53 protein-coding genes and 1 riboswitch (1 of these 54 running past the window's edge) are annotated in these 56,900 nt (G+C 72.2%); of the genes, 22 read left to right on the top strand and 31 right to left on the bottom strand.

Features of this window, described 5'->3' with window-relative positions; genetic code table 11:
* Positions 1–101: 101 nt before the first annotated feature.
* Genes ACWEF6_RS13560 through ACWEF6_RS13570 form a run of 3 tightly spaced genes read right to left on the bottom strand, consistent with a single transcriptional unit; the run spans position 102 to position 1,140 of the window.
* Positions 102–470 (bottom strand): barstar family protein, encoded by a 369-nt coding sequence (locus ACWEF6_RS13560; RefSeq protein WP_449678696.1) that lies wholly within the window; start codon positions 468–470, stop codon positions 102–104.
* Positions 467–928 carry a ribonuclease domain-containing protein gene (locus tag ACWEF6_RS13565; protein WP_449683190.1) on the bottom strand — a complete coding sequence of 154 codons (462 nt, stop codon included), beginning with the start codon at positions 926–928 and terminating at the stop codon, positions 467–469. The genes ACWEF6_RS13560 and ACWEF6_RS13565 overlap by 4 nt, the downstream gene beginning before the upstream one ends.
* Positions 929–939: 11 nt before the next feature.
* Positions 940–1,140 (bottom strand): hypothetical protein, encoded by a 201-nt coding sequence (locus tag ACWEF6_RS13570; RefSeq protein WP_449683191.1) that lies wholly within the window; start codon positions 1,138–1,140, stop codon positions 940–942.
* 59 nt (positions 1,141–1,199) lie between these two features.
* Here ACWEF6_RS13570 and ACWEF6_RS13575 point away from each other — a divergent pair, with 59 nt between their 5' ends.
* The 3 genes from ACWEF6_RS13575 to ACWEF6_RS13585 all read left to right on the top strand — a co-directional run bounded on the left by ACWEF6_RS13575 (position 1,200) and on the right by ACWEF6_RS13585 (position 4,888).
* Positions 1,200–2,165, top strand: a complete 966-nt coding sequence (locus tag ACWEF6_RS13575) for a quinone oxidoreductase family protein (protein WP_449683192.1) — start codon at positions 1,200–1,202, stop codon at positions 2,163–2,165.
* 149 nt (positions 2,166–2,314) lie between these two features.
* The gene (locus tag ACWEF6_RS13580; RefSeq protein ID WP_449683193.1) at positions 2,315–3,355 is read left to right on the top strand and encodes an alpha/beta hydrolase; all 1,041 of its coding nucleotides are present in this window, start codon (positions 2,315–2,317) and stop codon (positions 3,353–3,355) included.
* A 90-nt stretch (positions 3,356–3,445) separates the two neighbouring features.
* Positions 3,446–4,888 carry an amino acid permease gene (locus ACWEF6_RS13585; RefSeq protein WP_449683194.1) on the top strand — a complete coding sequence of 481 codons (1,443 nt, stop codon included), beginning with the start codon at positions 3,446–3,448 and terminating at the stop codon, positions 4,886–4,888.
* Here ACWEF6_RS13585 and ACWEF6_RS13590 read toward each other — a convergent pair.
* From ACWEF6_RS13590 to ACWEF6_RS13600, 3 genes are read right to left on the bottom strand one after another with little or no spacing between them, the layout of a single operon-like run.
* The gene (locus ACWEF6_RS13590) at positions 4,885–5,934 is read right to left on the bottom strand and encodes an NAD(P)H-dependent flavin oxidoreductase (RefSeq protein WP_449683195.1); all 1,050 of its coding nucleotides are present in this window, start codon (positions 5,932–5,934) and stop codon (positions 4,885–4,887) included. The genes ACWEF6_RS13585 and ACWEF6_RS13590 overlap by 4 nt on opposite strands.
* A gap of 17 nt (positions 5,935–5,951) precedes the next feature.
* Positions 5,952–6,308 (bottom strand): nuclear transport factor 2 family protein, encoded by a 357-nt coding sequence (locus tag ACWEF6_RS13595; RefSeq protein WP_449683196.1) that lies wholly within the window; start codon positions 6,306–6,308, stop codon positions 5,952–5,954.
* A gap of 50 nt (positions 6,309–6,358) precedes the next feature.
* Positions 6,359–6,868: a MarR family winged helix-turn-helix transcriptional regulator gene (locus ACWEF6_RS13600; RefSeq protein WP_449683197.1), complete on the bottom strand. Its 510-nt coding sequence runs from the start codon at positions 6,866–6,868 to the stop codon at positions 6,359–6,361.
* 108 nt (positions 6,869–6,976) lie between these two features.
* On the opposite strand from ACWEF6_RS13600, the gene ACWEF6_RS13605 reads away from it, so the two are divergent.
* The 4 genes from ACWEF6_RS13605 to ACWEF6_RS13620 are packed head-to-tail and all read left to right on the top strand — an operon-like array spanning position 6,977 to position 11,056.
* Complete coding sequence (locus ACWEF6_RS13605; protein WP_449683198.1) at positions 6,977–8,749, top strand: family 20 glycosylhydrolase; 1,773 nt, start codon at positions 6,977–6,979, stop codon at positions 8,747–8,749.
* Positions 8,750–8,781: 32 nt separating this feature from the next.
* Positions 8,782–10,005 carry a pentapeptide repeat-containing protein gene (locus tag ACWEF6_RS13610; RefSeq protein ID WP_449683199.1) on the top strand — a complete coding sequence of 408 codons (1,224 nt, stop codon included), beginning with the start codon at positions 8,782–8,784 and terminating at the stop codon, positions 10,003–10,005.
* The gene (locus ACWEF6_RS13615) at positions 10,002–10,448 is read left to right on the top strand and encodes a pyridoxamine 5'-phosphate oxidase family protein (protein ID WP_354914787.1); all 447 of its coding nucleotides are present in this window, start codon (positions 10,002–10,004) and stop codon (positions 10,446–10,448) included. The genes ACWEF6_RS13610 and ACWEF6_RS13615 overlap by 4 nt, the downstream gene beginning before the upstream one ends.
* A gap of 17 nt (positions 10,449–10,465) precedes the next feature.
* The gene (locus ACWEF6_RS13620) at positions 10,466–11,056 is read left to right on the top strand and encodes a hypothetical protein (RefSeq protein WP_449683200.1); all 591 of its coding nucleotides are present in this window, start codon (positions 10,466–10,468) and stop codon (positions 11,054–11,056) included.
* A 378-nt stretch (positions 11,057–11,434) separates the two neighbouring features.
* On the opposite strand, the gene ACWEF6_RS13625 is transcribed toward ACWEF6_RS13620, so the two are convergent.
* Together ACWEF6_RS13625 and lepA are read right to left on the bottom strand one after the other, a co-directional pair.
* A complete protein-coding gene (locus tag ACWEF6_RS13625) occupies positions 11,435–12,004 on the bottom strand; it encodes a Uma2 family endonuclease (RefSeq protein WP_449683201.1) in 570 nt (189 codons plus the stop codon).
* A gap of 132 nt (positions 12,005–12,136) precedes the next feature.
* A complete protein-coding gene (gene lepA, locus ACWEF6_RS13630) occupies positions 12,137–13,975 on the bottom strand; it encodes a translation elongation factor 4 (RefSeq protein WP_449683202.1) in 1,839 nt (612 codons plus the stop codon).
* 115 nt (positions 13,976–14,090) lie between these two features.
* Between lepA and ACWEF6_RS13635 the strand changes: the two genes are divergently transcribed.
* On the top strand, positions 14,091–14,711 hold the full coding sequence (locus tag ACWEF6_RS13635) for a class I SAM-dependent methyltransferase (RefSeq protein ID WP_449683203.1): 621 nt from the start codon (positions 14,091–14,093) through the stop codon (positions 14,709–14,711).
* On the opposite strand, the gene ACWEF6_RS13640 is transcribed toward ACWEF6_RS13635, so the two are convergent.
* A complete protein-coding gene (locus ACWEF6_RS13640; protein WP_449683204.1) occupies positions 14,708–15,082 on the bottom strand; it encodes a VOC family protein in 375 nt (124 codons plus the stop codon). The genes ACWEF6_RS13635 and ACWEF6_RS13640 overlap by 4 nt on opposite strands.
* A 23-nt stretch (positions 15,083–15,105) precedes the next feature.
* Positions 15,106–15,969: a DMT family transporter gene (locus tag ACWEF6_RS13645; RefSeq protein ID WP_449683205.1), complete on the bottom strand. Its 864-nt coding sequence runs from the start codon at positions 15,967–15,969 to the stop codon at positions 15,106–15,108.
* A 326-nt stretch (positions 15,970–16,295) separates the two neighbouring features.
* Between ACWEF6_RS13645 and rpsT the strand changes: the two genes are divergently transcribed.
* Positions 16,296–16,556, top strand: a complete 261-nt coding sequence (gene rpsT, locus ACWEF6_RS13650) for a 30S ribosomal protein S20 (RefSeq protein ID WP_013228460.1) — start codon at positions 16,296–16,298, stop codon at positions 16,554–16,556.
* Between the two features lie 115 nt (positions 16,557–16,671).
* Here the strand turns inward: rpsT and holA are convergent, their stop codons facing one another.
* Complete coding sequence (gene holA, locus ACWEF6_RS13655) at positions 16,672–17,652, bottom strand: DNA polymerase III subunit delta (RefSeq protein WP_449683206.1); 981 nt, start codon at positions 17,650–17,652, stop codon at positions 16,672–16,674.
* Positions 17,653–17,800: 148 nt separating this feature from the next.
* A riboswitch (SAM riboswitch) is annotated at positions 17,801–17,934 on the top strand.
* 13 nt (positions 17,935–17,947) lie between these two features.
* On the opposite strand from holA, the gene thrC reads away from it, so the two are divergent.
* Positions 17,948–19,213: a threonine synthase gene (thrC, locus tag ACWEF6_RS13660; protein WP_310972354.1), complete on the top strand. Its 1,266-nt coding sequence runs from the start codon at positions 17,948–17,950 to the stop codon at positions 19,211–19,213.
* A gap of 37 nt (positions 19,214–19,250) precedes the next feature.
* Here the strand turns inward: thrC and ACWEF6_RS13665 are convergent, their stop codons facing one another.
* From ACWEF6_RS13665 to nadD, 7 genes are all read right to left on the bottom strand, one after another.
* Positions 19,251–21,617 (bottom strand): ComEC/Rec2 family competence protein, encoded by a 2,367-nt coding sequence (locus ACWEF6_RS13665; RefSeq protein WP_449683207.1) that lies wholly within the window; start codon positions 21,615–21,617, stop codon positions 19,251–19,253.
* Positions 21,618–23,089: 1,472 nt separating this feature from the next.
* Positions 23,090–23,815, bottom strand: a complete 726-nt coding sequence (locus tag ACWEF6_RS13670; protein WP_449683208.1) for a helix-hairpin-helix domain-containing protein — start codon at positions 23,813–23,815, stop codon at positions 23,090–23,092.
* Between the two features lie 112 nt (positions 23,816–23,927).
* Positions 23,928–24,797, bottom strand: coding sequence for a DegV family protein (locus ACWEF6_RS13675; protein WP_449683209.1), 870 nt, complete (start codon positions 24,795–24,797; stop codon positions 23,928–23,930).
* Between the two features lie 4 nt (positions 24,798–24,801).
* Positions 24,802–25,530, bottom strand: coding sequence for a diglucosylglycerate octanoyltransferase (gene octT / locus ACWEF6_RS13680; RefSeq protein WP_310972348.1), 729 nt, complete (start codon positions 25,528–25,530; stop codon positions 24,802–24,804).
* A 3-nt stretch (positions 25,531–25,533) separates the two neighbouring features.
* Positions 25,534–26,148, bottom strand: a complete 615-nt coding sequence (locus ACWEF6_RS13685) for a histidine phosphatase family protein (RefSeq protein ID WP_449683210.1) — start codon at positions 26,146–26,148, stop codon at positions 25,534–25,536.
* Positions 26,145–26,540 carry a ribosome silencing factor gene (gene rsfS, locus ACWEF6_RS13690; RefSeq protein WP_003067112.1) on the bottom strand — a complete coding sequence of 132 codons (396 nt, stop codon included), beginning with the start codon at positions 26,538–26,540 and terminating at the stop codon, positions 26,145–26,147. The genes ACWEF6_RS13685 and rsfS overlap by 4 nt, the downstream gene beginning before the upstream one ends.
* Positions 26,541–26,600: 60 nt before the next feature.
* Positions 26,601–27,170 (bottom strand): nicotinate-nucleotide adenylyltransferase, encoded by a 570-nt coding sequence (gene nadD / locus ACWEF6_RS13695; protein WP_242547171.1) that lies wholly within the window; start codon positions 27,168–27,170, stop codon positions 26,601–26,603.
* Positions 27,171–27,367: 197 nt separating this feature from the next.
* On the opposite strand from nadD, the gene ACWEF6_RS13700 reads away from it, so the two are divergent.
* From ACWEF6_RS13700 to ACWEF6_RS13720, 5 genes are all read left to right on the top strand, one after another.
* Entirely contained in the window at positions 27,368–29,479 is a 2,112-nt protein-coding gene (locus tag ACWEF6_RS13700; protein WP_449683211.1) for a RecQ family ATP-dependent DNA helicase, read from the top strand.
* An 85-nt stretch (positions 29,480–29,564) separates the two neighbouring features.
* Positions 29,565–30,851 carry an MFS transporter gene (locus tag ACWEF6_RS13705; protein ID WP_449683212.1) on the top strand — a complete coding sequence of 429 codons (1,287 nt, stop codon included), beginning with the start codon at positions 29,565–29,567 and terminating at the stop codon, positions 30,849–30,851.
* 70 nt (positions 30,852–30,921) lie between these two features.
* On the top strand, positions 30,922–32,646 hold the full coding sequence (gene argS, locus ACWEF6_RS13710) for an arginine--tRNA ligase (protein ID WP_449683213.1): 1,725 nt from the start codon (positions 30,922–30,924) through the stop codon (positions 32,644–32,646).
* Positions 32,647–32,658: 12 nt separating this feature from the next.
* A complete protein-coding gene (locus tag ACWEF6_RS13715) occupies positions 32,659–33,045 on the top strand; it encodes a PPOX class F420-dependent oxidoreductase (protein ID WP_449683214.1) in 387 nt (128 codons plus the stop codon).
* Positions 33,042–33,326 (top strand): putative quinol monooxygenase, encoded by a 285-nt coding sequence (locus ACWEF6_RS13720; RefSeq protein WP_449683215.1) that lies wholly within the window; start codon positions 33,042–33,044, stop codon positions 33,324–33,326. Before ACWEF6_RS13715 ends, ACWEF6_RS13720 begins: the two co-directional genes overlap by 4 nt.
* Positions 33,327–33,330: 4 nt before the next feature.
* On the opposite strand, the gene proB is transcribed toward ACWEF6_RS13720, so the two are convergent.
* The 5 genes from proB to ACWEF6_RS13745 form a co-directional block, all read right to left on the bottom strand.
* On the bottom strand, positions 33,331–34,440 hold the full coding sequence (gene proB, locus ACWEF6_RS13725) for a glutamate 5-kinase (protein WP_449683216.1): 1,110 nt from the start codon (positions 34,438–34,440) through the stop codon (positions 33,331–33,333).
* Entirely contained in the window at positions 34,437–35,894 is a 1,458-nt protein-coding gene (gene obgE / locus ACWEF6_RS13730; RefSeq protein WP_449683217.1) for a GTPase ObgE, read from the bottom strand. The genes proB and obgE overlap by 4 nt, the downstream gene beginning before the upstream one ends.
* Positions 35,895–36,001: 107 nt before the next feature.
* Positions 36,002–36,259 carry a 50S ribosomal protein L27 gene (gene rpmA, locus ACWEF6_RS13735; protein WP_086846674.1) on the bottom strand — a complete coding sequence of 86 codons (258 nt, stop codon included), beginning with the start codon at positions 36,257–36,259 and terminating at the stop codon, positions 36,002–36,004.
* A 38-nt stretch (positions 36,260–36,297) separates the two neighbouring features.
* A complete protein-coding gene (gene rplU, locus ACWEF6_RS13740) occupies positions 36,298–36,612 on the bottom strand; it encodes a 50S ribosomal protein L21 (RefSeq protein WP_086678418.1) in 315 nt (104 codons plus the stop codon).
* 165 nt (positions 36,613–36,777) lie between these two features.
* Complete coding sequence (locus tag ACWEF6_RS13745) at positions 36,778–39,699, bottom strand: translation initiation factor IF-2 N-terminal domain-containing protein (RefSeq protein WP_449683218.1); 2,922 nt, start codon at positions 39,697–39,699, stop codon at positions 36,778–36,780.
* A gap of 540 nt (positions 39,700–40,239) precedes the next feature.
* On the opposite strand from ACWEF6_RS13745, the gene ACWEF6_RS13750 reads away from it, so the two are divergent.
* A complete protein-coding gene (locus ACWEF6_RS13750) occupies positions 40,240–41,655 on the top strand; it encodes a S8 family peptidase (RefSeq protein WP_449683219.1) in 1,416 nt (471 codons plus the stop codon).
* A 116-nt stretch (positions 41,656–41,771) separates the two neighbouring features.
* Here ACWEF6_RS13750 and ACWEF6_RS13755 read toward each other — a convergent pair whose 3' ends face one another.
* The 5 genes from ACWEF6_RS13755 to ACWEF6_RS13775 form a co-directional block, all read right to left on the bottom strand.
* Positions 41,772–42,593: an ABC transporter permease gene (locus tag ACWEF6_RS13755; RefSeq protein ID WP_449683220.1), complete on the bottom strand. Its 822-nt coding sequence runs from the start codon at positions 42,591–42,593 to the stop codon at positions 41,772–41,774.
* Positions 42,594–43,397 (bottom strand): ABC transporter permease, encoded by an 804-nt coding sequence (locus ACWEF6_RS13760; RefSeq protein ID WP_449683221.1) that lies wholly within the window; start codon positions 43,395–43,397, stop codon positions 42,594–42,596.
* Positions 43,397–44,353, bottom strand: coding sequence for an ABC transporter ATP-binding protein (locus ACWEF6_RS13765; RefSeq protein ID WP_310972323.1), 957 nt, complete (start codon positions 44,351–44,353; stop codon positions 43,397–43,399). Before ACWEF6_RS13765 ends, ACWEF6_RS13760 begins: the two co-directional genes overlap by 1 nt.
* Positions 44,354–44,383: 30 nt before the next feature.
* A complete protein-coding gene (locus tag ACWEF6_RS13770) occupies positions 44,384–47,302 on the bottom strand; it encodes a phosphodiester glycosidase family protein (RefSeq protein ID WP_449683222.1) in 2,919 nt (972 codons plus the stop codon).
* A gap of 75 nt (positions 47,303–47,377) precedes the next feature.
* Positions 47,378–48,925, bottom strand: a complete 1,548-nt coding sequence (locus ACWEF6_RS13775; protein WP_449683223.1) for an alkaline phosphatase D family protein — start codon at positions 48,923–48,925, stop codon at positions 47,378–47,380.
* Between the two features lie 125 nt (positions 48,926–49,050).
* Here ACWEF6_RS13775 and ACWEF6_RS13780 point away from each other — a divergent pair, with 125 nt between their 5' ends.
* Complete coding sequence (locus ACWEF6_RS13780; protein WP_449683224.1) at positions 49,051–51,408, top strand: penicillin acylase family protein; 2,358 nt, start codon at positions 49,051–49,053, stop codon at positions 51,406–51,408.
* A gap of 21 nt (positions 51,409–51,429) precedes the next feature.
* Here ACWEF6_RS13780 and ACWEF6_RS13785 read toward each other — a convergent pair whose 3' ends face one another.
* Positions 51,430–51,999: a TetR family transcriptional regulator gene (locus ACWEF6_RS13785; protein ID WP_449683225.1), complete on the bottom strand. Its 570-nt coding sequence runs from the start codon at positions 51,997–51,999 to the stop codon at positions 51,430–51,432.
* Positions 52,000–52,150: 151 nt separating this feature from the next.
* On the opposite strand from ACWEF6_RS13785, the gene ACWEF6_RS13790 reads away from it, so the two are divergent.
* Genes ACWEF6_RS13790 through ACWEF6_RS13800 form a run of 3 tightly spaced genes read left to right on the top strand, consistent with a single transcriptional unit; the run spans position 52,151 to position 53,543 of the window.
* The gene (locus ACWEF6_RS13790) at positions 52,151–52,402 is read left to right on the top strand and encodes a hypothetical protein (protein WP_449683226.1); all 252 of its coding nucleotides are present in this window, start codon (positions 52,151–52,153) and stop codon (positions 52,400–52,402) included.
* Positions 52,403–52,410: 8 nt separating this feature from the next.
* Complete coding sequence (locus ACWEF6_RS13795; RefSeq protein WP_449683227.1) at positions 52,411–53,235, top strand: hypothetical protein; 825 nt, start codon at positions 52,411–52,413, stop codon at positions 53,233–53,235.
* Positions 53,232–53,543: an ArsR/SmtB family transcription factor gene (locus tag ACWEF6_RS13800; protein WP_449683228.1), complete on the top strand. Its 312-nt coding sequence runs from the start codon at positions 53,232–53,234 to the stop codon at positions 53,541–53,543. Before ACWEF6_RS13795 ends, ACWEF6_RS13800 begins: the two co-directional genes overlap by 4 nt.
* Before the next feature lie 4 nt (positions 53,544–53,547).
* Here the strand turns inward: ACWEF6_RS13800 and ACWEF6_RS13805 are convergent, their stop codons facing one another.
* Positions 53,548–53,904 carry a DUF4233 domain-containing protein gene (locus ACWEF6_RS13805; RefSeq protein ID WP_449683287.1) on the bottom strand — a complete coding sequence of 119 codons (357 nt, stop codon included), beginning with the start codon at positions 53,902–53,904 and terminating at the stop codon, positions 53,548–53,550.
* Between the two features lie 50 nt (positions 53,905–53,954).
* On the bottom strand, positions 53,955–55,610 hold the full coding sequence (gene folC, locus ACWEF6_RS13810; RefSeq protein ID WP_449683229.1) for a bifunctional tetrahydrofolate synthase/dihydrofolate synthase: 1,656 nt from the start codon (positions 55,608–55,610) through the stop codon (positions 53,955–53,957).
* Between the two features lie 73 nt (positions 55,611–55,683).
* Here folC and ACWEF6_RS13815 point away from each other — a divergent pair, with 73 nt between their 5' ends.
* The gene (locus tag ACWEF6_RS13815) at positions 55,684–56,319 is read left to right on the top strand and encodes a class I SAM-dependent methyltransferase (protein WP_449683230.1); all 636 of its coding nucleotides are present in this window, start codon (positions 55,684–55,686) and stop codon (positions 56,317–56,319) included.
* A 73-nt stretch (positions 56,320–56,392) separates the two neighbouring features.
* A protein-coding gene (locus tag ACWEF6_RS13820; RefSeq protein ID WP_449683231.1) for an SGNH/GDSL hydrolase family protein crosses the window boundary here: on the top strand, positions 56,393–56,900 show its 5' portion. Its footprint extends 353 nt past the window's final position; the window shows 508 of its 861 coding nt (coding positions 1–508); its start codon is at positions 56,393–56,395; the stop codon falls past the right edge of the window.

Raw genomic sequence — 56,900 nt, forward strand, 5'->3', positions numbered from 1 at the left:
TTTGTGAGTGGAGTTATGAGGTGTGATATTCAGATGTGTGCGTCCAACGCACCGAACGCCACATTGGGGCGCATGAGTCCCGAGCCGCTGCCAGGCGCCGCTCAGGCGTCCGGCAGCACTACGGTGAGCCGCCACGAACCGGCGCTGCGGCCGCTCGGGCCCAGCGCGCGCTGGGCGTCCGAAAGCACGCTGCGGATGGCCAGGTAGGTCTTGGGTTCGGCCTTGCGCAGCGCGTCCGAGCCCGGCCAGATCAGCACGTGCTCCCCCGGCGGCAGCCACGACAGGTCGGTCAGGCAGTCGTAGAGCGCGTCGAGGTTGTGGCCGAAGTAGTCCGGAAAGGACAGTGCTTCGGCGAACGCGGTGAGGGTGCTGGCCTTGTCGACGGTCGGCCGCGAGTTCACCAGGTGCGGGTACGCGCCCCGCGCGAACGCCTCTTCGGCGGCGGCCTTCGCCTGCTCGCCGGCGCTCATCGGGCCGGGTCCACGACGACGAACGACGCGTAGTGGTCGCCGGTGTAGTACAGCTCGTGCGCCTGCCCGGTGATCAGCCGCCGGGCCCCGCGGTCGGGACTGCCCGGCGTCTTCACGGTGTACTCGTGGTAGTAGCCGGACTTCTTGCCGGGCAAGCGCTTCTCCCGGTTCTCGAAGACGACGTCGTCGTTGCGCGGGTAGGGGTACGGGCCGCCCGCCTCGATCAGCTTCCAGGTGTCCGTGGCCTGCGACGGCAACGCGGAAAGCGCCTTCACCGGCAGCCCGGAGTCCGCGCCCGGTACGGCCGCACCGCCCTTGGCGGGCGCGGTGCCGCTCGCGCTCGAGGGGGTGGCCGGCGACGACGATCCGCTGCCGAGGTTGTCCTTGACCAGCCAGCCCCCCAGCACCAGCACGAGGAGCCCGATCAGCGCGGCGGTGATCCGCCTTCGGTTGAACATGGTGCGCGAGCTTATGCCGAGGAGTCCGAGTCGTCGTCACGGCCCGGAGCGAGCCGGCGGGCGAACAGGCCGACCAGCTTGTCGAGCACCCACGCGGCGGCCAGGCACAGCGGCACGACGACCACCATGACCAGCACGAACTGCACCGGGAACCAGGCCTGGGCGAGCCACAGCTCGACCCCGTCCCACCAGTCGGCCAGCCCGTTGAACACGGTGTGAGCCTACGCGCGCCCTGCTGCCCCCGCGTGCCAGGGGCGGTACGTTGCAGGACATGTTCGCCGTGTACGCGCAGGAACCCGACGCCGACAGCCCGCTGGACTCGCTCGTCGTGGGCGAGCGCCCCGAACCCGAAGTGCCGGACGGCTGGGTCCGCGTGCACGTCAAGGCGGCCAGCCTCAACATGCACGACCTCTGGACGCTGCGCGGCGTGGGCATCAAGCCGGAGCAGTTCCCGATGATCCTCGGCTGCGACGGCGCCGGCACCCTCGACGACGGCTCCGAGGTCGTCATCCACTCGGTGATCAACGCGCCGGGCTGGCAGGGCGACGACACGCTGGACCCGAAGCGCACCCTGCTCACCGAGAAGCATCAGGGCACGTTCGCCGACCAGGTCGTCGTGCCGGCTCGCAACGTCGTCCCGAAGCCCGAAGGGCTCAGCTTCGCCGAGGCGTCCGTCATGGGCACGGCCTGGCTGACCGCCTACCGGATGCTCTTCGTGAAGTCCGGGCTGCGGCCGGGGCAGACCATGCTCGTGCAAGGTGCCTCCGGCGGCGTGTCGACGGCGCTGGTCCAGCTCGGCCGCGCGGCCGGGTTCCGGGTCTGGGTCACCGGCCGCACCGAGGAGAAGCGCGCCCTCGCCACCGGCCTCGGCGCCCACCAGGCGTTCGAATCCGGCGCGCGGCTGCCCGAGCGCGTCGACGCCGTCTTCGAGACCGTCGGCAAGGCGACCTGGTCGCATTCGGTCAAATCACTCAAACCGGGCGGCATCATCGTGGTCTCCGGCTCGACCAGCGGCCCGGACGCGCACGCCGAGCTGCAGCGCGTCTTCTTCCTCCAGCTGCGCGTCGCCGGCTCGACCATGGGCACCCGTGACGAGCTCGCGGACCTGCTCGCCTACCTCGACCTGACCGGCGTCCGGCCTCAGATCGGCGCGGAACTTTCCTTTTCCGAAGCGCCCAAGGGCTTCCGCGCAATGCTCGAAGGGGACACCGCGGGCAAGATCGTCTTCACCCGCTAGACCGGCCGTGAGCTGGGCGGATCACCGGATCCGCCCAGCGCGGAACACTTTTCGGCATCCGGTGATTTTTCGACGTATTCAGTTCGAGACCTGGTCGTTAGCACCGAAATTCCCCCAAAACCCAAGCACGGCCGGGTAATCTGGAACACATGACCGCGACGAAGCGGCCCGCGCCGGCTGAACCGGGCGGCCGGCCCAGTGACGACGACCCGATCCGGGTCTCCTTCCGGCGCTACGCCGGCGTCCGCACCCGGGTGCTGGAGGTCGGCGAAACCGCCCCCGAGCCGGAGGCGCCGCGCCGCTCGCTGCGCCGCCGGGCCGCGGCGCCGCACGTCCGCCCCACCACCCCGCGCCTGGTGCTCCTGCACGGCTACTGCGACAGCGCCGACACCTGGCGCCCCGCCCTGGAGCAGCTCGCGGCCGCCGGGATCCCGGCGGTCGCGGTCGATCTGCCCGGGTTCGGCGACGCCCAGCCGCTGCGGCCCGGCCCGATGCTGCCGCAGCTCGACGCGTTCACCACCGCCGTCGTCCGCGAGCAGGCCGTCCTCGGTCCGGTCGTGCTGGCCGGGAACTCCCTCGGCGGCACCATGAGCCTGCGCGCGGCGCAGAACAGCAGGCTGCCGATCTCCGGCGTCGTGTCCATCGCCGCGCCGGGCTTCGTCGATTCGTGGCTGATCCGGGCGGTGGCGCGCTATCCGCTGCCGCTGCGGCTGTACTCGTCCCTGCCCGTCCCGGTGCCGGGGTTCCTGGTGCGCAAGGTCGCCGAGCAGGTCGTCCCGCGGCTGCTGTACGCCGATTCGGGCGCGGCGGACGCGACCCAGGTGCAGCGCTTCACCGCGCTCTTCCCGGACTACCGCGCGACCAAGAGCCGGCTGGAGGAGGCCCGGCAGCTCGTCGCGGAGCTCGCCGACGCCTACCGCCTCGATTCGGTCGAGGTGCCTCTGCTGGTCGTGGCGTGCGGCAAGGACAAGCTCGTCACCGCGGCGTCCGGGCGCCAGCTGCACACGCTCGTGCCGCACAGCAGGCTGCTGGTCCGCGAGGACTGGGGGCACTGCCCGCAGCTGGACGACCCGGTCGAGATCGCCGAACTGCTCACCTACTTCGCGGCGAGTGCGGTCCGGACCACCCAGGCCAAGCGGGCGGCCGCGACGGCGCCGAAGGCGGTCAGCGAGGACACCGCGGCGGGCTGACGCGCTCAGGCTGTACGCCCGCGGAGTTGGCGGTAGGTTCCGGCGAGGGTCCGTGATCCGGACCTTCCACCGACCGTTCGGGAGACGACGATGTCCGCTCCAGAGGGCCTGGGCTCGAGCTCCGGCATCTTCCGGCGCAAGCCGATCGACCAGATCCAGGACACGACCGAAAGCGGCGGGCTGCAACGCACCCTGGGGCTGTGGCAGCTGACCGCCATCGGCATCGGCGGCATCATCGGCGCCGGGATCTTCGCCCTCGCCGGCAGCGTCGCGCACGGCGACGACGCGGCGGGCATCCCGGGGGTCGGCCCGGCGGTGCTGATCTCCTTCCTCATCGCCGGGGTCGCCAGCGCCGCGGCGGCGTTCTCCTACGCCGAGTTCGCCGGCCTGATCCCGAAGGCCGGCTCGGCCTACACCTACGGCTACGCGGTGCTCGGCGAGGTCGTGGGCTGGTTCATCGGCTGGGACCTCCTGCTGGAGTACACCGCGATCGTGTCGGTGGTGGCGATCGGCATCTCGGGCTACTTCAACTTCCTGCTCGGCCAGATCGGCCTCGATCTGCCCGCGTGGATGCTCGGCGCGCCCGGCACCGGGCCGGGGCACAAGGTCGACCTGTTCGCCGCGCTGCTGTGCCTGCTGATCGCGTTCCTGCTCAACCGCGGCATCCGCAGCGCCGCCCGGTTCGAGACGGCGATGGTCGGGATCAAGGTCCTGATCGTGCTGGTGGTCATCCTGGTCGGCTTCTTCTACGTCAAGACCGGCAATTACACGCCGTTCGCGCCCGCGGGCTTCGGCGGCGCGGTGACCGGCGCCGCAACGGTGTTCTTCGCCGTCTTCGGCTACGACGCGATGTCGACCGCGGCCGAGGAGTCCAAGGACGCGCAGCGGCACATGCCGAAGGCGATCCTGTACTCGCTCGCCATCTCGATGGTGCTGTACGTGCTGGCCTGCCTGGTGCTGACCGGCATGCAGAAGTACACCGAGATCGACCCGAAGAGCGGGTTCTCGACGGCGTTCAAGTCGGTCGGCCTCGACGGCCTGGCCACGGTGATCGCGATCGGCGCGATCGTCGGCATCCTGACCGTGCTCTTCACGTTCCTGATGGGCGCGACCCGCGTCGGCTACTCGATGAGCCGCGACGGCCTGCTGCCGCCGTGGTTCGGCAAGACGAACCCGAAGCGCCAGGTGCCGAGCCGGATGACCTGGATCCTCGGCGGCGCGTCCGCGATCATAGCCGGCGTGCTGCCGATCGGCGAGGCGGCCGAGCTGACGAATATCGGCATCCTGCTCGCGTTCGTCGTCGTCTGCGTCGCGGTGATCGTGCTGCGCTACAAGCAGCCGGACCTGCCGCGGACGTTCAAGACGCCGGGCATGCCGGTGGTGCCCGCGATCGGTGTCGTGTTCTCGATCTGGCTGATCACGTTCCTGCAGCCGGCGACCTGGCTGCGGTTCGCCGTCTGGTTCGTGATCGGCCTGATCATCTACTTCCTGTACAGCAAGCGGCACTCGGTGCTGAACCGCTCCGGCGGCTAGCGGATCCGGTCGAGGCGCGCGGCGGCTTCGCGTGCCTCGACCTTCAGCCGCTCGATGATCACGGCGGCCGAGGCGTCGTAGGCGAGCGGGTAGGTCTGGCCCGCCCACAGCGAGATCGCTTCGGGGTCGCCGGCCTTCGCGGACGCCTTGCGCACCGGGCCCGCGAGGTGGTTGAGCTGCGGGTATGCGGCCGGCGCGCCCTCGGACAGGGCGTCCATGAACTTGTTGACCAGCCCGCGCGCCGGGCGGCCGCTGAACGCGCGGGTGAAGGCCGTCTCGCGCTCGGCGAGGGCGAGGGCCTTGCGGTGCGCCTCCGACGTCCCGGCCTCGTCCGCGCGCAGGAAGACCGTGCCCAGCTGGGCCGCGACGGCCCCGGCGGCGAGCACGGCCGCGACGTCGGCGCCGTGCACCAGCCCGCCCGCGGCGATCAGCGGCAGGTCGACCCGCGCGGCGACGAGCCTCAGCAGCGCGAGCACGCCGTATTCCGCGCCGCCGCCGGGCAGGCTCGGGTCGTCGGTGAACAGGCTGCGGTGCCCGCCGGCTTCGAAGCCCTGGACGACGAGCGCGTCGGCGCCGAGGTCCGCCGCCCGCTGCGCGGACTCGGGCGTGGTCACCGTGATGACGATCTTGATACCGGCGTCCTTCAGGCGCACGACGTCCGACGGCGTGGGCGGGCCGAAGGTGAACGAGACCACGGGAACGCGTTTCTCGAGCACGACGTCCAGCTTCGCGGGATAGGCGTCGTCGTCCCACTTCGGCTCGCCGAGCTCGACGTCGTACTCGCGGGCGAACCCCCGCAGCCGGACTTCGTGGCCCGAGATGTCGGCGCCGGTGTCGGGCTGCGGGACGAAGAGGTTGACGCCGAATGGCCGCCCGGTCAGCTCGGCGGTGCGCTCGATCTGCGCCTTCAGCGCCGCGGGGGTGAGCATGCCGGCGGACAGGAAGCCGAAGCCACCGGCCTCGGAGACCGCTGCGACCAGCTCCGGGGTGGTGGGACCGCCGGCCATCGGCGCGGCGACGACCGGGAACGTCAGCTCGTCGAACATGCTCCCGAGCGTAGTACTCAGTCCGGCAGCAACATCGTGTAGAGCTTCGTGATCAGCCCCTCCTCGACGAGCGCGACGTCGATCCCCCGGACGACGGGCGGCGCGCCGTCCGGGCCGAGCTGCCACGCGAGGTGCCCCAGGTTGTGATTGACCAGCACCGGGCCCGCGGGCGAAAAGACGAAGCCCGGCGACTGCTCGAGCAGGCCTTTCGCCTTCGCGTTCAGCTCCTCGCGGCCGGTCGCGACCCCTTCCGGGTCGGCGAATTCGACGTCGGGAGCGTAGGTCTCGGCGATCGCCTTCGCGCGCCGCTCGTCGTCGCGCTCGTTGAACACCTTGAGCAAGTTGGCTTCCATGAGTTCGGCCACCGTCGCCATTCACGTCCTCCTCGAGTCCCGGCCATATTACGTGACATGTCACGTAAGTGTCAGGGGTGGTCGTCCGGTCGGGGCAGGCTGCCCTTCTCGACGAGCGTGTCGTAGACGCGGTCCAACAGGGTGGTGAGCTGCGCCTTCTCGTCGTCCCCCAGGGCGTCCAGGAACGCTTCGCGCACGAAGCCGACGTGATCCGGCGCGGCCCGCCGCAGCACCTCCCAGCCGGTTTCCGCCAGCACGACCTCGGTCACACGGCGGTCGTCGGCGGCGGTCCCGGTCTCGACCAGCTCGCGCGCCCGCATCCGCTTCAGGTGGTGCGATAGCCGGCTGCGCTCCCAGCCGATGCGGATCGCGAGGTCGGTGACCCGCATCCGGCCGCCGGGCTCGCTCGTCAGGGCGACCAGCACGTGGTAGTCGGCGAGCGAGATCCCGCTGTCGGCGCGCAGCTGCCGGTTCAGCTCGTACTCCAGCCGGAGGTGCACCTTCATGTAGGCGTACCAGGTGGCCGTCTCGGCGCTCGAGAGCAGCGCGAACGGCGAGCCCGGCGCGAAGTCCCGCGTCACGAAGCGAGCCTAACCACCCAGTTTGGTCTAGACCACATCGGCGGGAAATGCGACGATCCGGGCAGGTGCGACGGCGAGGTCGCATCCCTTCTGCCTGGAGGTCCCCCGGTGAAGCATCCGTTGACGCGGCGGCTCGGCCGCGCACTCGCCGTGCTGGCCCTGGTCGGCGCCGGTACGACAGCCGCACACAGCACGCCGGCCGTGGCGGCCACGCCGGCGTTGCAGTCGATCGTGCCGGTGCCGGTCTCGGTGACCCCGGCGGCCGGCGTCGCGTTCCCGCTGGTCTCGACCACCGCGATCGTCACCGAGGCGGGTTCGGCCCCCGCGCGGCAGGTCGGCGACTACCTGGCCGGCGTGCTGCGGCCGTCGACCGGCTTCGCGCTGCCGGTGTCCGACGCGCCGGCGTCCGTGCCGGCCGGCAGCATCGCGCTGCTGCTCAGCGGCGCACCCGCGTCCGTCGGCGCGCAGGGCTACCAGCTCGTGTCGACGGCGTCGTCGGTCACCGTGCGGGCCGCCACCGCCGACGGGCTTTTCGCCGGCGTCCAGACGTTGCGGCAGCTGCTGCCGGGCCAGGTCGAAAGCGCGTCGGCGCAGCCCGGGCCGTGGAGCATCCCGGGCGCGACGATCCTGGACTACCCGAGGTTCGCCTACCGCGGCGCGATGCTCGACGTCGCCCGCCACTTCCACCCGGTGTCGACGGTCAAGCGGTACCTCGACCAGCTGGCCCAGTACAAGATCAACAACCTGCACCTGCACCTGGCCGACGACCAGGGCTGGCGGATCCAGATCGACAGCTGGCCCCGCCTGACAACCTACGGCGGCAGCACCCAGGTGGGCGGCGGCGCGGGCGGCTACTACACGAAGGCGCAGTACACGGACATCGTGAACTACGCGGCTTCCCGCCACATCACGGTCATCCCGGAGATCGACATGCCGGGGCACGTGAACGCGGCCCTGGCGTCGTACGCGGAGCTGAACTGCAACGGGGTGGCGCCGGCGTTGCGCACGGACACCGCGGTCGGCTACAGCTCGCTGTGCATCTCGAAGGACATCACGTACACGTTCGTCGCGGACGTCCTGCGCGAGCTGGCGGCCCTGACCCCGGGCCCGTACCTCCACATCGGCGGCGACGAAGCATCGGCGACGTCGCAGGCAGACTACCTGACGTTCATGAACAAGGTGCTCCCCCTGGTGGCGGCGACGGGCAAGTCGGTGATCGGCTGGCACGACATCGCCAAGGCCACCCTGCCGGCTTCGGCATCGCCGCAGTTCTGGGGGACGACGACGTCCGACGCGGGCGTCTCGGCGGCGGTTTCCCGCGGCAGCAAGGTGATCCTGTCGCCGGCGAACAAGGCGTACCTGGACATGAAGTACAACAGCTCGTCACCGATCGGCCTGTCGTGGGCGGGCTACGTCGAGGTCCAGGACGCGTACAACTGGAACCCGGGAGCGTACCTGTCGGGCGTGGGCGAGTCGGCGGTCCGCGGCGTGGAGTCACCACTGTGGACGGAGACGGTGGTCAAGCCGGCGGACATCGACTACCTGGCGTTCCCACGACTGGCGGCGCACGCGGAGCTCGGCTGGTCCCCGTGGTCGACGCACGACTGGACGGCCTTCCGGACCCGGTTGGGCGCACAGGCGCCGCGGTGGGTGGCGCAGGGCATCGGCTTCTACCGGTCATCGCAGGTCGCGTGGGACACGGGCGGGACGACGAACCCGGGCACGTGCACGGACCCGGCGTGGAGCGCCACGCAGGTGTACCCGGGCGGGAACGTGGTGTCCCACAACGGCCACAAGTGGGCGGCGAAGTGGTGGACGCAGGGCGAGGAACCGGGAACGACGGGCCAGTGGGGAGTGTGGACCGACAACGGCACCTGCTGACGTGAGCGGCCGGGGCGTGGCACAGTCGACGGGTGAGCGAAACGCCCGCACGGCCGGACGGCCACGCCCCGGAGCAACCCGCGCTGTCCGGCTTTCGCGCCGAGCGCCTGGGCAAGGTGCTCACCACCCGGGCCATCGTGCTCGCCGGGCTGATCGTCGTCGTGGTCGCGGTCGGGACGCTCTGGCTGCTGCTGGCGCTGTTCGGCGCCGGCACCCCGGCGGACCAGGCGCAGCTGGACGTCTTCCGCGCGACCGGGAACGTGGTGCTCGGCGCGGGCGGCGCCGTCGCACTGGTGCTGGCCGCGCGACGCCAGCGCCTGGGCGAGCTCGAACTGCGCCGGAAGGAGCAGGAGCTCGCCCAGCGCGAACACGCTCAGAAGCACGTCGAGCAGATGGCCGCGGACAACGCCGCGCACCAGCGGCGGCTGGCCGAGGACGCGCGGGTCGACGCGGCGGAACGGCGCATCACCGAGCTCTACACCAAGGCCGCGGACCAGCTGGGCTCCGAGAAGACCCCGATCCGGCTGGCCGGTCTCTACGCGCTGGAGCGGCTGGCCCAGAACACGCCGGACCAGCGGCAGACGATCGTCAACCTCCTGTGCGCCTACCTCCGGCTGCCGTACACGCTGCCCACCGGCCCCCAGCTGCCGCCCTGGTCGTCGTTGCGCACGTCCGAGCCGGACCAAGACGTGCCGGACCCGCAGCAGACCGATCAGGAGCTCGAAGTGCGCGGAACGGCCCAGCGCATCCTGGCCGATCACCTCTACCCGGGCGACGCGGCGGGCGGGCCGCGTCCGGAGTTCTGGCCGGGGATCACCCTCAACCTGACGGGTGCCGTGCTGTGCCACTTCGACTTCCGGGGCTGCCGGGTCGGCAACGTCCGGTTCGGAGGAGCGCGCTTCGCGGGCTGGACCCGCTTCGAGGACGTCGAATTCACCGGCTACGCGATCTTCGGCGGCAGCGAGTTCGGCAGGTCCGCGAACTTCAAGCGCGCCCATTTCCACGGCTCGGCGCTGTTCCGGGGAGCGATCTTCCGCAACGGCGCGATGTTCGACGAAGCCGTGTTCCGCGACGAGGCGTTGTTCGGCGGCGTCCGCATGATCGACGGCGTGCCCCACCAGGACGGCGCCGTGTTCGGCGGCGCTGTCTCCTTCGCTGCGGCGACCTTCGAGCGGGACGTCGTGCTCGACGAGGTCCACGTGGTGGACGGCGATGCGGGCCATGTCTGGCCTCCGGGCGCTAGGTTGGGGCCATGAGCGCTGATCTGGAGCAGGTTCGCACGCTGTCGCTGCAGGAGCACGGCCTCGCCACCGTCGCCACGACGCGGGCGGACGGCACCGTGCACGCCTCCGTCGTCAATGCCGGTGTCTTCGACGATCCGGTGACCGGTGCCCCGGGTGTCGCGTACGTCGCCGTCGGGAAGGCGCACAAGCTCGCCTTGCTGAGGCGGGCCGGGCACGCCACCCTCACCTTCCGGCGCGGCTGGAACTGGCTGTCGGTCACCGGTGCCACCCACCTCATCGGCCCCGACGACCCGGACCCGGCGTTCGACCCCGCAGGCCTGCCGCAGTTGCTGCGCGACGTCTTCATCGCCGCCACCGGAACCCACGACGACTGGGCCGAGTACGACCGCGTGATGGCCGAAGAGCGGCGGGTCGCGGTGTTCATCCGGGCAGACCGGATAATCGGCAATCCCTGACCCGTCCGGCCCCAGGAGTGGTCCCGTTGTCCGAGTCCCCGCCCCGCGTCAGCACGCCGGTCAAGACCCTGGTCGGCTTGCTCATCGTCGCCGACGCCGGATTCGGCGCGGCGCTCGCCGCGGGGCTGGTGCGCGGCGTCTCACCATGGCTGATCGGCGGCGCCTACGCGGCGAGCGTGCTCGTGGCTGTCGTGGCCTACCGCATTTCGCGAGCGCGGGACCTGAAGCGTGGCTTCGAGGGCCTACGCGACCTCACAATCGGCGACGAGGGCATCCGCCTGCCGGCGGGCACCCTCAGCACGCGTTTGGTGCCATGGCCGGAGATAGCGGAGGTGACGGCCCGCCGCTCATCCCGCTTCGGCGACGGCTACCTGCGCGACGCCCTGTGGGTAGACCTGGTCACGGGAGGAGGCGTGGAGAGCTCGGTGCAGCGCTACGCGCCCCGCGGCAAGCTCGAGCCGGCCCCACCGCAGCGACGGCAGTTCGAGCAGACGGCAATCCTCCCGCCGGCCCTGTTCGACGCGGTGCTCGAGCGGCTCCGGAAGGAACTACGCCACCGGCAGCTGGACGCCCAGCTCCGCGGCACCCCCCGCTTCCGGCCGCACTGACCGGCGGCGCCGCCTGCGAAGCCCGCCACGCCGCCTGGACAGGCCCAGCCGCAACTGACCGGAGGCGCCACCCGCGAAGCCCGCCACGCCGCCCGGGCAGGCCCAGCCGCACCGGCAGACCGACCGCCTCGGCGAGCCCGGCCGCCCCCGGCAAGCCGACTGTCCCGGCAGGCCCGACCGCCTCGGCGAGCCCGGCCACCCTGGGCAGACACAGCCACCCCGGCAACCCCAGGCAGGCCGAGCGACACCAGCAGGCCAGCCGACCCGGCCGCATCAGCAGACCGGCCGCCTCGGCAAACCCGTCCACCCCAGCAGGCCAGCCAACCCCGACAGACCAGCCGACCCGGCCGCCGCCGGTGAGCCCGGCGGCGGCTGGGGTCAGCCGAGGCGGCCCAGCAGTTCGCGTGGGACGATCCGGACCCGGAACGGCCGCTCGAGCTCGAGCACCTCGTTGCCCGCTGCCTTGGCCGCCTGGTGGTAGCCGCCGTCCGCGTCGAGCTCGAACACCGTCAGCGCGGGCTCCTGGGGATCGATCACCCAATAGCTGCCCGTGCCGAGCCGTTCGTAGACCGCCTTCTTGGTGTTGAGGTCGTGGATCGCCGTGCTCGGCGACAGCACCTCGACCGCCAGGAGCGGTGGTGCCGGGAGGTCCAGCTCGGTGAAGTCCTCGCCCCGGCCGACCAGGAGATCCGGCTGGAGCTCGATCCGGTCGCCCGAGTGCACCGCGAACGGCGCTCCGACCACTTCGCAATCAGGCGGGCACGCAGCTTCCAGTACGCCATAGAGCCCGTACGCGATCTTCTGGTGTCTCAGTCCCGGCGCGGGGCTCACGACGAGCACCCCGTCGATGAGTTCGTGGCGTCGGCCATCGTCCGGCATCCCCTCGAGGTCCTGCACCGTCAGGGGGCCCGAATCGGCGGGATGCTCGATGTCTGCCATGACCGTCATGGTGCTCTCCTTTCGCTCTTCGCACCAGAGGACACCAGAGAGCACCGACAGAAACCGCATCGAACGCGGGTTCGGCGCCCATATTCACTCGGTGGCGTGAATATGGGCGCCGCTGTCACATCAACAGAACAGCTACTTCTTCTTGCCGGAGTCCTCAGTGGACAGTGCGGCGACGAAGGCTTCCTGCGGAACCTCGACCCGGCCGACGGTCTTCATCCGCTTCTTGCCTTCCTTCTGTTTCTCCAGCAGCTTCCGCTTCCGCGAGATGTCACCGCCGTAGCACTTGGCCAGAACGTCCTTGCGGATCGCGCGGATCGTCTCGCGAGCGATGATCCGGGACCCGACCGCCGCCTGGATCGGGACCTCGAACTGCTGGCGCGGGATCAGCTCGCGCAGCCGCGTCGCCATCCGGTTGCCGTAGCCGTAGGCCGCGTCCTTGTGCACGATCGCCGAGAACGCGTCCACGGTTTCGCCCTGCAGCAGGATGTCCACCTTGACCAGATCCGAAATCTGCTCGCCGGCCTCTTCGTAATCGAGAGACGCGTAGCCGCGCGTACGCGACTTCAGCGTGTCGAAGAAATCGAAGATGATTTCCGCCAGCGGAATGTTGTAGCGCAGCTCGACGCGATCCTCGGACAGGTAGTCCATGCCGAGCAGCGAGCCCCGCTTCGTCTGGCACAGTTCCATGATCGTGCCGACGAACTCCGACGGCGCGAGGATGCTCACCTTCGACACCGGCTCGTGCACTTCGGCGATCTTCAGCCCGGTCGGCCAGTCGGACGGGTTCGTCACGACGACCTCGCTGCGGTCTTCGAGCACCACGCGGTAGATGACGTTCGGCGCCGTCGAGATCAGGTCGAGGCCGAATTCGCGCTCGAGCCGGTCGCGGGTGATCTCCAGGTGCAGCAGGCCGAGGAAGCCGCAGCGGAAGCCGAAGCCCAGCGCCACCGACGTCTCCGGCTCGTAGTCGAGCGCGGCGTCGTTCAGCTGGAGCTTGTCCAGCGCCTCGCGCAGCTCGGGGTAGTCGGAACCGTCCACCGGGTACAGCCCGGAGTAGACCATCGGCTTCGGTTCGCGGTAGCCCGCCAGCGCCTCCTTGGCGCCGTGGCGCTCGGAGGTCACGGTGTCGCCGACCTTCGACTGCCGGACGTCCTTCACGCCGGTGATCAGGTAGCCGACCTCGCCGACGCCGAGGCCCTTGCTCGGCTTCGGCTCCGGCGAGATGATCCCGACCTCGAGGAGCTCGTGCGTGGCGCCGGTCGACATCATCCGGATCCGCTCGCGCGGGGTGATCTTGCCGTCGACGACGCGGATGTAGGTGACGACACCGCGGTAGGTGTCGTAGACCGAGTCGAAGATCATCGCGCGGGCGGGCGCGTCGGCGTCGCCCTGCGGCGCCGGGACCTGCTTCACGACCTCGTCGAGCAGCGCGCCGACGCCCATGCCGGTCTTGGCCGAGACCCGCAGCACGTCCTCCGGCTCGCAGCCGATGATGTGGGCGAGCTCACCCGCGTACTTGTCGGGGTCGGCCGAGGGCAGGTCGATCTTGTTGAGCACCGGGATGATCTGGAGATTGTTCTCCAGCGCCAGGTACAGGTTCGCCAGCGTCTGGGCCTCGATCCCCTGCGCCGCGTCGACCAGCAGGATCGCGCCTTCGCACGCCTCCAGGGCCCGGGAGACCTCGTAGGTGAAGTCCACGTGGCCGGGCGTGTCGATCATGTGCAGGACGTGGTCCTGGCCGTCGACCTTCCAGGGCAGCCGGACGTTCTGCGCCTTGATCGTGATGCCGCGCTCGCGCTCGATGTCCATCCGGTCGAGGTACTGGGCCCGCATGGCGCGCTCTTCGACGACGCCGGTGAGCTGCAGCATGCGGTCGGCCAGGGTCGACTTGCCGTGGTCGATGTGCGCGATGATGCAGAAGTTCCGGATCAGCTCCGGCGGCGTGAAGGTGGTGTCGGCGAACGTCGTCACTCGAATGAGTCCTCGGAAAGTCGGGGATGGCCACCTCTATGTTCCCATGGCCCTCCGGGTGCGGGTGGGGGTCATCCCCGATGCGGGGTTCCGCGATCCGTGGTGCCCTCGAAGTATGAGCACTCCGCACCAGCCGGTACCCCCTCCCCAGCCGGAGACCAGCGGGTTCGCCCGCGTCCTCGACCGGACGTTCGGTCACCCCTCCGGCGCGCTCGGCCGCCTCGGCGGCTGGGTCATGGCCCGCGGCAACGCCGCGACCGAACACCGCGTCGTCGACCTCGCGAAGATCGAGCCGGACGAGACCGTCCTGGTCGTCGGCCCCGGCCCCGGCGTCGGCCTGGACGCCGCCGCGCGCCTGGCCGGGCGCGCCATCGGCGTCGATCCCTCCCTCGAGATGCTGACGCTGTGCCAGGAGCGCTGCGGCGGCCGCGCCGAGCTGCGCGAAGGGTCGGCGGCGCACACCGGCGAGCCCGACGGGTCCGTCGACGCCGTCCTGAGCGTGAACAACGTCATGCTGTGGGAAGACCGCGCGGCCGGGTTCGCCGAGCTGTTCCGGGTGCTGCGCCCGGGCGGGCGGCTGCTGCTGTCCGCGCACGAAAAGTGGCTGCCCGTGAGCAGGCACGTCCTGGCCGACGAAGCCACCGCCGCGGGGTTCGCCGACCTGCAGACCTGGACCTGGGAGCCGCCGGGGTTCGCCGCGCTCGCCGCCCAGCTGCGCGCGGTCAAGCCGGCCTAGCGGGTGTCCGTGCGGATCGGGTGGCCCTCGGGCACCTCGACCAGCACGATGCGCGTGCCGTCCGGATCGGCGATCCAGGCCTCGTCGAGGCCCCACGGCTCACGCCGGGCGTCGCGCACCGGTGCCAGCCCCTTCGCCTCGAGCTCGGCCAGGGTGCCGGCGAGGTCCCGGACCTGCAGCCAGAGCACCAGATCGGGGGACGCGCCCGTCTCGCCCGCGCCGGAGACCTCCAGGGAGCCGTGGCCGAGGAAGAACACGGTGCCGCCCGGGAACTCCCGCTCCACGGCCAGGCCGAGGGTGTCGCGGTAGAACGCCGTGGAAGCGGCGGCGTCCCGCGGGCGGATCAGCAGCCGGCTCTTCAGGATCTCCATCCGACCATCCCTACCGGACGGGCTCAGGCGGCCGCAATCGCCGCGATGCCGGACAGCACGATCACCGAGCCGGCCAGCCGCCGCACGGCGTCCCGCTCGCCCAGGACCAGCCACGCGGCGAGGCCGCCGAGCACGATGCTCAGCTCCCGGGCGGGTGCGACCAGGCTGACCGGCGCCATGGTCAGGGCGAACAGCACGAGGATGTAGGCGACCGGCGACAGCAGCCCGACGAGCAGCACCTCCCGGCGGTGCTCGCGCCAGACGCGGCCGACCTCGGCACGCCCGGCCAGCGCGCCGGGCACGAGCAGGACGCTCTGCAGGACCGAGCCGAGGCCGAAATAGACGACCGGCGGCACGCCGAGGCCGGTCACCGAGTGCGCGTCCCAGAGCGTGTAGCCGGCGATGACGGCGCCGGTCAGCAGGCCGTAGAAGATCCCCGCTTTGACCGCTTGCGGGTCACCCGCCTTGCGGCCGGTGCTGATCACCAGGACGCCGGCGATCACCAGGAACGCGCCGAGCAGGCCGAGCGGACCGGGCCGTTCGCCGAGCACGAGGACGGCGGCCAGCACCGACAGCAGCGGCCCGGTGCCCCGCGCGACGGGGTAGACGACGGACAGGTCCCCCACGCGGTACCCGCGTTGCAGGACGATGCCGTAGGCGATGTGCAGCACGGAGGTGACGACGGCGGCGAGCAGCCAGCTCCACTGTGGACGGCCGGCTCCGACGACGAGCTGGACGACCGTGATCGGCAGCAGCGCGACGGCGCCGACGGTGTAGTAGAGCCAGACGAACTGGGTGCCGCCGGAGGAAATCCGCTTCGCGGCGAGGTTCCAGGCGGCGTGCACGACGGCCGCGACGAGGACTAGGGACAGGGCGGTGGCGTTCATCGGACCCCTTCGGTTTTTCGCGCGCGCGAAACCGGGTCCTCCAGGCTTTTGCCCCGTCAGATGAACGACCGGCCGTCCGGGCCCGCCGATGGTGCCGCTCGGACCAGACCCACCGGTCCTGGTTGGGTCGAGCTGGGAGCGCGGACCGGCGACGGAACCCTAGGCACTACCGCCGTCCACCGTACTCCCGGCTCCGGACGCCCGCGGCCCGGCTGTTAGAGTGGTCGCTCGCTGCCCGTGCGGCATTCCGTCATGGAGGAAACCCGGTTCCACCGGGGCCACTTCAGCGCGGCGGCGATCTCACCGAGTGAAACAGGAGTTGCCCTATGGCCAACATCAAGTCGCAGATCAAGCGCATCACGACGAACGAGAAGGCGCGTCAGCGCAACCAGGCGATCCGGTCCTCGGTGAAGACCGCGATCCGCAAGGTCCGCGAAGCCGCCGAGGCCGGCGACAAGGCCAAGGCCGTCGAGCTGCAGCGCGACGCCGCCCAGAAGCTGGACAAGGCCGTCTCGAAGGGCGTCATCCACGCCAACCAGGCCGCCAACAAGAAGTCGGCGCTCGCGAAGCGCGTCAACGCGCTCTGAGCTGGTTGATTTCTGGGAAGGCCCCGGCTTCGGCCGGGGCCTTCTTCGTGTCCGTGGTGGGGCCGGCACCGACCGGCCGCGGCGCCCCGGGACGGCAGCGCCGCGGCTCGCGGCGTCAGCGGTCGCCCTTGGCCGCCGCCACCTCGAGGACCGCTCGTTCCAGCGCGTAGTTCGGGTCCGCCGCCACGCCCTTGACCTCGGCGTTCAGCCGCGCGACCACGCGCATCGCCGTCGCCAGGCCGTCGGGGTTCCAGCCGCGGGACTGGCCCTGCGCCTTGCGGATCTTCCACGGCGGCATGCCGAGTTCGCCCGCCAGCTGGTTCGGGTTGCCCCGGCCCGCGCCGGAGACCCGGGCGATCGTGCGGACCGCGTCGGCCAGAGCGTCCGCGACCAGGACGTGCGGGACGCCCAGCTGCATCGCCCACCGCAGCGACTCCAGCGCCGCCGAGCGGTCACCGCTGACGGCCTTCTCCGCGACTGCGAACCCGGTGACGTCGGCGCGGCCGCGGTGGTAGCGGCGGACCGCGTCGGCGTCGACGGCCCCGCCGGTGTCCGCGACCAGCTGCGTCGCCGCCGAGGAGAGTTCCCGCAGGTCGGAGCCCACGGCGTCGAGGAGGGCGGCCACCCCCGCCGGGTCGATCTTGCCGCCCACCCGGCGCACCTCGTGGCGCACGAACTGCTCCCGCTCGGCCGGCTTGGTCAGCTTCGGGCACTCGGTGACCTCAGCACCGGCCTTCTTCAGCGCGGCCGGGAGCGACTTGCCGGCCTTGCTGCGGCCGCCGCCGGTGTGCACGACAACGAGCACGACCCCGTCCGCCGGGTCCTTCAGGTAGCTCGCGACGGCGTCGGCCAGCTCCTGCGAGATGTCCTGCGCCGACTCCAGGACGATCACCCGGCCCTCGCTGAACAGCGACGGGCTGACCAGTTCGGCCAGCTCGGGCGCTGTGAGATCGGACACCCGGACGCGGGTCAGCTCCGCGGTCGGGTCCGTCGCGCGGGCGGCGGCGAGCGTCTCGCGGACGGCCCGCTCGATCAGCAGTTCTTCCTCCCCCAGCACCAGCTGCAGCGGGGCCGGGGCGGTGGCTTGCGCGGTCACCCGGGAATCCTCTCACTTGCGCTCCGGTGCCCCCGCTCCGGTGATGTCGGGCGGCCACCGTGGCACGGCGCGAGCGCGATGTCGTACGGTGTAGCCGAGGCAGCCCGCCCCGGACGATCCGGCGTGCGTGGCACCGACAACCGAATACCGCTCATCCAGAGGGGCAGAGGGAACGGCCCGACGAAGCCCCGGCAACCGGCGTACAGCCCGTCATCCCGCGATCGCGGGGTAGCTGACGACCACGGTGCCAATTCCGGCCCGCTTCGGCGGGGCAGATGAGGAAAGGAACCTCGCGATGACCGCCACCCTCGGCACGACCTCCACCACGAAGACCCCGGATCTCGGTCCCGCCGTCGAACTGGTGTCGAAGGAAGAGGGCCACCGGCAGCCGCTGGCCCCGGAGTTCGTCTCCGCCGAAGACTTCTCGCCGCTCGAGGTCGCCTACGACTTCGGCCGCGTCCGCCGCGAAGACATCGAGGCCGGCCCCAAGAACATCTGGCGCTACAAGAAGCTCCTTCCGGTTCCGTCCAACGTCGAAGAGATCCCGAACACCGAGCCGGGCGCGACGCGGCTGGTCCGCGCCGACCGCCTCGCCAAGGCGCTCGGCCTCAAGCGCGTGTGGGTCAAGGACGACACCGGCAACCCGACGCACTCGTTCAAGGACCGCGTCGTCGCCGTCGCGCTGGCCGCGGCCCGCGAGTTCGGGTTCGAGGTGCTCGCGTGTCCGTCGACCGGCAACCTGGCCAACGCGACGGCCGCCGCCGCGGCCCGCGCCGGCTGGCGGTCGGTCGTGCTGATCCCGAAGACCCTCGAGCGCGCCAAGATCCTCACCACCGCGGTGTACGACGGTGACCTCCTCGCCATCGACGGCAACTACGACGACGTCAACCGCCTCGCCACCGAGCTCGCCGGCGAGCACCCGAAGTGGGCGTTCGTCAACGTGAACGTCCGGCCGTACTACTCGGAAGGCTCGAAGACGCTGGCCTTCGAGGTCGCCGAGCAGCTCGGCTGGCGCATCCCGCCGCAGATCGTCGTCCCGATCGCCTCCGGTTCGCAGTTGACCAAGGTGGACAAGGGTTTCCGTGAGCTGGGTCAGCTCGGCCTCGTGGACGCCAGCCCGTACAAGGTGTTCGGCGCGCAGGCCACCGGCTGCTCGCCGGTGTCGGCCGCGTTCCGCGAAGGCCACGACGTGGTCCAGCCGGTGAAGCCGGACACCATCGCCCGTTCGCTGGCGATCGGCAACCCGGCCGACGGCCCGTACGTGCTCGACATCGTCAACCGCACCGGCGGCGCGATCGAGGACGTCTCCGACGAAGAGGTCGTCGAAGGCATCCGCCTGCTCGCCCGCACCGAAGGCATCTTCACCGAGACGGCGGGCGGGGTCACCGTCGCCACGGCGAAGAAGCTGGTCGAGACGGGCAAGCTGGACCCGGACGCCGAGACGGTCCTGCTGATCACCGGCGACGGCCTCAAGACCCTCGACGCGATCGAGAACCACGTCGGCCCCAAGGCCACCCTGCCGCCCTCGGCCGCGGCCGTGAACGAGGCCCTCGGCTACTGAGCTCCGGCCGGGGCGGGCAGTCGGCCTGCCCCGGCACTCAGCGTCGCGGCGGGCCGCGCGGCTCGCCACGGCGGACTATTGCCGTTCCGGTGACCACCGCGGTGTCGCCGTCCTCGTCGGTGCGAGTGACTCGCGCGCCGAGCGCCACCAAGGTGTCCATTGTGGACTTGCTGGGGTGGCCGTACGTGTTTCCCGCCCCGACGCTGACCAACGCCACCCGCGGAGCCACCGCCGCGAGGAACGACGGCAGCGAGTAACGGCTGCCGTGATGGGGCACCTTCAGCACCTCCGCCTTCAGATCTCCGATGTCGGCCAGCAGGTCCGCCTGCGCGGCCAGTTCGACATCGCCGGTCAGCAGGACCCGGCCGGCCGTGGTTTCCGCCCGGATGACCACCGAGCTGTTGTTGATCGTCGTGCCGTCCTGGGGCCCGTCTTGCCGCGCCGGTACGTAACGCGGGCCGAGGACGTCGAGCGCCAGGCCCGGCCAGTCCAGCCGCTCCCCCGGGTTCAGTTCCACCAGCGGCACCGCCCGCCGGCCGGCCTCGGCGGCGACCTGGCGCCACGCCCATCCCGGCGACCGCCCGGGGCCGACGGCGATCGCACCGACCGCGCGGCCGTCGAAGACCGAGGCGAGACCGCCGATGTGGTCGGCGTGCAGGTGGCTCAGCACCAGCAGCGGAACCCGGTCGACCGCCAGCCGGTGCAGGCACTCGTCGACCGGCCCCGGCTCGGGCCCGGCATCGACGACGACCGCGCGCCCCGGCTCGGCGGTCGCCAGCACGACCGCGTCACCTTGGCCGACGTCGCACTCGACCATCGCCCAGTTCCGCGGCGGCCACGCCGGCGCCACCACCCGGACCGGCACGAACACCAGCAGCGCACCGGCGACGAGCACGGCCATCAGCACCCGCACCTTCCGGTGCCGGACCGCGAGCGCCAGCCCCGCCAGGACGACGGCGGCCAGGAGACCGCCCACCCAGCCGCCGGGCCAGGCGATGACCGCGCCCGGAGCCCGGGCACCGTGCCGGGCCACCGTGATCAGCCACCGGGCCTCGGGGTCGGCCAGGTGCACCAGGAGCCTCCCGGCGCCCGGCCACCACGGACCGGTGATCGTCGCCAGCACGCCGAGCACCGTCGCTGGAGCCACGACGGGCGCGGCGAGGACGTTGGTCAGCACCGAAACCAGGCTCACCGACCCCGCCATGCCCGCGAGCACAGGCGCCGTCACCAGGAAGGCCGCCAGCGGGACGGCCAGCCCTTCCGCGAACCCCGGCGGGATCCCGCGGCGGACCAGGGCGCCGGCCCACCGGGGCGCGAGCAGGACCAGCCCGCCGGTGGCGCACACCGACAGGGCGAAGCCGAAGTCGGTGGCCATCGCCGGGTCCGCCACCACCAGCAGGCACACCGCGAAGGCCAGTGCGGGCAACGCAGAACCGCGGCGTCCCAGCGCCAGGGCCAGGAGTGCCACGGCCGCCATGACGCCGGCACGCAGCACGCTCGGCTCCGGGCCGACGAGAACGAGGAACCCGGCCAGGCACGTCCCGGCCGCGGCGGCCGACAGCCGGGGGCCGAGCCGGAGCAGGCGCAACAGGAGCAGGACCGCCCCGCAGACGACGGCGAGGTTGCCCCCGCTGACCGCGGTGAGGTGCGCGAGTCCGGCGGAGACGAACTCCTGCTCGACGCGCGGAGACAACGCGCTCGTGTCGCCGAGCACCAGGCCCGGGAGGAGACCCGCGGGTTCGTCCGGCAGGACCTGGCACAGGTCGTGGAGCCCGGCGCGCAGCTCGGCCGCCGCCTGTTGCCACCACGGCGACGGGCCCGGGTCGGCCGGTGGACCGCGTACGGACAGCACCGCGACGGTCAGGTCTGAGCCGCGCGGCGGCATCAGGAGGCCGGTCGCGGTCACCTCCTGGCCTGGTAGCAGGGAGGTCCACTGCTCGACCGGGGCCAGCAGGAGGACGCGGCCGGAGGAAGGGACCGGCCGTCCGTCGACCGAGGCTGTGCGGACGTCGGCCGCGACGACGACCGACCGGGCGCCTGCTTGGCGGTCGGCGTATCCCGCGCTGCGCACGGGTTTCGGGCGCTCGGCGACGACGACTCGTAATGCGGCCGGTAGGCCTTCTGCCGTGCGGAGTTCGTCACGTTGGGCGTCGCGGATTCGCCAGGCGACCGGGCCGGCGGCGAGGAGGCCGAGGATCAGGAGGGCCGCTGCCGCGTCGCGCGCCCGGGGGTGATTGCGGGCTCGCCACAGGATGAGGCCGGCGATCATTGTCGAGGCCAGGCCGGTGGCGACGGTCGTCCACCAGCCGAGCAGTAAGCCGGCCAATGCTGCCAGCCAGCAGGCCGCGGCTGCCGGGACTAGCCGCATGTCCTGGCGGGTGTCGGTTGCTGGGAGGGTGGTCATTCTGGTGTCACCTTCTGTGGGACGGCGGACTTGGGCAGGTCGCTGGTGCCGGCCGTGGTGAGCTGGGAGCGCTTCACGTGACCGCCTTCTCGGGCGGGCGATCCGCTCCTGCGAGGTGTGGGCGGCCGGGCCGCGAGCAGCTCGCTTTGGTGGACGGAACCAAAGTGGGCGGCACTGCGGACACGGACGGGCGGCCAGGTGCTGGTTGAAAGTGAGCCCACGCCGCGCAAATGGCGCATGTCTTCGACCGCCCGGACGGCGCTCGTCCGGCTGCCCCCTTCCGCGAGGGAGCCTTCTCGGCCACACCGTCGGTGCCGGCGACGGAAAGCCGAGTATGTGCCACCGTGCTCATCGGACCGCCACCTGCCGCGAGCGCATCCGGGAGGCACCGGCCAGCCAGCCAGCAGGCGGCGTCCGCCGGTCCCCGGGCGGTGCGGGTTGATCAGCGGGCGCTGTCGATGCGGGCGGGCGGCGAGCCGCAGCTCGAAAGCGAGCCCACGCGATCGGAGAGCCACACGCCCTGTCGGGCACCGGCCGCAGAAGGCGCTCATCCGATCGCCACCTCCCGAAAGCATGCGAGCGAACCGCTTCCGAGAAGCACCGGCAGCCAGCCCACGGGCGGTGCGGGTCCAGAAGCGATGTCGATGTGGGTAGGGCGGCGAGCCGCAGGTTGGGAGCAAGCCCGCGCGTTCGGAGAGCCACACGTCCTGTCGGGTGCTGGCGACAGAAGGTGCTCATCGGACCGCCACCTGCCGCGAGCATGCGAGCGAGCCACTTCTGAGGGGCACCGGCAGCCGGGTTGCGAGTGGGGGTGGGTTGGTCGACGGGCGCTGGGGACACGGGTGGGCGGCCAGCCGCTGCTCGGAAGCGAGCCCACGCGATAGGAAGCCACGCCTTGCCGGGTGCCGGCGGCAGCGAGCACTCATCCGATCGCGACCTCTCGAAAGCGAGCGAGCCCGCTTTCGAGAGGTGCGAATGAGCGGCTTGCGGCGTCAGTCGGCCTGGAAGCGGGTCGACTTGTCGGACGAGACCATCGACGGCGTGCAGTGGATGTGGGCAGGCGGCGAGTCGCTGGTTGAGGCCGGAGCCCGCGCCGTCGGAGAACCGAAGGGCAGGCGCGGCGGGCACGGCAGGCGCGACGGGCATGGCGGGCGCGACGGGCATGGCGGGCACGGCAGGCACAGCGGGCACGGCAGGCACGGCAGGCACAGCGGGCACGGCAGGCACGGCAGGCACGGCAGGTACAGCGGGCATGGCGGGCGCGACGGGCATGGCGGGCACGGCAGGCACAGCGGGCACGGCAGGCACGGCAGGCACAGCGGGCATGACGGGCACGGCAGGCACAGCGGGCATGACGGGCACGGCAGGCACAGCGGGCGCGACGGGCGCGACGGGCACGGCAGGCACAGCGGGCACAGCGGGCGCGACGGGCGCGACGGGCGCGACGGGCACGCCAGGCACGGAGAAGGTGGTCATCCGACCGTCACCTGGTCTCGCAGGCGGGCGAACTTGCTTTCTCCGATGCCGTCGACGTCCCTCAGCTGCTCCACCTTTGTGAAGCCGCCGTGGTCTGTGCGCCACTGGACGATGCGCGTGGCCATTACCTCGCCTACTCCCGGGAGGGTGTCCAGCTGGGCGGCCGAGGCTGTGTTGAGGTCGACCTTTGCGCCGGGTGCAGGGGAGCCCGGGTTCAGGTCCGGGGGTGGTGGGGGTGCCGGGATGCCGACCGCCAGCTGCTCGCCGTCCGCTACCTTGCGGGCGAGGTTCAAGGTGGCCATGTCCGCTCCCGGCTCGGGGCCGCCGGCTGCGCGCAGGACGTCCGCCACGCGGGCGCCCTGGGGCACCGTGACCAAGCCCGGGGACCGGACGCGGCCGATCACGCTGATCACCAGGCCCGGCGGGGGTGCCGCGCGCACCTCTGCCGCCGGTTTTGCGGTGGGCAGTGCGGGCGGGGGCTCCGGCGGTGGACCGCCGCCCGCCAGCGCGACCGCGCCCAGGATGATCGCCACCACTGCGGCGAGGACGCCGGCCAGTGCCCACCGGCGGCGGCCGGCCGCGGCCGGTCCGCCCGGCAGCCAGCGCCGGATCAGCCGGCCGCCCGGGCCGACCGTGCTCGCGTCGGGCGAGAGCTGGTCGGCCAGCCAGGAGAGCCGGTCGTTGACGGGTGAGCCCGGATCCCGGGCGGACTGCTCGAACACACGATCGACGTTAGGGGGCGTGGGGAGGGGTGTGACAGGGGTGGTGGCGCTTCCTGTGGACAACCGGGGTGTTGTGGATGGATTGCCGGTGGCGCGCCCGCGACCTGGGGTTTCAGTCCTGCCCGGGTGTGGTGTGCGGGACCGTCCGCTGGACGACCACCCCCAGCACGCCGGGACCCGTGTGCGCCCCGATCACCGCGCCCAGCTCGGAAACCACGCACCCCGCCGAGCGCGGCACCGCCACTTCGAGCCGGTTCGCCAGCTCGACCGCCCGCTCCGGCGAGGCCAGGTGGTGGACCGCCAGCTCGACGTCGTCCTCGGCCGCCGCCTGGGCCGCCAGCTCGACCAGGCGCGCCACCGCCCGGTTCATCGTGCGGACCTTCTCCAGCGGCAGGATCCGGCCCTCGGACATGTGCAGCACCGGTTTCACCGCCAGCGCCGTGCCCAGCAGCGCCGCCGCCGGGCCGATCCGGCCGCCGCGGCGCAGGTGGTCCAAGGTCTCCACGACGAACAACGTCGACGAGCAGCCGGCCGCCGTCACCGCGGCGGCTTCGACGGCGGCCGCCGTAGCTCCCTCGGCGGCGGCCGCAGCGGCGTGCAGGGCGGCGAACCCGAGCCCCATCGCCGTGGTCCGCGAGTCGACGACGCGGACCCGGTCCGGCCCCACCTCCTGCGCCGCCAGCACCGCCGCTTCCCAGGTGCCCGACAGCTCGCGCGAGAGGTGCACCGACACGATCGCGTCCGCGCCGTCGGCGAAGGCGGCCTGGTACTCCTTGACGAATTCGGTGGGCGTCGGCCGCGACGTCGTGACGATCTTCCGCTGCTTCATCGCCTCCGCGACCGCCGCCGGCCCGGTCTCGACGCCGTCGAGGGACACCACGCCGTCGACCAGGACGTGCAGGGGCACCACCCGGACCGCGTGCCGTTCGGCGAAGCCCTCCGGCAGGTGGGCGGTGGAATCCGTGACTACGGCGACCGACACGCCGTCAGCCTACGTGGCCGGGGGCCAGCACCGGCGCCAGCAACACGGACATCGCGTCGCCCACCGCGGCGTGCCCCTTCCAGCCCCAGTGCATGCCGTCCGGATTGCCTTCGCCGCCGAGCACGTGCTCCCCCACCACGGCTTCGAGGTCCAGCAGCGGAACTCCGGCCCGAGCACCCCAGGCCGCCATGGCCGCCGCCGCGGCCGGGCGCGCCGTGTGCACGCCGCCGTAGGCCGCGGCGCGGTGGACCGACGGCAGCCATCCGAAGATCGGCAGCTCCGGCCGCAGGACGCGCAGCGCGCCCACGGCGGTGTCGAGGTACTGCACGGTGAGCTTGGCCGGCAGCACCGCGGGCCGGCCGCGCAGCGCCACCGCCAGCCGCGGTTGCGCCGCGAGATAGGCCTTCCGCACGACGCGCCGCACCGGGTCGGGCCGCAGGTAGCGCAGGCCGGTGCGCAGGTAGGTCGGCAACGGCGAGGGCAGCGTGTCCATGCTGCCGATCGCGAGCACGACCGCGTCGACGTGGTGCAGGTCGGCCCACACGCGCGGGTCGCCGGTCAGCGACCACCAGGCGTCCCGGGCGTTCCAGCCGATGCCCGCGACCAGGTCGGCGGTGCCACCGAGAGCAGCGGCCGCGACGTTGGGCCACAGCCGCGGCTCGTCGGCGGCGCAGGGTCCTTCGGGACCGTGAAAGCTCAGCGAATCGCCGAACACCAACAGGCGCGGCCCCATCGGCTAGCCGTGCATCCCCGCGTTGTAGGCGTGCAGCCGCCACTTCCCGTCGCGGCGCCCCAGCTCGACCCAGTGGCAGTTCGAGATGCCACCGAGCGACGGCCAGGTGCCGACCGGCAGGTCCAGCAGCCGCGCGGTCAGCGCGATGATCAGCCCGCCGTGCGCGGCCAGCAGCACGGTTTCGCCCACCACGGAATTGGCCTGCTGCAGGTCCGTGACGACCTCGACGGCGCGCTCGGCGACGTCGACCCGGCTCTCGCCGCCCGGCGGGGCCCAGGTCGCGTCGGTGCGCCAGTGGTCGCGTTCACCGGGGTAGGCCTTGTCGACCTCCTCGCCGGTGAGCCCCTGCCATTCGCCCAGGTGCGTCTCGCGCAGCCGCTTGTCGATCCGCAGGGGGACGCCGATGGCGTCGGTGAGCACGGTGGCGGTGTCGGTGGCCCGGCGCAGGTCGGAGGCGATGACGAGGTCCGGGGAGAAGCGGGCCAGTGCGGGCACCGCGAACCGGGCCTGGTTCCAGCCGCGCGGGGTCAGCGCCGAGTCGAGGTGACCCTGCATCCGCCCGGCGGCGTTGTAGTCCGTCTCGCCGTGCCGCCAGAGCACCAGCCGCCGCGGGCTCACGGGACGTCCGGGTCCTCGTCGGCGGGTGGCTCCTCCAGGCCGGCCACCTCGATGCGCGGGCAGTCCTTCCACAGCCGCTCGAGGCCGTAGAACGTGCGCTCTTCGACGTGCTGGACGTGCACGACGACGTCGACGTAGTCGAGCAGGACCCAGCGCCCTTCGCGGGCGCCTTCGCGGCGGACCGGCTTGTGGCCGCTCTCCCGCAGTTTCTCCTCGACGTTGTCGACGATCGCGCCGACCAGGCGCTCGTTGGACGCGGAGGCGATGACGAAGGCGTCGGTGATGACGAGCTGTTCGGACACGTCCAGCACGACGACGTCGCTGGCCTTCTTGTCCGCCGCCGCGTGGGCGGCCGCTACGGCCAGCTCTCGAGCCTCGGACGTGGCTGCCACAGTGCTCCTTTTCCGGATCGGGTTCGCCCGAGAAGGGTACCCGCAGGCACCGGCAGTGGTTCAGTCGCTCTTCCGGTAAAGGTCCTTTTTGGCGATGTAGCGGACGACGCCGTCGGGCACGAGGTACCAGACCGGCTCCCCGCGCTCGACCCGATCGCGGCAGCCGGTGGACGAAATGGCCATCGCGGTGACCTCGACGAGGCTCACCTTGCCGCTGGGCAGGTGGTGGGAGTTGAGCCGGTAGCCGGGCCGCGTGACGCCGATGAAGTGCGCGAAGTCGAACAGCTCGTCGGCCTTGTGCCAGGTCAGGATCTGCTCGAGCGCGTCGGCGCCGGTGATGAAGAAGAGCTCGTCTTCGGGGTATTCGGCGTGCAGGTCGCGCAGGGTGTCGACGGTGTAGGTCGGGCCGCCGCGGTCGATGTCGACGCGGCTGACGGAGAAGACCGGGTTGGACGCGGTCGCGATCACCGTCATCAGGTAGCGGTCCTCGGCCTTGGTCACCTCGCGCGCGGTCTTCTGCCACGGCTGACCGGTGGGGACGAAGATCACCTCGTCGAGCCCGAACCGGGACTGGACCTCGCTGGCCGCGACGAGGTGGCCGTGGTGCACGGGGTCGAAGGTGCCGCCCATGACCCCGATCCGCCGTGGTGACATGACCGGAGAGCCTATAAGGCCGGACGCCGGGAAGCCGGGTGCTCTTCGCCACCCCGCCCGACCGGGCAATGCATGTGATTCAGGTCACATTACGGCCCGTATCGGTCGCAAACTCTCCGTTCGCGGCGCCGCCGATTCCCGTTCTGTCGGTGTCATGGGGTAGACGTGGGGACGTGGACACGACCAGCACCACCTCAGCCCTCCGCGACCGCGCCGAGACCCTCCTCCGGGCACTGGCCGGCGATGCGGCGAAGCTGCGCGAAGACCAATGGACGGCCATCGAGGCCTTGGTCGCGCAGCGGCGCCGCGCGCTGGTCGTGCAGCGCACCGGGTGGGGCAAGTCGGCGGTGTACTTCCTGGCCACGGCCCTGCTGCGCGAGCAGGGCAGCGGGCCGACGGTGATCGTCTCGCCGCTGCTGGCGCTGATGCGCAACCAGATCTCGGCGGCGGCGCGCGCCGGAATCCACGCGGCGACGATGAACTCCGCGAACCCCCAGGAATGGGACCAGGTCCAGGCGTCGGTCGCGGCCGGCGAGGTGGACGTCCTGCTGGTCAGCCCCGAACGGCTGAACAACCCGGACTTCCGCGACAACGTGCTGCCGAAGCTGACCGCGAGCACGGGCCTGCTGGTGGTCGACGAAGCGCACTGCATTTCGGACTGGGGCCACGACTTCCGGCCGGACTACCGGCGGCTGCGCACGCTGCTCGGTGATCTCCCGGAAGGCGTGCCGGTGCTGGCGACGACGGCGACCGCGAACGACCGCGTGGTCACCGACGTCGCCGAGCAGCTGGGCCTCGGTACGGGCGCGGACACGCTGGTGCTGCGCGGCAGCCTCGACCGGGAAAGCCTGCGGCTGTCGGTGTGCCGGCTGCCGACGTCGCAGGCGCGGCTGGCCTGGCTCGCCGAGCACCTGGCCGAACTGCCCGGGTCCGGGATCATCTACACGCTCACCGTGGCGGCGGCGCACGACGTGGCGTCGCTGCTGAAGGACCGCGGCTACCCGGTGGCGGCCTACACCGGCAAGACCGACCCGGCCGACCGGCAGGCCGCCGAGGACGACCTGCTCGGCAACCGCGTCAAGGCCCTGGTCGCGACGTCCGCGCTGGGCATGGGGTTCGACAAGCCGGACCTCGGGTTCGTCGTGCACCTCGGCGCCCCGTCGTCGCCGATCGCCTACTACCAGCAGGTCGGCCGCGCCGGGCGTGGCGTGGAGCGGGCCGAGGTCGTGCTGCTGCCCGGCGAGGAGGACAAGGCGATCTGGGCGTACTTCGGATCGCTGGCCTTCCCGGACGAGCTGCGGGTGACCCAGGTGCTGAACACCCTCTCCTACGCCGACCGTCCACTGTCGACGGCCGCGCTCGAGCCGTCGGTCGAGCTTTCCCGGTCCCGGCTGGAAATGGTGCTCAAGGTCCTGGACGTCGACGGCGCGGTCCGGCGCGTCAAGGGCGGCTGGACGAGCACGGGCGAGGACTGGCAGTACGACCGCGGGCGGTACCGGCGGGTCGCGGAGGCGCGCGACCGCGAACAGGAGGCGATGCTCGGTTACCTCGCGACCGGCGGCTGCCGGATGGAGTACCTGCGCCGCCAGCTGGACGACCCCGAGGCGGTTCCGTGCGGGCGGTGCGACAACTGCACCGGGCAGCACTGGGACACGGCGGTGGCGGACGAGGTCGTCGATGCGACCCGGGAGCGGTTGCAACGCCCGGGTGTCGAGGTCGCGCCACGGAAGCAGTGGCCCACCGGCATGTCCTCTTTGGACGTACCGGTGTCCGGGCGGATCTCGGCCGACGACCAGGCCGAGCCCGGGCAGGTGCTCGGGCGGCTCACCGACGTCGGCTGGGGCAACCGGCTGCGGGAGCTCGTCGGGCCGCAGGCGGTGGACGCCGAGGTCCCGGACTCGGTGTTCCAGGCCTGCGTCCAGGTGCTCGCCGGCTGGCAGTGGGCGCAACGGCCGGTGGCGGTGGTGGCGGTGCCGTCGTCGACCCGGCCGCAGCTGGTGTACAGCCTGGCGACCCGGCTGGCCGAGATCGGCAGGCTGGAGTTCGTCGGAGCGCTCGACGCGGACGGCCCGCCACCGCGTCAGGCGAACAGCGCGCAGAGGCTGGCCGACCTGTGGCAACGGCTGAGCATGCCGGCCGACCTGGCGGCGACGCTGCCGTCCGGGCCGGTGCTGCTGGTGGACGACGTCATCGACACCGGCTGGACGATGACGCTGGCCGCGCGGCTGCTGCGGCGGGCCGGGGCGCCCGCGGTGCTCCCGTTCGCGCTGGCCAGCACGGCTTAGGAGAAGGGAGAGCGGTTGGAACCTTTCGCACTGCGAACGGATGTGGCAAAGTCCCGTTCCACCTTCGGGTGACGTGGAGGCCGCCATGACCGAATCCGCCGTCGAGGTGGCGCAGCGCCACCGGCTGCCGGTGCGCAAGCTGTTCGCCGCGAGCGCCGGGAACGCGCTGGAGTGGTTCGACTGGACGATCTACGCGACGTTCAGCATCTACTTCGCCAGTGCCTTCTTCCCGGCCGGGAACGACACGCTGGCCCTGATCAACACCTTCGCGACCTACGCGCTGGCGTTCTTCTTCCGCCCGCTCGGCGGTGTGCTGCTCGGGCGGTTCGCCGACACCCGCGGGCGGAAACCGGCCATGATCCTCACCATCCTGCTCATGGCGGGCGGGTCGGTGGCGATCGGGTTGCTGCCGACGTTCACGCAGGTGGGCTGGCTCGCGCCGATCCTGCTGCTGCTCGCGCGCGTCGCCCAGGGGCTGTCGCTCGGCGGTGAGGTGTCGAACGCGTCGGCCTACCTGGGTGAGATCGCGCCCCCGGAGCGTCGCGGCCGGTACTCGGCGTTCTTCTACATCTCGACCGGCTCGGCGGTGCTCGTCGCGACCGTGCTCGGCTTCGTGCTGGCCCGGGCGCTGGACAAGGAGCAGCTCGCGTCGTGGGGCTGGCGGCTGCCGTTCCTGCTGGGCGGCGTCTTCGGCCTGGTCGGGCTGTGGCTGCGCCGCAGCCTGGCGGAAACCGAGCTGTTCGAGCAGACCAAGACCAAGGCGCGCAAGATCGAGCGGCCGCTGCTGACGACGCTGACCCACCACCCCAAGGCGGTCGGCAGGCTCGTCGGCTTCACGATGCTGTCGACCCTCTGCTACTACACGTTCTTCAGCGCGCTCACGTCGTTCGCCGTGAAGAACCGGCACGCCGACGCCGACACCGTGTTCCTCGCCCTGTCCGTCGGCACGGCGTTGTTCATCGCGCTGCAGTACCCGCTCGGGGCGTTGTCGGACCGGTTCGGCCGGAAGCCGCAGCTGCTCGTCTGGTCCGGGGCGACCGCGGTCGCCGTGGTGCCGCTGTCCACTTTGATCGGTCCGGGGGCCGGCGGGCTGCTCGTGGTGTTCTGTGTCGGGCTCGGGCTGTACACGGCGATGACGTCGATCGCGCCGGCCATCATGAGCGAGCTGTTCCCCACCGAACTGCGCGGGCTCGGCATCGGGGCCTGGTACAACCTGACCGTCGCGATCTTCGGCGGCACCGCTCCCCTGCTCATCACCCTGTTCGGCACGGTGTCGCAGACGCTCTACTTCTGGTACGTCGCCGTGGGCGCCGCGATCGCCTTCGCGGTCATCCTCACGCTCCCCGAGACCAAGGGCAGCGAGCTGCGGTAAACCCTTCGGCATCGGCCGGTCACGCTCGCTAGGGTGCGGGTTTCCGTGACCGAGCCGAAGGAGGGACACCGTGCAGCAGACCGCCGACGTTACCGAGGAGCTGGCGCGCCGCGTGGTGACCGCCGCCGGCTGGGCACTCGACGTCGAACTGACGCCGGAGCAGGCGCTGGTCCAGGCGTCGCCACGTGACGGCGTCGACTTCCAGGCCAACCTCGCGATGAGCCTGGGCAAGCGGCTCGGCCGCCCGCCGCGCGAGGTCGCCGGGCTCATCGCCGGAGCGCTGGAACTCGACGGGATCGCCGATTCGCCGGAAGTCGCCGGGCCGGGGTTCCTGAACTTCGTGCTGCGCACGGAATGGCTCGAGGCGACGGCCGGCGCGTTGCTCGGCGATCCGCGTCTCGGCGTGCCGGAAACGCCGGCGCCGCGGCGGATCGCGCTCGACTACAGCAGCCCGAACGTCGCCAAGGAGATGCACGTCGGGCATCTGCGCTCGTCCGTGATCGGCGACGCGCTCGCCCGTCTGCTGCGGTTCGCCGGGCACGAAGTGCTGCCGCACAACCACCTCGGCGACTGGGGCACGCCGTTCGGCATGCTCATCGAGCACCTCCTCGACGTCTCCGCCGGGCAACGCGCGATCGCCGACCTCGACGCCTTCTACCGCGAAGCGCGCCGGAAATTCGACAGCGACGAAGCGTTCGCGACGCGGGCGCGCACCAGGGTCGTCAAGCTGCAGAGCGGCGACGAAGACACTCTCGCCGTCTGGCAGGAGCTCGTCGACGAGTCGACCCGGCACTTTGACGAGGTCTACGCCCTGCTCGGCATTTCCCTGACCGACAGGGACATCTACGGCGAGAGTTTCTACAACCACTACCTCGCCGCGGTCGTCGACGACCTCGAGGCAGCCGGGCTGACGGAAGTCAGCGACGGCGCGATCTGCGCGTTCCCCGAAGGGTTCCGCAACCGCGAAGGCGACCGGCTGCCCCTGATCGTCCGCAAGCGCGACGGTGGCTACGGGTACGCCGCCACGGACCTGGCGACCGTCCGGTACTGGACGGCCGAGCGTGGCGCCACCGATCTGCTCTACGTCGTCGGGACGCCGCAGGCGCAGCACTTCGCGATGCTGTTCGCCACCTGCCGCGCGGCGGGCTGGCTGACCGGGCACGCCGAGCACATCGGCTTCGGCACCGTGTTGGGCGCGGACGGCAAGGCCATGCGGACCCGGGCCGGCGAGACCGTCAGGCTGGCCGACCTGCTCACCGAAGCCGTGACGCAGGCCGCGGCGGTCGTTGCCGAACGCAGTGAGCTCGACGCCGCAGGCCAGGCCGAAGTCGCGCGGGCGGTGGGCATCGGCGCGGTGAAGTACGCGGACCTGTCCGGCGACCGCGAGCGCGACTATGTCTTCGCCTGGGATCGGATGCTGGCCAAGGAGGGCAACACGTCGGTGTACCTCCAGTACGCGCACGCGCGGACGCAGTCGATCCTCCAGAAGGCGGGCGGCCTGCCCGGCGGGACCGGGATCGAGCTCGAAGCACCGGCGGAGCGGGCGTTGGCACTGAAGCTGCTCAGGTTCGGCGAAGCACTGAAGGCAGCGACAAGCGCCTACGCGCCGCACAAGCTCTGTACGTACCTGTACGAGACGGCGGTTGCCTTCTCGCGGTTCTTCGAAGAATGTCCGGTCCTGAAGGCGCCCTCGCCGTCGCTGCGCGCGTCACGGCTGAGGTTGACTACGCTGACGTCGAACACGCTCGCGCTCGGGCTTTCCCTGCTCGGGATCGAAGCGCCCGACCAGCTCTAGCGGGAGACCACTGTGGAACTGCCCGGCGACCTGCTCTCGCTGCTGCGCGAGCCCAGCCTCTGCTTCCTGTCGACGGTGATGCCGGACGGCTCGCCGCAGCTCACCCAGACCTGGGTGGACACCGACGGCACGCACATCCTCGTCAACACCGTGCTGGGCCACCAGAAGCAGCGCAACATCGCGCGCGACCCGCGGGTGGCGCTGAACGTCGCCGACCGTGAACGGCCGTCGCGCTACTACGCGATCCGCGGGCGCGTCCTGGACATGACCGAGGACGGCGCCGTCGAGCACATCGAGGAGCTTGCGCAGCGTTACCTCGGCGGCCCGTACCCGTGGTGGGGCGGGCGCGACCAGACGCGGCTGCTCCTCACGATCAAAGCGGACCGGATCACGTCGTGATCATCGTCGCCGGCTGGCTCGCCGTGGCTCCCGAAGACCGGGCCGCCTACCTGGACAGCTGCGCCGAAGCCGTCCGGCTCGCGCGGGAGGCGCCCGGTTGCCTGGAGTACGCGCTGGGCGCCGACCTGCTCGACGCCGGCCGGATCACGGTGTACGAGCGCTGGGAATCCGACGCGGACCTCGAGCGCTTCCGCGGCTCCGGGCCGTCGGACGAGCAGACGGCGCAAATCCTCGACGCGTCGGTGGCGCGCTACCGGATTTCCGCGGTCGAGGCACCCTGAGCAGCTACCGGCGCAGCGGGACCAGGTCGTCGGCGTGGACGACCTCTCGCCGCTGCTCCTCCGGCAGCTCCGGGGTCGACCGGCCGATCAGCTCCGGGAGTTCCGTCGCGTCGAAGGCGACCACTCCGCGGGCCACCGGGCGGTCCTTCGCGTCGACCAGGTCGACCACGTCGCCGGCCTGGAATTCGCCGTCCACGCCCGTGATGCCCGCCGCCAGCAGCGACCGGCGGCGGCGGACGACCGCCGTCACCGCGCCGTCGTCGAGGCGGAGCTTGCCCGTCGTGTCCGCCGCGTAGCCCAGCCAGAAGCGGCGGGCCGACAGGCGGGTGTCCGCCGGGGCGAACGCCGTGCCCGGGGACGCCGACGTCAACGCCGCCGAGGCCTCCGAAGCCGCCGCCAGCAGGACCGGGATGCCCGCTCCCGCCGCCGTCCGGGCCGCCGCGAGCTTGGACACCATGCCGCCCGTTCCCAGGCCCGAGCTGGACATGCCGACCGAGATTCCGTCCACATCGGACTCCGAGAGGACCTCGGTCAGCTTGCGGGTCGCGCCGCCGCGGGGATCTCCGTCGTACAGGCCGTCCACATCGGACAGCAGGATCAGCGCGTCGGCACCGATCAGGTGAGCCACCAGGGCCGCCAGACGGTCGTTGTCGCCGAAGCGGATTTCCTCGGTGGCCACCGTGTCGTTCTCGTTGACCACCGGGACCGCGCCCAACGCCAGCAGCCGCGAGAACGTGCGCTGCGCGTTGCGGTAGTGCGAACGGCGGACGACGTCGTCGGAGGTCAGCAGCACCTGGCCGACCGTCAGCGAGTACCGGCCGAACGACTCGGCGTACGCGTGCGCCAGCTGCAGCTGCCCCACGCTCGCCGCCGCCTGCTGCGTGGCAAGGTCACGCGGCCGCTTGCCCAGGGAAAGCGGGGCGAGGCCGGCGCCGATCGCGCCCGAGGACACCAAGACGATCTGCGCGTCCCGGGACACGCGCTCGGCGATCGCGTCGACCAGCGCGTCCAGCCGGGCCACGTCGAGCCCGCTGCCGGCCGTCGTCAACGCCGACGAGCCGACCTTGACGACCAGGCGCCGCGCCGCAGCGATGGCCTCCCGAGTGCCGCTCACGCGTCGAAGTCCAACTCGTCCTCGTCCGAGTCCGAGCCCGACCGCCGCACCCGGCGGGCTTCCTTGCGCTCGGCCGCGCCGACGCGGTCGGTGCGCTCCAGCCGGACGTCGGTGCCGCGCCCGGACAGGTGGACCGCCACCGAAGGCGTCGACGGCTCCCACTCGAACTGGACGTCACCGATCGTGACCGGGCTCCCCGGCCGCGCGCCGAGCTTGGCCAGCTCGTCCTCGACGCCGAGGCGGTTGAGCCGGTCGGCGAGGTAGCCGACGGCCTCGTCGTTGCCGAAGTCGGTCTGGCGGATCCACCGCTCCGGACGCGCGCCGCGGATGACGAACGCGCCCTCTTCCTCCGGGTCGACCTCGACGGTGAAGCCGGAGTCGTCGACGGCGAGCGGCCGCAGGACGATCTTCTCCGGCTCCAGCACCGGCTGCGCCTCGCGGTACTTCTCGACGATGGCGGCCAAGGCGAACGTCAGTTCGCGCAAGCCCTTGCGCGAGGCTGTCGAGACCTCGAACACCTGGAGACCGCGGGCTTCGAGGTCCGGGCGCACGAACTCGGCGAGCTCGGCCGCCTCCGGGACGTCGATCTTGTTCAGGACGACCACGCGCGGACGTTCTTCGAGCTTCCCGCCGAGGCTCGGCGTGTACTTGGCGAGCTCCGCCTCCAGCGCGTCCACATCGGACAGCGGGTCACGGCCCGGCTCGAGGGTCGCGCAGTCGACGACGTGCACCAGCACCGCGCAGCGCTCGATGTGGCGGAGGAAGTCCAGGCCCAGGCCCTTGCCCTCGGACGCGCCGGGGATGAGGCCGGGCACGTCGGCCATCGTGAACACCGTGTCGCCACCGGTGATGACGCCGAGGTTCGGGACCAGCGTCGTGAACGGGTAGTCGGCGATCTTCGGCTTGGCCGCGGACAGCACCGAGATCAGCGACGACTTGCCGGCGGACGGGAACCCGAGCAGGCCGACGTCGGCGACCGAACGCAGCTCCAGCGTCAGGCTGCGGGCCTCACCCGGCTCGCCCAGCAGGGCGAACCCGGGGGCCTTGCGGGCCTTCGACGCGAGGGCCGCGTTGCCGAGCCCGCCGCGGCCGCCCTGGGCGGCGACGAACGTGGTGCCCGGGCCGATCAGGTCGGCGACCATCTCGCCGTCTTCGGTGAACACGACGGTGCCGGACGGCACCTTCATCACCAGCGTCTCCCCCGCCGCGCCGGCGCGGTTGCTGCCCTGGCCCATCTTGCCGTTGCCGGCCTTGGCGTGCGGGCGGAAGTGGAAGTCGAGCAGGGTGTGCACGTTGGGGTCGACGACCAGCAGGACGTCGCCGCCGTTGCCGCCGTTGCCGCCGTCGGGGCCGCCGAGGGGCTTGAACTTCTCGCGGTGCACCGAGGCACAGCCGTTGCCCCCGTCACCGGCGGTCAGGTGGATGACCGCGCGGTCCACGAACCGGGACGCCATGACTCTGCCTCACTTCACTCGCCGAAAAGGGTCTGCACAAAACAAACGAGGGGTGGCACCGGATATTCCGGCCCCACCCCTCGTCAGAGGTCTAGACAGAAGCCGAATCAGGCTTCCGACGGCACGATGTTGACCGTCTTGCGGCCACGCTTCTCGCCGAACTGGACCGCGCCGGCGGCCAGGGCGAACAGCGTGTCGTCGCCGCCACGGCCGACGTTCACGCCGGGGTGGAACTTGGTGCCGCGCTGGCGGATGAGGATCTCGCCCGCGTTGACTTCCTGGCCGCCGAAGCGCTTGACGCCGAGGCGCTGCGCGTTCGAGTCACGACCGTTGCGGGAGCTGGATGCACCCTTCTTGTGAGCCATAGCTCAGTCCTCTTTCTTGCGAAGATCCGGAGACGGTCTTACAGGGAGATGGCGGTGACCTCGACGCGGGTCAGCTTCTGCCGGTGACCCTGGCGCTTGTGGTAGCCCGTCTTGTTCTTGAACTTGTGGATCCGGATCTTCGGACCCTTGGTCTGCTCGACGACCTTGCCGGTGACCGAGACCTTCGCCAGCGCGTCGGCGTCCGTGGTGACCTCGCCACCGTCGACGTACAAAACGGCGGGGAGGATGTGCTCGGTGCCCGGCTCGCCCTCGAGCTTCTCGACCTCGACGACGTCGCCGACGGCCACCTTGTACTGCTTGCCGCCGGTCTTGACGATCGCGTACGCCGACACGGAAGTCTCCTGCATTACTCGACAATGGGTGGGGGCTCCGCGCGATCGGCCCACCTGATGGAACGGCGGTCCTGGACTCGCGCAGGCGACCTGCTCTGGTGGCAGGCCGTACTACAGGTTACGTGGGGTGCCCCGGTGCGTTACCACCGGGGTCCCCCTAGTTGTTCACTTGCTCTGGTCGGAGGCGTGCACCGGCGGGCCCGCCGGCCGCGACGCCGCCCGGCGCGGACGGCGCCGGGTGGAGCGCACGGCCGGTTCGGGCACGCTGACGTCGGCGACCGGCTCCTCGGCCGGCTCCGGCGCCGAAGACCGCTCGACCTCGGGTTCCTGCTCCTGCGGCACCGGGACCTCGTCGGCCTCGGTGGTCACCGGGGTGCCGGCGACCTCCTGGGCGGGCTCGGCGGGCGGCTCGGCCGCCACCGGCGTCTCGTCGGCCTCCGTGGTCGCCGGGACGTCCGCGACCTCCCTGGCCGGCTCCGGGGCGGGCCCGTTGCCGTTCAGCGCGCCGTGGTCGTGCTCCTTGGCGGCCTTCGACGCGTTCGCCATCGCCGCCACCGCGGACGCGATCGACTCGCGCTGCTCCGGCGTCGGGACGGCATGGACCTCGGCCTTGGCGGCTTCGGCCTGCTCCTTGGCGGCCTCCTCGCCCTTGCCGCGGCCCCGCGACCGGCGGGAGCTCTTCTCCCCGCCACCGTTGCCGCCGCCGTTGCCGTTGCCGCCGCCGTGGGACTGCGAGGAGCCGCCGCTCGTGCGCTGCACCTCGGTCGAGACGAGCACGCCCCGGCCCTTGCAGTGCTCGCACGGCGTCGAGAACGCCTCCAGCAGGCCGGTGCCGATCTTCTTGCGGGTCATCTGGACCAGGCCGAGCGAGGTGACCTCGGCGACCTGGTGGCGCGTGCGGTCGCGGCCGAGGCACTCAGTGAGGCGGCGCAGCACCAGCTCGCGGTTGGACTCGAGCACCATGTCGATGAAGTCGATGACGATGATGCCGCCGATGTCCCGCAGCCGGAGCTGGCGGACGATCTCCTCCGCCGACTCCAGGTTGTTGCGGGTCACCGTCTCCTCGAGGTTGCCACCCGAACCGGTGAACTTGCCGGTGTTGACGTCGATCACGGTCATCGCCTCGGTGCGGTCGATGACCAGGTAACCGCCGCTCGGCAGCCAGACCTTGCGGTCGAGCGCCTTGGTGATCTGCTCGTCGATCCGGTGGTCGGCGAACGCGTCGCCGGTGCCGGTGTAGCGCTTGAGGCGCTCGGTGAGCTCCGGGGCGACGTGGCTGACGTAGCCGTTGATCGTCTCCCAGGACCGGTTGCCCTGGATCTCCAGCTTGGTGAAGTCCTCGGTGAAGAGGTCACGCACGACCTTGACCAGCAGGTCCGGCTCTTCGTAGAGCATGGTCGGCGCGCCGCCCTTCTTGCCGGAACCGGCGGCGGCCTTCTCCTTGATGACGTCCCACTGCGCCTTCAGGCGGTCGACGTCGCGGCCCAGCTCCTCCTCGCCGATGCCCTCGGAGGCGGTGCGGATGATGACGCCCGCGTCCTCCGGGACGATCCGCTTGAGGATGTCCTTGAGCCGGCGGCGCTCGTTCTCCGGCAGCTTGCGGGAGATACCGGTGGCGCCGCCCGCGGGGACGTACACCAGGAAGCGGCCGGGCAGCGAGATCTGCGTGGTCAGCCGGGCGCCCTTGTGCCCGACCGGGTCCTTGGTCACCTGGACCAGCACCGAGTCGCCGGTGGAGAGCGCCTGCTCGATCTTGCGGGCCTTGCCCTCCAGGCCGGCGGCGTCCCAGTCGACCTCGCCGGCGTAGAGCACGGCGTTGCGGCCGCGGCCGATGTCGATGAACGCGGCTTCCATGCTCGGCAGCACGTTCTGGACGCGGCCGAGGTAGACGTTGCCGACGATCGAGCCGGAGCCCGACTGCGTCACGAAGTGCTCGACGAGGACGCCGTCCTCGAGGACCGCGATCTGGGTGGAGTCGCCGTGCTCGGCGACGACCATCGTGCGCTCGACCGACTCCCGGCGGGCCAGGAACTCGGCCTCGGACAGGATCGGGGCGCGGCGGCGGCCCGCCTCGCGGCCGTCGCGGCGGCGCTGGCGCTTGGCTTCCAGCCGGGTCGACCCGCGGACGCTGCGCACCTCGTCGCGCGCCGGGCGCTCGGGCTGCTCGGCCTTCGCCTGCCGGACGTGGGTGACGGTGTTGGGCGGGTCGTCGGTGCTCTCGGCGGCGTCTTCGCCGTCCGAGCCCTTGCGGCGACGACGGCGACGACGACGGCGGCTGCCGCCTTCACCCTCGTCCGCGTCGCTCTCGGCGTCCGCGGACGACTCCGCGGCGTCCTCGGCCTCTTCGGTGTCCGCTTCGGGCTTTTCGTCGCCGTTGCGAGGCTTGCGGCGCGGCTGCTCCTCGGCCTGGTCGTCCTCGGTTTCGGCGGTCTCGTCGCCGCCCTCGGCGCCCTTGCCACGGCCACGGCCGCGACGGCCCCGGCGGCGGCGACGGCGGCTGCCGGCGTCGTCGCCGTCCTCATCGGCACCGGTGTCGGTGCCCGGCGTGGTGTCTTCGGTCTCTTCCTCGGCGACCTCGGGCTCGGGGCGCGACGGCGGCTCCGCGAACGGGTCGGCCGGCTTGCGGGCCGGCTTGGCGGCGGGCTCGGCCGGCTCCGGCGGCAGGAAGACCGGCGACGGCGCGGCGAACACCGGCAGGTGCGCGCGGGTCTTCTGGCGCGGCCGCGGCTTCTCGGCCTCGGCGACCGGCACCTCGGGCACCGGCGGGCGGGCCTCGGCGGGCTGGGCCGGCGCGACGGGCTCGGCCGCTGTGTCTTCCGTCTCACCGGTCTTGCCGGTCTCGCCGGTCTCTCCGGGCGCGAAGGCCTCGGCCACCTTGAGCGCCACTTCCCTGGTCACGCTCGACTGCGCGCTGCGCACGCTTTCGCCCAGCTCGGCGAGCTTCGCGAGGACGTCCCGGCTGTGCGACTCGAGCAGCTTGGCCAGCGCGTGCACCCGGATCCGGGCGGGCAGGTCGGCCAGCGGGCCGGCCGCGGGTGTGGCGGGATTCCCGCCGGTGTGCTCGGCGGGTGTTTCCGCGTTCGACATGTGTCTCCTCCGCCCCCGGGCGCGTCTGCCGGTTCGCACCGGCAGGGACGCGGCCGCGCAGGGGCCCCTTTCTGATCGTTGCCGCCGTGGTGGTCACCAGCGGCGGGAATCCTTGCCCGACAACCAGGCGCCGCACCACCGCTTCCGGTGGGGCGCAACCCGGCCAAAGGTCTGCTCGGCGGCGTGCTTGGCCAGGCTTGCGCGGCCCCCGGGCCGCCTGCCACGTCGTCCAGCCACCCGGTTCGCGGGCGGCGACGCGCGTCACGCTGTTCATGCACATCACCGGGCCACAACGCCGCAGGCAGCACCTCTCACGTGCGCCCCGCGGCCCAGCGGCCACCCCGAGTATCCCACACCGGGTGACCACTCCGGTGTACTCGGTACCTCCCGCAGGCACCCGGGCGTGCCGTACCGGCCCACGGCCGGGGGAACTTCGCCCGAGCGCTTGTCCGCCGGGCGCCGGGTGGCTACGGTGCGGCTCGGGGTGACCGGGATCTCGCGCGCCGGCACCCGCGGTTCCTGCATCCGGTGGGAGGTCCGGTGTCCCTGCTGGCGCGGCCGCTGCGAGCGGCCGTGTGCACCGTCATGGTGCTTTCGGGATGCGTCACCGCCGGTCCGGCGGCCGCCGAGTCCGGCTGCGCCCACGGCCGGGCCCTCCGCTACGTCGTCGCCTTCGACCGCGGCACCTCCGAAGCCGCGGCCCGGTCGGAAATCGACCGCGCCTGCGGGGCCACCACCGTGTACTACCCGCAGATCGCGGTCGCGGTCGCCACCTCCGGCGACCCGGGTTTCGGCGGGCGGATCGGGCTCGACCGGGCGTTCAGCGCGCAGGCCGAGCGGCTGGCCGCGCAGCGCGCCGCCGAGGTCAAGCCGCAGCCCGCGCGGGCTGCGCTGCCGGCGACCGACCCGGCCCGCGTCCCCGGCGCCGACCTGAGCGGGCAGCAGTGGGACATGCGGATGATCGGCGCCCCGGCCGTCTTCGCGGGCCGCCGGGACGTCGTCGTCGGCGTGCTCGACTCCGGGATCGACCCGGACCACCCGGACCTGAGCGACGCCGTCGACCGCGACGACTCGGCCGGCTGCCTGACGGGCGCGCCCGACCGGTCGCCGTCGGCGTGGGAGCCGACGACGTCGGTGCACGGGACGCACGTGGCGGGGATCATCGCGGCGGCCGACGACGGGCGCGGCGTGACGGGTGTGGCGCCCGGGGTACGAGTGGCGTCGGTGAAGGTGATCGACGACCGCGGGTACGCCGCCCCGGAGGCCGCGGTGTGCGGGCTGATGTGGGCGGCCGCGCGGCACATGCGGGTGACGAACAGCAGCTTCTTCGTCAACCCGTGGTCGCTGTCGTGCATCCGCGGCAACGACCGTGGAGTGGTGCACGAGGTGCTGGCCCGGGCGGTGGAGTACAGCACGTCGGCGGGGACGTTGAACGTGGCGGCGGCGACGAACGAGGCGGTCGACCTGACGCCGTCGGCGCGGTCGGGAGCGCGGGGGGCCAGCAGCGGGTGTGAAGCCCTGCCGGCCGGGCTGCGGGACGTCGTCGCGGTGTCGGCCGTCGGCGCGGACCGGGTGAAGGCGGGGTACAGCTCGTACGGGCTGGGCGTGATCGACGTCACCGCGCCGGGCGGCGAGACGGGCGAGTGCGTGCTGTCGACGGTGCCGGGCGGGTACGCACCGCTGTGCGGAACGTCGATGGCGGCCCCGCACGTGACGGGCGTGCTGGCGCTGCTGGCGTCCGCTTCGGAGAAGGCCGGCCCCCGCCAGCTGCGGCGGACGTTGGACGCGCAGGCGATGCCGATGCCGTGCCCGGCCGACTACGACCTGACCGGGGATGGGCTTCAGGACGCGTACTGCGCCGGGTATGAGGGGTACAACGGGTTCTACGGGCACGGGATGGTGCGTGTTCCGGCGCCTGCGGCTGCACCGGGTGGGCAGCCTGACCAGGCTCGGTGACGCCGCGCGGCGGTGAGCGGAGCCGGACGTCGCGGGATCGGGGACGGGACTCGCGTGACTGGGCGCGTAGCTCGCGTGATTGGGGACGGAACTCGCGTGATTGGGTGGGCGTCTCGTCAGGTGAGGAGGAGTTTGGCTATGCGGCGGGTCGAGGCCCAGAGGCCGATCGCGCCCAGGGCCAGCAGGTAGGCCAGGTTGATCAGCATGCTGCCGGACAACAGGCCCGTGGCCAGGCCGCGCATCAGCTCGATCGCGTGGTAGAGCGGGAGGCAGCGGATCACCCACTGCAGCGGCTCGGAGTACACCGACAGCGGGTAGAACGTCGTCGCGAAGAGGAACATCGGGGTCAGGCCGAGCTGGATGTAGTCGAACTGGGCCGTCGAGCGCAGGAACGTCACCAGCGCCATGCCGATCGCCGAGAACGCCAAGCCCACCAGGAGCGCCGCCGGGACCATCAGCAGGGCCCACCACGACGCCAGCAGGCCCATCGCCGCCGCGATGGCGAGGAAGGCCACCGCGTAGATGCCGCCGCGGGTGATCGCCCAGCCGATTTCGCCCAGCGCCACGTCCAGCGGGCCGATCGGGGTCGCCAACATCGCGTCGTACAGCTTGGCGTAGCGCAGCTTGAAGAACAGGTTGTACGTCGATTCGAAGACGGCGCCGTTCATCGCCGACGTCGCCAGCAGCGCCGGCGCCACGAAGGCGACGTAGCTCATCGGCTGCCCGCCGGGGCCCGTCACCTCGGTGACCAGCTTGCCGAACCCCAGCTGGAACGCCAGCAGGTAGAGGAACGGCTCGACCGCGCCGGACAGGAAGATCAGCCAGTTGCCGCGGTAGACCAGCACCGAGCGTTCGACGAGCATCCGGGCGCGGCCCGCGTACAGCCCCGGCGGCAGGATGCGCAGCAGCAACCCGGCGCGGGTTTCGACGGTCGTCATTCAGACCACCAGCCTCCGGTAGAAGGCCCGGTGCGCGAGCACCCACCCGGCCGCGAACAGCGCCGCCAGCACGGCGAGGTGACCGAGCATCGCCCAGCCGCCCACGCCGCCGATGCTCACGCCGCGGGCCAGCTGCGTGCCGTGCCACAGCGGGGAGAGCCAGGCCACCCAGCGGATCGCGCCCGGCAGCTGGGAGATCGGGAAGAACGTGCCGGAGAACAACGTCATCGGCATCACGACGAACCGGAAGATCAGCCCGAAGCGCTGGCCCTCGTCGTAGGTCCGCGCGGCGAGCGCGGCCATCGGTGCGGTGCAGGCGAGCCCGGTGACCGTGCCGGCCAGGATCACCAGCAGCACCCCCGGCCCGGTCCAGGCGCCGAAGAACAGCGCGACGAACGCGTAGATCGCGCCCGCCAGCGTCAGGCGCAGGGCCGACCAGATCAGGTGCCCGCCGAACACCTGGCCCGGTGACACCGGGGTGGCCGTGACGGCCAGGTATTCCTTCTGCCACTTGAACCCGGACAGCACCGGGTAGCTCGACTCGCCGAACGCCTGCTGCGCGGCCCCGGCGGCCAGCAGTGCCGGGGCGATGTACTGCAAGTACGACAGGCCGCCGGTGACCTCGCCCGGCCGCACCTGCGAGCCGAAGCCGAGCCCCATCGCGGCCAGGAAGAGCACCGGCTGCAGGCCGGTCGAGTACAAAGTGGACAGCCAGTGGCGGCGGTACCACGTCCAGCGCCCCTCGACCTGCAGCCAGGCGCCGTGCCACTTGCCGACCACCCGGCCGGTCGAGATCGTCGCCATCAGTCGACCAACGTCCGGCCGGTGAGCCGGAGGAAGACGTCCTCCAGCGAGCTGCGGCGCACCAGGCTCGACAGCGGCCGCACGCCGCGGGAATGAGCTCGCTCCAACGCGTCCTCGCCGTCGTCGCTGTACAGCAGGACTCGATCCGGGAGCACCTCCACGCGCTCCGCCAGGCCCTCCACCTGCTGGGCCGCCGACACCTGCTCCCCCGACGCGAACCGCAGCTCGACGACCTCGCGCGTCGAGTACCGCCGGATCAGGTCGGCCGGCGAGCCCTCGGCGGCGATGCGGCCGTGGTCCATCACCACCAGCCTGTCGCACAGCTGCTCGGCTTCGTCCATGTAGTGCGTCGTCACGATCAGCGTCGTGCCCTGGGCCTTGAGCCGGAACAGCCGATCCCACAGCAGGTGCCGGGCCTGTGGGTCGAGGCCCGTCGTCGGCTCGTCGAGCAGCAGGAGCTCCGGGTCGTTGACCAGCGAGCGGGCGATCGTCAGCCGCCGCTTCATGCCGCCCGACAGCGGGTCGACCTTGTCGCCGGCGCGGTCCGTGAGCTGGGCGAACTCCAGCAGTTCCGCGGCCTTCTCCCGGGCCGCCGCGCGCGACAGGCCGAAGTAGCGGCCGTAGACCAGCAGGTTCTCCCGGACCGTCAGCTCGACGTCCAGGTTGTCCTGCTGCGGCACCACGCCGAGGCGCGCGCGGATCCGCGGCCCGGCCACCTCCGGGTCGAGGCCGAGCACGCGGAGCTCGCCGTCCGTGCGGGGTGACACGCAGGCGATCATCCGCATGGTCGACGACTTGCCCGCGCCGTTCGGGCCGAGGAACCCGAACGCCTCCCCGCGCCGCACCTCGACGTCGATCCCGCGCACGGCTTCGAACTCGCCGAAGCGCTTCACCAGTGCCTTGGCCTGCACCAGTGCCGGTTCCCGGTCCTCCGCATCGTCCACGCTTCGCACCATAGGACCGACCACCGACAAAAACCGAACGGATTAGCCGCGGACCGTCACCACCAGCGTCTGCGAGACGCCGTTGACCTGCACGGACAGCCGCGCGACACCCGGCCGCACCGCGGTCAGGACGCCCGAGGCCGGGTCGAACGCGACGACGCCCCGGCCGACCTGCCAGTCCGCGCTCACCGGGTAGGACACCGGCACGTCCCGGGTCCCCTGCCGCACCGAGGCCCGGACGACCGCGCGCTCGCCGCGGACCATCGACGACGGCCCGGTCAGCGAAAGGGCGTCGACGTTCGGGCGCGTCTCGAACCGCACCGGCTCGGCGCGGTCGGCCGGGTCCACGCGCAGCAGCGTCCAGCCGACGAACCCGCCGTCGCCCGGAGCGGCCGCGGGCGCCTTGCCCGAGTTGCCGTTGACCAGGTACGGCACCCCGTCGACCCGCGACAGCGAGAACACGCCGGCGTGCGAGGCCACCGCGGCGGCCGGCTTGCCGGAAGCCTGCTCGAACCCGGTCAGCCACTGGGTCAGCAGGGTGGCCTCCTTCCGGTCGCCGAGCTGCGAGTTCCCGGTCGGGCTCGGGTCCTTCACGGGGTGGTGCATGGCGACGACGACCCCGCGGACCGACCGGTCGCGCGCCGCGGAGTCGAGCGCCGACCGCAGCATCCGGACCTGGTCGAACCCGCCGGCCCGCAGCGAGCCGCGCGAAGAATCGAGCAGCACCAGCCGGATGCCGCGGACGTCGACGACCTGGTGCGTCAAGCCGAAGGCCGCCTGGAAGTTCGCGAGGCCGTTGCCGCCTTCGGCCTCGTGGTTGCCCGGCACGTAGTACCAGGGCACCAGCTCGCCGAGCTCCTCGGTGATCACCTGCCGGGCCAGTACGAAGTCGGGCGCGGTGCCGCGGTCGACGAAGTCGCCGTTGAGCAGCACCAGGTCCGGTTTCGCCGCGACGGCTTCGCGCAGCGCCCGGCGGGCCTGGGCGACCAGCGGCCCCGCCGGGTCGTCCGCGGTGAACTGGGCGTCGCTGACCACCGCGACCCGCAGGCCGCCGGCCAGGACGCCGTCGGTGACCAGCGCCGGGTCGTGCGGGGCGGGATCGGCGGGCACGGCCGTCGTCGGCGCCACCTCGAAGGTCAGGTCGTCGAACACGAGCCGGCCCTCGTACTGCTGGTCCGGCACGTTCTCGACGGCGTAGAAGCGCGCCAGGCGCTGTCCGGCGGGGAGCCCGGCCGGGATGGTGGCGGTGACGTACTTCCAGCCCGTCCAGTCGACGCTCAGCGAAAGGTCCACAATGGACGCCACGTTCGCGGCGTCGCGCAGTTCGGCCCGCAGCCACGCACCCTTGCCGTCGCCGTCGACCCACAGCCCGACCTTCTGCGTGCCCGGCGGCACCGCAAGCGGCGACGACGGTGTCACGTAGGCCGCGCGCGTCGCGGTCGTGCCGGTCAGCCGGTAGTCCAGCGCGAGGCCGGCGCCGCCGGCGCGGCCGGGTGCCGCGGACAGCGCCGCGCCGACGACCGCCGGGAACACCGTGGCCGCCCAGCCCGCCGGGCCGTCCAGCGGCGACGCCACCTGGGCCACGGTGCCGACCGACGCGGCCAGGTGCGTGGTCAGGCCGGCCGCGGACGCCGTGATCGCCGAAGCGCCCGAGGACGTCAGCGCGGTCACCGCGTAGCCGTCCCCGGAGGGCTCGATCCGCACCACCGAGTGGTCGTAGCCGAGCTTGACGTCGTCGGGCTCCAGCCAGGTGCCGTAGCCGTCGGCGTCGTAGCCGTAGACCTTGAACGTGCTCCGCGCGCCCGCGCCCGACAGCGCGACCTGCTCGGTGCTCGTGCCGAGCCGGACCGCCCGGCCCAGCACCGCAAGCGCGGTCTTCCCGGACGCGCGCCCGGACCGCGCGACGACGTCGACCGCCCCCGCGTCGTGCCCGGTGACGACCCCGCGCGTCACGGTCGCCCGCCGGGGATCCGACGTGCTCCAGCGCGGCTCGGCGGCCACCGCGGCGCCCGTTTCGTCGTGGCCGTCGGCGACCAGGTGCCTGCTCAGGCCCGCCAGCACGCGGTTCGCGCCGTCCGCCGCCACGGCGGGCGCCGGGGCGAAGCCGGTGAGCCGGCCGCTGCCCGGCACGGTCGCGAAGCCGATCCCGTTGGGCACCAGGCGTTCCCCGCCGTCGGACGGCGAATTCCGGACGCTCGGCGCCGCTTCGCCCTCGTTGCGCGCGAGGAGCGTCGACGACCCGCCGCCGTCGAGGTTGATGGCGTCGTCGGCACCGAGGCTCTTCATGTGCCGCGCGAGTTCGAGCTCGGTCATCCCGCGGCTGTCGGCCTGCCGACCGTCCACGGTGGCCAGCCACAGCTTCCGGCCGTCGGCGGAGAAGCCGACCGCGGTCCGCGGGTGCATGGCGACGTCGTCGACCGGCTGGACGACACCGTCGCGGAGGAGGACTTCGTTGCCGCCCACGGCGACCGCGATCTTCCCGGCGTCCGAGCGCGGTGCGTAGGTGACGCCGACCGCGTCCCCCGGCTGCAGCGCGGCGAGCGCGTCGGCCCCCGCTTCGCGGGCGAGCAGCACCGTCGTCCCCGCCGCGATCGGGCCGGGCGCCGGCTGCTCGCGCACGGCGGTGACCACCCCGTCGCGGAGTTCGGCCTCCCGCACCCGGGACGCCCCCGCCACCGAGGTCGCGCGCCCGGCGGCACCCCACAACGGCGTGTAGACGCCGATCGCGTCGGTGCCGAGGACCGGGCTGTTGAAGTTGGTCGCCTTCACCGCGCCGCCGGGCAGCGTCACGGTGGCTTCGAGGAAGATCGACGCGAGCTGGGCTTTGCCCGCGTCGGTGATCGACGCGGTGAGGTTGTGCCCGGCGGCGGGTGCGGTCTGCAGCTGCCCGCGGTCGATGCCGACGCCGATCGGCGCGCCGGTGGCGTTGATGTCGAAGAAGTCGCCGTTGACGCCGGCCACCGCGCCCGCCCGGGCGACCTGCTGCGACAGCGGCGTGCGCGCGGAAACCGTGCGGGCGAGCCTAGCCGACCCTGCTCAGCGGCCTTGCGGGTGCAGTGTCTTCGACCACAGCGACGCCCCGGTGGCGTCCCGCAGGTCCACCCGGAGGTCGCCGCTGGCGCCGTCGACGTTCAGCTCGCCGAAGTGCTGGAAGCCGTCGATCGGGGCGGTGTTCGCCGCCGGCGGGGCGTGCACGAAGACCGCCTGCGGGCCGAACGTCGGGTCCAGGGTGTTCGGGCCGAACGCCCCCGCGTTCAGCGGGCCGGACACGAACTCCCAGAACGGGTCGAAGTCCTGGAAGGCCGCCCGGTCGGGTGAATAGTGGTGGGCCGCGGTGTAGTGGACGTCGGCGGTCAGCCAGACGACGTTGCGGACGCGGCGGCGCTGGATCTCCCGCAGCACCCAGGCCAGCTCGGTCTCGCGGCCGCCGGGCGCGCCCGGCAGGTTGTTCGCGACGGCTTCGATGTCGGCGCCGTCCGGGACGACCAGGCCCAGCGGCATGTCGGCCTGGACGATCTTCCAGGTCGCCGTGCTGCGGCCGAGCGCGTCGGTGAGCCAGCGGGCCTGGGCGTCACCGAGGATGTAGCCCGGCTTCGTCTGGTCCGCGATGTTGGCGTTGCGGTAGGTCCGCATGTCCAGCACGAAGATCTCGACCCGCGAGCCGTAGGTGAAGCTGCGGTAGACCCGGCCGTCGACGGCCCGGCGCGAGTCGATCGGGTGCCACTCATGGAACGCCTGGTACGCCCGCGGCGCGAGCACGTCGACCCGCTTCTCGGTGTAGGCCGGGTTGTCGATGATCTTGCCCGGGTACCAGTTGTTCAGGACCTCGTGGTCGTCCCACTGGACGTAGGAGGGCACCTGCGCGGCGAAGCGCTTGAAGTTGTCGTCGAGGCGGTTGTAGGCGTGCTGGCCGCGGAACTCGGCCAGGGTCTCGGCGACCTTCGCCTTCTCGGGCGTGACGACGTTGCGCCAGGTCCGGCCGCCGGGGAGGGTGACGGTCTCGGTCAGCGGGCCGTCGGAGTACACCGTGTCGCCGCTGTGCAGGAACAGGTCCGGGCAGCGGGCGGCCATCGCGGAGAAGATCGTCATCCCGCCCAGGGCCGGGTTGATGCCCCAGTTCTGGCCGACGACGTCGCCCGACCACAGGATGCGCGCGTCGCGGCGGCCCACCGGCGCGGTGGCGAAGCGGCCGGTCAGCGGCTCGCTCGTGGCGCGCCCGTCGAGGGCTTCGGCGGTGACGCGGTAGTGGTACTCGGTGCCGGGCGCCAGCGCCGGGACGCGCACGCGGCCGGTGCCACCGCTGTCCGGGCCCACCAGCGGGCCGGGCACGCGGCGGGAGTGCCGGAACGACGGGTCCCGGGCGATCTCGACGACCAGGCGCGACGGCCGGTCCGCGCGGGACCAGACGATGGCCGAGCCCGGCGTGACGTCGCCGGACTGGACGCCGTGGGTGAGCACCGGCCGGTCGCGGCGGACGAGCGGGGTCGCGGCGAAGGCCGCCGACGGCACGACGAGGCCGGCGGCGACCGCGGAAGCGCCGGTCAGGCCGGCCTTGATGAGGGTGCGGCGGGAGTGTTCGGTCATGCGCGGTTTCTATCCCGCCGCGGCCAACGCCGGCTTGCGCGCGGATGAACGAACACTGGGGGTTTTCCCCCATACCCGGTCGTCGTCGCCGTCGGTAGCTTGGTGATCACGACAAGGGGGTACGAATGGCACTCTTCAGGAAGGCGCTCGCCGGTTTCGCGGCGGTGCTTTCGGTCACCACACTCGGCGCGGGGGTCGCGAACGCGGGTGAGAACAGCGCGAAAGCCGTGCTGCGCTACACCGAACACGGCATCCCGCACATCGTCGCCAAGGACTTCGTGGGCCTCGGCTACGGGTACGGCTTCGCGGCGGCGACCGACAACGTCTGCGAGCTCGCGAAGATCTACGTCACGGTGAGCGCGCAGCGATCGCGGTACTTCGGCCCGGACGGCGAAGGTTACCCGTCGCTGTCCGAGGCGAAGAACAACCTGCACAGCGACCTGTTCTTCCAGCAGCTCAACGACTCCGGCGTGGTCGACAGGCTAGTCGCCCGGCCCGCGCCGCAGGGGCCGCGGCCCGAGGTCCGGCAGATCGTTTCGGGCTACGTCAAGGGGTACAACGCCTACCTGGCGCGCACCGGCCGGTCCGGGATCACCGATCCGGCCTGCCGCGGCGCGGACTGGGTGCGGCCGATCACCGAGCAGGACTTCTACCGGCACTTCTACTCGATCGCCGTCACCGGCGGCCTGGGCTTCGTCACCGAAGGGCTGTTCGCGACGCCGCCGTCCGGGGCGCCGTCGCCGGCCGCGGGCACGCCCGCGCAGCTGTCGGCCAGCCTGCGGGAGGGGCTCGGCAAGGGCGGTCTCGGCAGCAACGGCATCGCCATCGGCGCCGACGGGACGGCGGCGGGCCAGGGCAGCGTGCTGCTCGGCAACCCGCATTACCCGTGGCACGACGGACGGCGGTTCTGGCAGAGCCAGCTGACCATCCCCGGCCGGGTCGACGTGGCCGGGGCGAGCCTGCTCGGCATGCCGTTCGTCATGATCGGGCACACCGCGGACGCGGCCTGGACGCACACGGTGTCCACTCCGGTCACGTTCGGCCTGTTCGAAGTCCCGCTGGCGGCCGGTGATCCGACGACGTACGTGGTCGACGGCAAGCCCGAGAAGATGACCTCCCGCGAGGTCACGGTCCAGGTGCGCCAGGCCGACGGCTCGCTGGAGCCGGTCCGGCGGACGTTCTGGTCGACGCGGTACGGCCCGGTGCTGGACGACGTCGGCGGGATCCCGATGCCGTGGACGGCGAAGTCGGCGTTCGCGCTGCGGGACGCCAACGCGACCAACCTGCGCGGGCTGAACACGTGGTTCGAGCTCGACCAGGCCCGCAGCACGGCCGACGTCGTCCGGGCGCTGAGCAGCACGCAGGGTGTGCCGTGGGTGAACACGATCGCCACCGACCGGGCGGGCACCGCGCTCTACGCCGACATCCAGGTCGTCCCGCACGTCACCGACGAGCTGGCCGCGAAGTGCAGCACCCCGACCGGCCGGCAAACGCTGGCCGGCGACGGACTGGCCATTTTGGACGGTTCGCGGTCGGCTTGCCAGTGGGGTTCGGACCCGGGTGCGGTGGAGCCGGGGATCTTCGCGCCCTCGCGGCTGCCGCAGCAGCAGCGGCGGGACTACGAGCTGAACGCCAACGACAGCGCGTGGCTCGCGAACGCCCGGGCGCCGCTCACCGGGTTCCCGCGGATCGTCAGCGACCAGGACACCGAGCGTTCGCCGCGCACCCGGGAAGCGCTGCTGACGGCCGAGGCGAGCAAGTTCACCACGGACTCGATGAAGAAGATGCTCTTCGCCGACCACAGCCTGTTCGCCGACCTGGCGGCGGCGGACCTGGCGAAGCTGTGCGCGTCGTTCCCGGGCGGACTGGCGCCGTCGTCGTCCGGCCCGGTCCCGGTCGGGCCGGCGTGCACGGCGCTGGCGAGCTGGGACCACACGTACTCGTCGGACAGCCGTGGTTCCCTGCTGTTCCAACGGTTCGCCACCCGGCTCGCCAACGTCGACCGGTTCTCCGTGCCGTTCGACCCGAAGGCCCCGCTGACCACGCCGCACACGCTCAACGTCGGCAACGCGGACGTCCGGAAGGCATTCGGCGACGCCCTCGTGGAGCTGCGCACGGCGGGCTTGGCCCCGGACACGCGCCTGCGCGACGGCCAAGCCGTCACGCGAAACGGCGACCGCATCCCGATCCACGGCGCGCAGGGCTTCCTGGGCGTGCTGAACGTGATGACGACGGTGTGGGACCCGGCCCGCGGCAACACCGAGGTCGCACACGGGTCCAGCTACATCCAGGTGGTCGGGTTCAGCGGACGCGGGTGCCCGGACTCCTCGACGCTGCTGACGTACTCGCAGTCGGCGAACCCGAAGTCGCCTTACTTCAGTGACCAGACGAAGTTGTACAGCCGCGGCGAGTGGGTGAAGGAGCGATTCTGCGAGACCGACATCTTGCGCTCGCCGGCGCTGCGGGTGGTGGTGCTGCGCTGAGTCCGCGGCGGAGGCGGGCGTTCAGCCGTCCGTCTCCGCCGCCAGTGTCCGCAAGTCCGCGTATGCCTCGTCGAGGTGTTCGTCCAGGCTGCGGGCGGACTCCCGGATCCAGGCGCCCGCCGCGAGGTGGAACGCGCCCCAGCCGACCTGGGTGGCCAGCGCGGCCAGCCGGTCGCCGACACCCCGATCGCGCAGCGCGTCGGCGAGGGCGTCGGCCATCGCCGCGGCCTTGGCCAGGTCGCGCTCGCGCAGCGCCGGCATTGCGGCGATGACCGCCAGCCGGGGTTCGGCGAAGGGGCGGTTCGCCTCCAGGATCCGGCCCGCCTTCCGGAAGGCGCGGCGGAGGACTTCGAGCGGCGGCAGCCCTTCGGGCGCGTCGGACACCGACTGGATCAGCTGCGCGCGCAGGGCTTCTTCGCCGTCGAACAGCACTTCGCGCTTGTCCGGGAAATGCCGGAAGAACGTGCGCTCGGTGGCCCCGGCCCTCGCCGCGATCTCGGCCGTCGCGGTCCGGTCGAAGCCGCGTTCCGCGTACAGCTCCAGGGCCGCCTGCTGGAGGCGGCGGCGCGCTTCTTCTCCGCTGCGGGGCACTGCGTCAGCTCACCGGTAGCGACAGCGACTGACACTCCGCGGGACGCTCGTAGCGTCAGTCACTGTCGCCGGCCACACCGTCACCGGCCTGGCGCGCTCGGACGCGACCGCCGCCCGGCTGACCTCGCTCGGCGCAGCGCCGGCCGGCAGCGTGCTGCACGGGGCCGCGGAGAACGTCCCGCTCCGGAGCATCGCCGAGACGATCGGGCGCGGCCTGGACCTGCCCGTCGTCTCGCTCACCCCGGACGAGGCCGCCGGGCACTACGCGAGCCCGTTCATGGCCGTGGCCTACAGCTTCGACAGCCCGGTCTCCAGCGAACTCCTCGGCTGGCCACCGGAGCAACCCGGACTGCTCGACGACATCGAGCAGGGGGATTACCTATATCCGGATATGCGGATATAGTGCTCGGCATGCGTGTTCTCGTGGTGGGGCAAGGCCCGGTGGCCCGGGTGCTGGCGACGTCGCTGACCCATCCGGTGGGGTTGGCAGTGCGCGAGCGGACGGCGGATTCCCTGCTGGTGGAGACCCGCCGGCGGGGCACCGCGCGCCGGACCGTTGAGCTCGTGTCGGCCGGCGAGCGGCCGTCGGGCTGGGACGTGGTGATCAGCACGGCTTCACCCGCGTCACCCGGCGTCGCCGAACTGCTCGCGGGTGCGGCGGTCGTCTCAGCGGTCACGCAGGTGCCGTCGGAGGTCGAGCTGCTCCGCGAACTGGCGGCCGGCCGGCCGTGGGGCCTGGTGGTGCCCGGGTTCTTCGCCGGCGGCGCCGATCCGACGTGGTTGTGGCCGCGGGCGCGGTTCACGGTCGCCGGTCCGGCATCGGCGTTGCTCGGGTCGTTGTTCGCCCGGCCGCGGACCGCACCCCTCGCGGCACCGTTGCTGTCCGCCGCGGCGACGATGCCCGTCGTGGCCGGGTTGCACTCCGCGGGCTTCGACCTCGCGGCCGCCCGCCGATCAGCCGGCCACCTCGCGGCGGCGGCGACGCAGGCACGTGCCGCGGTCGCGGCCGGCTACGGCGGCCCGGGCGTGCGGCCGGTCCGCGCGAAGGCCGTGCTCGCGGCGCTGACGGTGCTCCCCCGGCTGGCCCCGTTCGACGTGCCGCAGTACCTCCGCGACCACTTCGGCGGGCACGGCGCGCAGACCGTCCGCATGCTGCACGACTGGGTCGAACTCGGCCGGCGGCACGGCGTGCCGACCGGCGAGCTGGAAGCGCTGCTGGAGCGGGTGCCGGCGTGATCCAGGACGCGCTCACCACGGCATTGCCGGTGCTGCGGGCCCTCGGCGAAGCGACCCGCGTGCAGATCATCGGCGTGTTCCTCGAACGCGGCGGCTCCGCGACGGTCGGGGAGGTGCAGGAGGCGCTGGGGCTGCCGCAGTCGACGGTGTCCCGGCACCTGCGCATCCTGCTCGACGCCCGGCTGCTGGCGGTGAGCCGGTCCGGTCCGCACCGGATCTACCGCCTCGACGTGCCGGCGGATGCGTTGGACGCGCTCGACACGCTGATCACCGAGGTCCGGGCCTGCCAAGAGGCACCGCACACGTGATGCGTCACGGCTGGGGCTGCTGGCTGGCCAGCGTCCCGGCCGCCATCCGCCGGGCGACGTCGCGGCGCAGCCACAGCAGCCAGAGCCAGACCGCCAGGAAGATCACGCCCAGCACCGCGATCGCCGGCAGCCAGAACACCAGCGCGATCAGCACCACCTGCAACACCAGGATCACCGGCACCGCCCATGCGCGCTTCACGAAGCCGCACGTCACGATCAGCAGCACCGCCACCGCGATGACCGTCCAGCCCGTGCCCGTGGAGATCCCGCCGCCCAGCTTGTTGACCACCGGCAGCGCGAGGGCGACCGTGATCGCCTCCATGATCAGCGTTCCCGACATCACGCCGCGGAAGCCCTTCATCGGGTCCTTCGGCTTCGGCGCCTCCTGCGACGACGGCTGCGACGACGTGGTCACGCCGGCTCCTTCCCGAACAGCGTGCGCGCCTCGCCCGCGGTGACCACCGAGCCCGTCACCAGCACGCCGCCGCCCGCCAGGGGTTCCTCCGGGTCGTCGTTGGTCTCCACGAGCGCGATCGCGGTCTCGATCGCCGTCTCCAGGTCGGTTTCGGCGACGACGCGGTCCTCGCCGAACACCGAGATCGCCAGGTCGTTCAGCTCCTCCAGCGGCATCGAGCGGGGCGACGAATTGCGCGTCACCACAATGTCCGACACCACCGGCTCCAGCGCGTCGAGGATGCCGTGGGCGTCCTTCTCGGCCATCACGCCGACCACCGCGACCAGGCGGCGGAACGCGAACTCCTCGGACACCGTCGTGGCGAGGGCGCGGGCTCCGTGCGGGTTGTGCGCCGCGTCGAGCAGGACCGTCGGGGCCGAGCGGACGCGCTCGAGCCGGCCCGGGGTCTCGACCTCCGCGAACGCCTCGCGCACCGCCTCGACGACCAGCTGCTTGTCCTTGCCCGCACCGAAGAACGCCTCGACCGCGGCCAGTGCCAGCGCGGCGTTCGCGGCCTGGTGGGCGCCGTGCAGCGGCAGGAAGATCTGGTCGTACACCCCGCCGAGACCCTGCAGCTTCAGCAGCTGCCCGCCGACGGCGACCTCCTTTTCGAGCACGCCGAACTCGCTGCCCGCGCGCGCGACCGCGGCGTCGACCTCGACCGCGCGCTCCAGCAGCACCTTCAGCACCTCGGGGTCCTGCTCGGCGATCACCGCGACCGAGCCGGGCTTGATGATGCCCGCCTTCTCGCGCGCCGCGCTCACCGCGTCGGGCCCCAGGTACTCGACGTGGTCGAGGCCGATCGGGGTGATCACGGCGACGTCGGCGTCCGCGACGTTGGTGGCGTCCCAGGCACCGCCGAGGCCCGCTTCGAGGACCGCGGCCTCCACCGGCGCGTCGGCGAACGCGGCGAACGCCATCCCGGTGAGGATCTCGAACTTGCTCATCTCGACGCCGTCCGCGGAGGCACCGTCCACCATGGACACGTACGGCGCGATGTCGTTCCACAGCTCGGCGTAGCGCGCGGCGGAGATCGGCCGGCCGTCGAGCGCGATCCGCTCGGTGACCAGCTGCAGGTGCGGGCTCGTGTAGCGGCCGACGCGCAGGCCCATCCGGGTCAGCAGCGCGTCGATCATCCGGGCCGTGGAGCCCTTGCCGTTCGTGCCGGCCACGTGCAGGACCGGGTAGCCGCGGTTCGGCTCGCCCAGCAGCTGCGTCAGCGCCGAAATGCGGGTCAGCGACGGCTCGATCTTCGTCTCCGGCCAGCGCTGGTTCAGCTCGGCCTCGACGGCCATCAGCTCACGCCGCGCCTCGGGGCCGTTCGGATCGCCGTAATCGACCTGCTCGCCCTGGTCGTCGAGCTCGTGCAGCTCGGCGTCCTCGGGCACGCTCAGGTCGGGCACCGGGCCGGTGGCGAGGTTGTCCCCCAGCTGGCCGACCCCGCCGATCCCGCCGCGCGAGCCGCCGCCGGCTTCGAAGGCGGTGTCGCGGACGTCCAGTTCCGGGTCGTGGTCGTCGGACTCCTCGTACCCCGACGTCCCCAGTTCGTCGACGCCCGCGAAGCTGTCCAGATCCGACAGGTCCGGCTTGCGACCTGTCTCATCCTGCGGCACTGAATCTCCTCCGGCCTGGGGTTTCGCACTTGCCTTGCGAGTCTACGTGCGTGCCGGATGGCACTCTCGACGCATGCCGTTCAACCACAACGACCACTACCACCCGCTGCTGCTGGACCTGCTGCCGCCGGGTCCGGGGATCGCGCTGGACGTCGGGTGCGGCACCGGCCGGTTCGCCCGGCGGCTGGCCGCGACCGGCATGGCGGTGGAGGCCGTCGACGTCTCGGCGGCGATGGTCGAGGCGGCGGCCGGGCTGGGATCGCCGGGGCCCGGCGAGATCGTCTACCGGCAGGCCGACGTCACCACCGACCCGCTGCCCGAGGGGCACTACGACTACATCTCGTGCCTGGCGTCGCTGCACCACATGCCGTTCGAGACGGTCGCCAAGCTGCGCCGCGCGCTGGTGCCGGGCGGCGTGCTCGTGGTGCTCGGCCTGGCGAAACCGAGCACACCCGCGGACTGGGCGAAGGCGATCGCGGCAGTCCCGGTCAACGCGCTCGCGCGGCTGGTCGTCTACGCCGGCGAGCGGCTGAACGGCGGCCCCGAAGAGGGCCCGACGGCTCCGGTCGTCGACGACTACCCGACGCTGGCCGAGCTGCGCCGCGAGTCGGCCCGGCTGCTGCCCGGGAGCACCGTCCGGCCGTTGCTCTTCTGGCGCACCTTGATCACTTACCGTGAGCACGGCGACGGTGACCCGATCGGCGGGTGAAGTTCTTCCCCGTCGGCCGCCGGTACTCGCTAGATCTGGTGGCAGCAGTTCCACCAGCGAGAACGGGGTCTTCATGCGCATCACCCGGCTGCTCACCGCGGTCGTCTCGGCAGCCGTCCTGCTGCCGGCGTCGGCCGGCACCGCCGCCGCGGCGCCCATCGGCAGCTACGTCGCCCTCGGCGACTCCTTCACCTCCGGGCCGTACATCCCGGTCCAGCGGCTCGACCCGATCGGCTGCGCGCGGTCGACGGCGAACTACCCGTCGGTGGTGGCCGCGGCGCTGCACCCCGGCCGGTTCACCGACGTCAGCTGCGCCGGCGCGGACACCACGAACCTGACGCGGCCGCAGAGCGTGCCCGCCGGCGGCACCAACGCCCCGCAGCTGGACGCCCTCCGGTTCGACACCGACCTCGTCACCCTCGGCATCGGCGGCAACGACTACGCCGTGTTCGGCACCCTGACTTCGACGTGCCCGGGCCTGCGGGCCGGCAACCCGACGGGCAACCCCTGCGAAGAGCGTTTCGGCGGCTCGGTGCCGACGACGATCGACAACATCGGGCCGCGGGTCGAGGCGGCGCTCG

The sequence above is a fragment of the Amycolatopsis sp. NPDC004772 genome (assembly GCF_053601215.1).

Coding starts and splice junctions, on each gene's coding strand:
- ACWEF6_RS13560 (WP_449678696.1), bottom strand. CDS start 470: ATGAGCGCCGGCGAGCAGGCGAAGGCCGCCGCCGAAGAGGCGTTCGCG.
- ACWEF6_RS13565 (WP_449683190.1), bottom strand. CDS start 928: ATGTTCAACCGAAGGCGGATCACCGCCGCGCTGATCGGGCTCCTCGTG.
- ACWEF6_RS13575 (WP_449683192.1), top strand. CDS start 1,200: ATGTTCGCCGTGTACGCGCAGGAACCCGACGCCGACAGCCCGCTGGAC.
- ACWEF6_RS13580 (WP_449683193.1), top strand. CDS start 2,315: ATGACCGCGACGAAGCGGCCCGCGCCGGCTGAACCGGGCGGCCGGCCC.
- ACWEF6_RS13585 (WP_449683194.1), top strand. CDS start 3,446: ATGTCCGCTCCAGAGGGCCTGGGCTCGAGCTCCGGCATCTTCCGGCGC.
- ACWEF6_RS13590 (WP_449683195.1), bottom strand. CDS start 5,934: ATGTTCGACGAGCTGACGTTCCCGGTCGTCGCCGCGCCGATGGCCGGC.
- ACWEF6_RS13595 (WP_449683196.1), bottom strand. CDS start 6,308: ATGGCGACGGTGGCCGAACTCATGGAAGCCAACTTGCTCAAGGTGTTC.
- ACWEF6_RS13615 (WP_354914787.1), top strand. CDS start 10,002: ATGAGCGCTGATCTGGAGCAGGTTCGCACGCTGTCGCTGCAGGAGCAC.
- ACWEF6_RS13625 (WP_449683201.1), bottom strand. CDS start 12,004: ATGACGGTCATGGCAGACATCGAGCATCCCGCCGATTCGGGCCCCCTG.
- ACWEF6_RS13635 (WP_449683203.1), top strand. CDS start 14,091: ATGAGCACTCCGCACCAGCCGGTACCCCCTCCCCAGCCGGAGACCAGC.
- ACWEF6_RS13640 (WP_449683204.1), bottom strand. CDS start 15,082: ATGGAGATCCTGAAGAGCCGGCTGCTGATCCGCCCGCGGGACGCCGCC.
- ACWEF6_RS13645 (WP_449683205.1), bottom strand. CDS start 15,969: ATGAACGCCACCGCCCTGTCCCTAGTCCTCGTCGCGGCCGTCGTGCAC.
- rpsT (WP_013228460.1), top strand. CDS start 16,296: ATGGCCAACATCAAGTCGCAGATCAAGCGCATCACGACGAACGAGAAG.
- thrC (WP_310972354.1), top strand. CDS start 17,948: ATGACCGCCACCCTCGGCACGACCTCCACCACGAAGACCCCGGATCTC.
- ACWEF6_RS13665 (WP_449683207.1), bottom strand. CDS start 21,617: ATGACCACCCTCCCAGCAACCGACACCCGCCAGGACATGCGGCTAGTC.
- octT (WP_310972348.1), bottom strand. CDS start 25,530: ATGGGGCCGCGCCTGTTGGTGTTCGGCGATTCGCTGAGCTTTCACGGT.
- nadD (WP_242547171.1), bottom strand. CDS start 27,170: ATGGGCGGCACCTTCGACCCCGTGCACCACGGCCACCTCGTCGCGGCC.
- ACWEF6_RS13705 (WP_449683212.1), top strand. CDS start 29,565: ATGACCGAATCCGCCGTCGAGGTGGCGCAGCGCCACCGGCTGCCGGTG.
- obgE (WP_449683217.1), bottom strand. CDS start 35,894: ATGGCGTCCCGGTTCGTGGACCGCGCGGTCATCCACCTGACCGCCGGT.
- rpmA (WP_086846674.1), bottom strand. CDS start 36,259: ATGGCTCACAAGAAGGGTGCATCCAGCTCCCGCAACGGTCGTGACTCG.
- ACWEF6_RS13745 (WP_449683218.1), bottom strand. CDS start 39,699: ATGTCGAACGCGGAAACACCCGCCGAGCACACCGGCGGGAATCCCGCC.
- ACWEF6_RS13755 (WP_449683220.1), bottom strand. CDS start 42,593: ATGACGACCGTCGAAACCCGCGCCGGGTTGCTGCTGCGCATCCTGCCG.
- ACWEF6_RS13760 (WP_449683221.1), bottom strand. CDS start 43,397: ATGGCGACGATCTCGACCGGCCGGGTGGTCGGCAAGTGGCACGGCGCC.
- ACWEF6_RS13765 (WP_310972323.1), bottom strand. CDS start 44,353: ATGGTGCGAAGCGTGGACGATGCGGAGGACCGGGAACCGGCACTGGTG.
- ACWEF6_RS13775 (WP_449683223.1), bottom strand. CDS start 48,925: ATGACCGAACACTCCCGCCGCACCCTCATCAAGGCCGGCCTGACCGGC.
- ACWEF6_RS13780 (WP_449683224.1), top strand. CDS start 49,051: ATGGCACTCTTCAGGAAGGCGCTCGCCGGTTTCGCGGCGGTGCTTTCG.
- ACWEF6_RS13795 (WP_449683227.1), top strand. CDS start 52,411: ATGCGTGTTCTCGTGGTGGGGCAAGGCCCGGTGGCCCGGGTGCTGGCG.
- ACWEF6_RS13805 (WP_449683287.1), bottom strand. CDS start 53,904: ATGAAGGGCTTCCGCGGCGTGATGTCGGGAACGCTGATCATGGAGGCG.
- ACWEF6_RS13815 (WP_449683230.1), top strand. CDS start 55,684: ATGCCGTTCAACCACAACGACCACTACCACCCGCTGCTGCTGGACCTG.